A 43,307-nucleotide genomic window follows, 5' to 3' on the forward strand; every position below is an offset into this window, starting at 1 on the left:
CGCCGCGGCCACGACCAGGATGCCGACGGCGAACCAGATGGCGCTGGTGTAACCCTCCACCATGGCCTCCAGCTGGACCAGCCGCTGCTGGGAGCGGGAGGTCGCCGAGCCGAGGTGGTCGGCGACGTACGACGCGGTGGCCGAGGCGGCGATCGTGTTCAGCAGGGCCGTACCGATCGCGCCGCCCACCTGCTGCGAGGTGTTCACCATCGCGGAGGCCACACCGGCGTCCCGCGCCTGGACGCCCTGCGTGGACAGGGACATCGCCGGCATGAACGCCGTACCCATGCCGAGGCCCAGCAGCAGCATCGCCGGCATCAGCAGGGCGGCGTACGAGGAGTCGACCTCCATCCGCGTCAGCAGCAGCATGCCGACGGCGGCGACCAGGAAGCCGGGACCCATCAGCAGCCGCGGCGCGACCCGGGTCATCAGACGAGTGCCGATCTGGGTGGAGCCCGTGATCATGCCCGCGATCATCGGCAGGAAGGCGAAGCCGGTCTTGACCGGCGAGTAGCCCTTCACGATCTGCAGGTAGTAGGTCAGGAAGAGGAACAGGCCGAACATCGCGATGACCGCGAGGCCGAGCGAGAGGTAGACACCGCCGCGGTTGCGCTCGGTGATCACGCGCAGCGGCAGCAGCGGCGCCTTGACCTTGGCCTCGACCAGCACGAACGCGAGCAGCAGCACGACCGAGCCGACGAACATGCCGACGGTGACCGGGTCGCTCCAGCCGTCGGACTCGGCGCGGGTGAAGCCGTAGACCAGCGCGACCAGGCCGACCGTGGACAGGATCACGCCCGGGATGTCGAGCGGGGAACGGTTGCGGCCGCCCTCCGGCTCACGGATGACGAGATAGGCGCCGGCCGCGGCGACGATCGCGAACGGGATGTTGACGAAGAACGTCCAGCGCCAGTCCAGGTACTCGGTGAGGAACCCGCCGAGGATCAGACCCACCGCGCCACCGCCACCGGCGATCGCACCGTAGATGCCGAACGCCTTCGCGCGCTCCTTGGCGTCGGTGAACATCACCGCGAGCAGCGAGAGCGCGGCGGGCGCGAGCAGCGCGCCGAAGACACCCTGGAGGGCGCGGGCGCCGAACATCATCGCCTCGTTGGTGGCCGCGCCGCCCAGCGCGGAGGCGACGGCGAAACCGGTCAGACCGACGACGAAGGCCCGCTTACGGCCCCACAGGTCGGCGATCCGGCCGCCGAACAGCAGCAGCCCGCCGAAGGCGAGGGCGTACGCCGTCACCACCCACTGGCGGTTGCCGTCCGAGATGCCCAGGTCCTGCTGCGCGGAGGGCAGGGCGATGTTCACGATGGTCGCGTCCAGCACGACCATCAGCTGGGCGAGCGCGATGAAGACCAGCGCTTTCCAGCGCCCTGGATCGGGGGCGGGTATGCCGGAGTGGTCGGATTCGGAGTCGGAGTCGGAGGAGGCCTTGACGGCTGCTTGAGACATGGAGGTACCCACTTCGGGACTTCAGACGTTCGTGACGGAATATGTGAGCAAAAAGCGAGCTAAGAGGCGAAAAAAGGGAAAGGCGAGGGACGGCGCGTCATCGTCGACGGCCGGAGGACGCTGCGGTCGGGGTCGTGCGGTCGGGTCTTGCGGTGGTGGCCTTGCGGCTGTGGGGTCAGGGCCGGCGGAGGTCCTCCATGGTCACGGCCGTGCCCGGCAGCGCGGAGCGGGCCGGGGCCCGCAGCCCGTCCAGGAACAGCTGGAGATGGCGGTGGACGAAGCGGTCGGCGCTCGGGCACGCGGTGCCGGCCGGGGGCCGGCTGAGCTGGGCGACGGCGACCATCAGATCGCCGACACCGACATCGGAACGGAGCTGACCGGCCGCCTTGGCCCGCTCCATGACCTCGCCCACCAGCCGCTCGAAGCGCCGGCGGGCGGCCTCCAGGTCCGGGTGGTTCCGGTCGAAGGTGCTGCTGACCATGGGGCACAGCGCGCTGATCCGCTCGTCGGCGGCGGCGTGCGCGATGCGCTCCAGGGCGGCGAAGGCGTCGCCGGTCTCCGCGAGGGCCTGCTCGGCCGCGTGCGCCGTACGGTCGATGACGGAGCAGACGACCTCGCGGACCAGGGAGTCGCGGTCCTGGAAGTTGCGGTACACCGTGGCGTTGCCGACACCGGCGCGGCGGGCGATCTCGTCCAGCGGCACGTCGGGGCCGAACTCGACGAACATCTCCCGGGCGGCGGTGACGATCCGCTCCCGGTTCCGCAGGGCGTCGGCGCGCGGCCGGGTCGCCTTGCGGCGCGCGGGGGTGGCGGTCTCCACGGCGTACTCCTTGGTCGATGGGGATCTGCGTGGCGAGCGATCCGGGGACCGACTCCCCGTTTCACTCGGACGCTGGGTTAAACGGGGATCGGGTCCCCGCTTATTTCCCGCCAGAGACCACAATTCGCGTGACCTGAATCACACCCCTACGCCCGAGAAACCCACGATCGGTCTCGTCCAACGCGCGCCCGGCCCCCTCGCGACACAGGGTGATCGCAGGGTGCAGCCGGCGACCGGCGGCTGCCTGGAGCGAAAGGTCCATGCATGCAGCCGCAGCCGTCCAGCCGACGCATACGCCGGTCCCGACGCGCGCGGCGCGGGACGGAACCGACGGAGCAACTGCGCGGCCGGCAGGGACGGCTGGGCGAAGACGGAGAGCCGGGCCAGGGCCAAACGGGACAGGTGGGCCTGGGCCAAGTGGGACAGCCGGGTCAAGGCCAACTGGGACAGGTGGGCCCGGGCCACCCGGGGCAGCCGGGGCAGCCGGGGCAGCCGGGGCAGCCGGGGCGGCCGGGGCAGCCGAGCCAGGGCCACCCGGGACAACCGGGCCAAGGCCACCCGGGACAGCCGAGCCAGGACCGACCGGGACAGCCCGCCATGGACCCGGGGCGCGAGCCGACGGCGCGGCGGTTCCTGCGACCCACGGGGCACATACGACCCACGCGGCCCATGGGGCCCCTGCGCTGGCCCGTGGGGGACCTGCGGCGGCCCATGGGGTCCCCGCGGCGACCCATGGGGCCCCTGCGGCGCGGGGCCGCACTCGCGGCGGTGACCGCGCTGACGGCGGCGGTCAGCACCTCCGCCGGCACCGGCCACCTCCCCCACGGCCCGGCCACCGCCGGGGCCCGCCCGATCAGCGCGGCCCACACCTCGGCCCTCGCTCCCTGCATGATCAACAGCGCCCCGGACGTCCAGATGACGGAGGGCATCCCCACCCCCGGCGGCTACTCCCCCTCCACCGGCACGGTCCGGGCACTCACCCTGATGATCGACTTCTCGGACGCGCCGGGCTCCGGCAAGGCACTCGACCGCTTCCGCGAGTTCTTCCCACAGACCCAGGAGTGGTTCCGCACCAGCTCCTACGGCCGCCTGGACTACCGCCCGGACATTCCCATCCCCCACTGGCTGCGCATGCCCCAGCCCTTCGAGGCGTACGGCATAGAGCGCGGCGCGCCCTTCGACCCCGCCTACCGCAAGCTGGTCCAGGACATGGTGGCCGCGGCCGACCCGAAGGTCGACTTCTCCTCGTACGACCTCCTGAACGTGCTGGTGACCCCCAACGCGGGCCCCTCCGCCCTCGACACCGTCCTGTCGGTGACCTTCGCCGGCAACGCCGAGGCCCCCACGGCGGACGGCGTGCCCGTCGCCAACGCGTCCTTCGTCTACTCCCGCCAGGACGACGGCTCCGGCTCCTACGCCCGCACCGGCTACCGCGTCCTGCCCCACGAGAACGGACACGTCTTCGGCCTGCCCGACCTCTACACCCAGGACGGCGGCGGCGCCGTCGGCCACTGGGACATCATGAGCGAGGACTGGGGCGCCAACAACGACCTGCTCGGCTGGCACAAGTGGAAGCTGGGCTGGCTGGACGCGACCCAGGTGTCCTGCGCGTCCGCCCGCGGAACCTCCGTGCACACCCTCACCCCCCTCGCCCGCCCCGGCGGCCCCAAACTCCTCTTCGTCCCCCTCGACCGCCGCACCGGCTACGCCGTCGAACTGCGCACCCGCGCGGGCAACGACGAGGCGGTGTGCCGTCCCGGCGTCCTCATCTACAAGGTCGACTCCACCGTGGACACCGGCCAGGGCCCGGTCACGGTCTACGACTCCCGCCGGGAGAGCGGCGGCTGCACCCGCAGCCCCAACGTCCACGCGGAACTCTCCGACGCCCCCTTCTCCCCCGGCGAGACCTTCAAGGACCCCAGGCGCGGCATCCACATCTCGGTGACCTCAGCGGACCGCGAGGGCAACCACACCGTCCGCGTCACCCGCGACTGACCTCCCGGGACCCTCCCCCGACGCCCCGGACCGCCCGCTACACTGACGGCGGTGACACGGGGCACTACCGCCCTCACCACGCCTCGCCTTCGTAGCTCAGGGGATAGAGCACCGCTCTCCTAAAGCGGGTGTCGCAGGTTCGAATCCTGCCGGGGGCACAATGCATTACCGCTCTGACCTGGGGTTTCTTCCCCAGGGAGGGGTCCTATTCGGCCTCGGACTCGTCGTCCGGGGCCGTTTGCGTGAGCGGTGCGTGAGCGGACGGAGAGTTGATCTCCGGAATTTCTCCCAACGGATCAGCATCATCCGGCACGGACTCCGGGGCGGGATGCTGCGCGTCGTCGGGCTCGGGCTTCGCTTCGGGAGCTGTGTTCTCGGAGGTGGTGCGGGCGCGTGGGACGAGCCGGGCTGCGGCCTCGGCGATCGCCAGGTCCGCTTCGGGGAGCAGGCTCGTGTACGTGTCGGCCGTGATGGTGATCGAGGAGTGGCCGAGCATCTCCTGGATGTCCTTCAGGTCGGCCCCTGCCGCGTGGGCGAGGGTCGCGGCGCCATGACGGAGGTCGTGGAGCCGGACCGGTGGGAGGCCGATCTCCTCGTACAGCTCGATGAACCGCCGTGTGACGTTGGCGGGGTGGAGCAACTCGCCGTTCTCCTTGGTGAAGACGCGCCCCGTCTCCACCCAGGCGCTCCCCCACTCCTTGCGGTCCTTGTCCTGCTGGGCGCGGTGCCGCTTAAGGGCCTGGACCGTGTCGGAGTCGAGCGCGATGGTGCGCGCGCCGGCGTCAGTCTTGGGGTCGTCCTCGTACACCTCCCAGCCGTCTACGACGAGTTGCTTGGCGACTGTGATGAGACCTGCGTCCAGGTTGGTGTCGGTCCACTTCTGGCCGCACGCCTCGCCCCGCCGCAGCCCGCGGAACGCGATCAGGTGGAACAGCGCGTACAGGCGGTCCTCCGCGACGTGGTCGAGGAAGAGCCCGGTGTGCTCCGGCGTCCAGACCATCACTGACGACGGCTTCTCGCCGGTGCGCTTCCAGTGGAGGATGCGCTCCTCGGTCCACACCAGCGCCTTGGGCCGCTTGCCCGCCTCCAGCTCGACGTGGGCCGCCGGGTTGAAGGTGATGAGCTGCTGGGCGATCGCCGCGTTCAACGCAGCCCGCAGCGTGGAGCGGACGCGCTGGCGGGTAGCCGGGCCCACGATGCGGCGGTAGGGCTCCATCTCCTCGATGGCGGCCTTCATCACCTTGCGGCGGGCGCGGTGCTCCCGCCCCTTCCAGGGGATCTGGGCCAGGTCCTCGAACGCCTTGCGTCGCGCGGCGTTGCCTTCGGCGATCTCGACGTTGTCCTCGGCGATGGCCTCGAACATCTCCGACAGGTGGGTGACCCTAAGGCGGTCGAGCCGCAGGTGCCCGATCCGCGGTTTGAGGTGCACACGAATGTTGCTTTCGTCGCGGCTGATGGCGCTCTGCCGCCCCTTCTTGCCCGCGAGCCATATGTCCAGCCACTCGCCAACCGTGAGTCGACTCGTCAAATCCAGGCCGTGGCTGAGGCGCCTACGCGTCGCCTCGATGTCCGGGAGCGGGGCCTTCTCGTCGGCCACCTTCTCCAGCAACTCGGCTATCTGCGCCAGACCCTCGGCATCGTCGGCGTCAGCGAGGCCGACGAGCGCGCGCACATGATCGAGGTCCGCCTGGGCGGCCTTGAGGGACTCGTAGCCAGCGCGGCTGAAGGAGCGGCGGGTGCCATCCTCGCGAGGCGGGAGCTCCTGACGTATGGAGTAGGAACCGTGCTTGCGGCCGACGAGCTTCGGGCACTTCTTGCCGAGCGGCTTGCCGGTGTGGGGGTCGCGGCAGTAGCAGCGGCGGTGGGTGGAACCCTTCAAAGATCGTTCTCCTCGGTGGTACTGGGGTCGGTCTCGGGTGGGTCGACGTCGGCGAGTTCCGGTGGCAGGTGCGGTGGGGTGCCGCCGTCTTCGCGGATGAAGGCGCGGGCGCTGCGGAGCCGATACTTGGCTTCCAACGCCCTTTCTGCGTAGTCGGCTTGGGCGAGTACGGCTTCCTCGCGTTCTGCCCGGTTGGGTGCCGTCTCGGCCTTCCAGCGCTCGTGCTTCTCGCCCTTCAGAGCGGCCAGGGCGGCGCGCTGGTGGCGAATGTGGGCGCGGAAGGAACGGAGCATGTCGTCTTCCATGCCGAAGTCCTCCGTGTCGCCGGTGAACCAGCGCATGGCGTCCCACGTCGGTTCGGAGTGCTGCAAGGGGAGGCGCTGGACTCGGTCGACGTAGCCGACGGGGTAAAGCAGGCAGATCGGGTAGGTCCGCAGGGCTTCGGCGAGGACGAGGACGTCGACCAGGGGCAGATTGGCGCGGCGGCCGGATTCCATGTTGGCGATCACGTTGCGCGGGATCGGGTGGCCGATCTCCTCGCAGCGGTCGGCCAGGTCCTGGGCGCTCATGCGCAGCTCCTTCCTACGTCTGCGGACCTCGGCGGCCACCGTGGCCATCACCTGGTCCACCCACTCCGGGACGTCGTCCTCGTCCCTTCCAGCATCCAAACCGCTTTGTGTCATGCAGACACATTAGCTTCCCTAACGTTGATTCCATGGCCTGGAGACGAGCGCGATCGCCGTGTTCGCCGAGGGCTCAGTCATGGATGGAGCGCGTATGCGCGAGAACGAACTCGCCGGCCGAGTGAAGGGCATGAGTCGAGAGGAACTGCTGGAGCTTCCCGCCGCCGTTGACCTGGAGACGGGTAATCGGGCGCTGGGGCTCGGGCGGAGCAAGGGGTACGAGCTGGCGAAGCGCGGCCAGTACCCGTGCAAGGTGCTGCGGCTGGGCAACGCCTACCGGGTGGTGACCGCCGACCTGCTGGCTCTGCTGGGCCTGGCCGCGTGAGAGCGGGGAGTCATAGCAGCCCGTTCTGCGCTGAGCTGACACAGAAACGCTGGACTGTTGCCGGGTGTGGACGTACGGTCCGTGTTCCCTCGCGATGGCCTGGCGCCCGCGAGAAAGGGGTGGGCCTCCGGCGGTGCAACGCCGGAGGCCCGAGCAACCCCGAACGGCCCTGGAAGAACCAACCCGGCGGCAAGGGCGTGCGAGCCCGCCACCGCCAGACGAGGAGCTGCCGAGTGCAACCCGAGAACCCCGAGTCCTATTCCGCCTCGGCCCAGGCTGTCTGGCCCGCAGCGGCTATCCCCGGCCGACCCGGCGCCCACCTGTGCGCCGCGCAGGCTGACGGAGCCGACGAGGCGGAGACGCCGAGCGGCCTGGAGGCGATACCCGATGCGGAACCGACTCACGGCTCCAAGCTGCTGGATGAACTGCGGGCGCAGATAGCTCAGTTCGTGATCCCACCCTCGCCGGAGGCCCTGGACGCGATCACCCTGTGGGTGGCGGCGACGCACCTACAGCCCGCGTGGCAGCACGCCCCGCGCCTGGCGGTGGTGGGGCCGGCGAAGCGGTGCGGCAAGTCGCGTCTTCTCGACGTGTTGACTGAGACGGTCCACGAACCGATGCTCACCATCAACACCACACCGGCGGCCATCTTCCGATCGATCACCGAGGAGAACCCGCCCACGCTCCTGGTGGACGAGGCCGACACCATCTTCGGCACACCGAAGATGGCCGAGAAGAACGAGGAGATGCGCGGCCTGCTCAACGCCGGTCACCAGCGCAACCGGTACGTCACCCGGGTCGTCGGCAACGACCACACCCCGCACCGCTTCGCTACGTTCGCCATGGCGGCCATCGCGGGGATCGGCGACCTGCCCGACACGGTCATGGACCGGGCAGTGGTGATCCGTATGCGGCGCCGGGCCGAGGGCGAGAAGGTCAAGCCGTTCCGGTCGCGGCGTGACATCCCGGCCCTGAATGAGTTGCGCGACCGTCTGCACGCGTGGGCTAGGCCGCTGCTGGACGAGGCCGCGGACCTGGAGCCGGACATGCCGGTCGAGGACCGCGCCGCGGACACCTGGGAACCTCTGGTCATCGTCGCCGACCTGGCCGGTGGCTGCTGGCCCCGGCTGGCGCGGGTTGCCTGTGCGCGGATGGTCGCCGCCGAAGAGGCGGCCGAGGAGGACCACCCCAGCGGTGCGCGGATCCTCGCCGACATCCGCCGGGTCTTCGTCGCCCAGCGCGAGGTGGACAGCCTGTCCACCGAGGAACTCCTCCACCACCTGCGCCAGGACCCCGAGGCGCCGTGGGCGGAATGGGGACGCGGCGGGCTGGACGCCCGTGAACTGGGCAGGATGCTGCGCGCGTACGAGATCAAGTCCGGCAACGTGCGCATGGCCGACCGGACCCAGCGCAAGGGCTACATGCGCAACAAATTCCTCGACGCCTGGCGCCGGTACTGCCCCGCCGTCCACCCCGTCGACGCCGACATCACTCGCGGCGAGGGCTGAGGCCCTCTCCCGGTTGCCGTACCTGCCGTCCCTGCCGTGATCTCGCAGGTCAAAGGGCATGCAGCCAAGACGGGAACCGGGGCCAAGACGGCACCGCGATCGACCATCGCAGCCCGCCGCCAAGCCGCCCTCATCCGTCTTGCGCCGTCCCCCGCCGTCCTGCCGTATCACCGCAGGTCACAGCCCCGCCCGCTGGGACGGACGATGCAACGCCTCTGTCCCGACTCGGGACACGGTCCATCCGCAACCAAGCTCTGCAGGACGCCCCTGCGTCGTGTTCCGACTCGGAACACGACGCAGGCGGCACCCGCCAGGACGGAGGGCCGAGGCGGTTGCCGTACCTGCTCTGACCTGCGCTTGCAACGGTCAAGACGGCAAAGACGCACCACACCACTACCCCAGGAGTACCTCGCTTGAGGATCCCTCTCATGTCTCGTAGCCCAGACCGTCCGCCGCGGGATGATCAGCCCGGTCTGGAGCAGCCGGCGAAGGCGAAGCTGACTGCGGAGCAGTACGTGCTCCGTGCGGCCGGCATCGTCATCGTGGCCCTGACCGCAGGTGCGTTCTGGCTCTCCTACGCACACCTGGCCGAGGTCGCAGCCCAGCACGGACTCCGTGACTCGCCGACCCGCCGATGGGCGTGGCCCGCGACGCTGGACGCGTTCATCGTCGCGGGAGAGCTGCTCATGCTCCGTGCGGGGCTGCGCCGCGTCACCGACAAATGGGCCATCAGCGTCACCGCCGTCGGATCGGTCGGCTCCATCGGGCTCAACGTGGCCGGGGTGACGGGCACGCGCGAAGTCGGCAGCGTGCCGCTGCTCGACTACGTGGTCGCCGCGGTTCCCCCGGCCGCCGCGATGGTGGCCTTCGGCGTGCTGATGCGGCAGATCCACGAACTCGTCGCACAGTCTGCTGTCGACCATTCGGCCCCCGATTCAGCGCAGGTGCCGCAACCACCGGCCACCCCATCCGTCCACCCCGCCGAGGCGCCGGCCACCGCAGTCGGCCCGTCTGCCGAGGCTCCGGCCGAGGGCGTCCGGCCTGCCGACCTACTGGTTCAGCCCGGTCGGATCACTGAGCCGCCGACCGCCACATCCGTCCAGCCGCCGGAATCGCCCGCCGATGCCGCAGCAGGCAAGCCGCGCGGTGGGCGTCCGCCCGGCGCCCCGCTTGACGTACTCGTGGAGATCGGCCGGGCCGCAGCCGCTGAGCAGGGCAAGCTCACTCGGACGGTCGTCCGAACGGCAGTTGAGGCCAAAGGGCTGACGATCGGCAGCAAGCGGCTGACCGACGTGATGGACATCCTCCGGGCCGAACCCGAAGCCCCAGCCGAGACCGACCGGCCCGGCGACTGACCGGAACCGCCACCGGGTGACCGGAACCCTTCCGGTCACCCGGCCCGCCAGCCACCGCCCCGCGCAACGCGCGAGCGTCCACACCTGTGGACGAGGCGGCAGCCGCCCGAAACTCCGGCTGATCTCCGCGGTGACCTGCGCGCCCTCCCACCCCTTCTCCGGAGAACCGTCCATGACGCACGACGCCCACCAGCCCGACGACGCCCCCTACGAGCCTTTGCCGCTGACGAAGTCCCCTACGCTGATGAGCCGTCTGCGGCGGGCGTTTGGACGGGGTGCCCCGGGCGGAGCCAGTAGTACCCCGAGTCCGACTCAAGGCCGGACTTCGGGGGTCTCCGCCCCGGGGGTGGCGGAGGAGGCCCAGCGCCAAGGGGCGCCAGGCCAGGACGTCGAGGCCGAGGGCGGCTCCGACGAGGACACGCTCCACACCGTCCAGCGCGAGACCCTGCGCCCCGTACGTGCCACCGACACCGCTGAGGCGGTCGGCGGTGAGCCTGTCGTGAAGAGCGTCCAGCCCACGATCCGCCGCTTCACCGGCACCAAACGCGTCGTCCGCGTCGGCCCCTTGCGCTTCACCGGCGACGAACACACGCGGCTCCAAGACGCGGCAGCCGAGCACGGTTACAAGGGCGACTCCGGTTTCGCCGCCGACATCGTCCTCGCCTTCATCACCGGCCGGTTCACCGCCAACCTGCCCCTGTCCGAGGACCGCCGCCGCACGCACATCTTCCGCGCCCAGGTGCTGCGCCAGCTCAACCGGATCGGCGTCAACGTCAACCAGATCGCCCGCGCCCTCAACAGCGACCACACCCCACCCGAGATCCGCCAGCACCTGACCGAACTCCACGACCTGCTGGAGCTGATCGCCCAGGCCCTGCGCCAGCCCACCGACCCGGAGACCGAGGCAGCCGCGTGATCGCCGCAATCAAACCGGCCGGATCCAACACCCGCGGCCTGCTCGCCTACCTCTACGGCCCCGGCGACCACGACGAGCACCTCGACCCGCACATCGTCGCGGGATTCGCGATGCTCGGCATGCCCGACCCAGGCCGAGACGAGAACGCCACCCTCACCGAACTCGCCCGCTACCTCGACCAGCCCGTGCGCCTGCGCAACAGCGAGTTCGGACGCAAGGTCACCGACCACGTCTGGCACTGCCCTGTGCGCGCCGCCCCCGAGGACCGCTACCTCTCCGACACCGAGTGGGGCGACATCGCCCAGCGCATCGTCCAGGCGGCTGGCATCGCCCCTGCAGGCGATGACCTGGCCTGCCGCTGGATCGCCGTCCGCCACGCCGACGACCACATCCATATCCTGGCCACCACAGTCCGCGAAGACGGCAGGCGCCCCAAACTCCACGACAGCGGCATCCGCGTCGGCGACGCCTGCCGCGAGATCGAAAAGGACTACCGGCTGCGCCGCCTGAAGAAGGGCGACCGGACAGGCGCCCGCCGCCCCACCCAGGCCGAGATGCACAAGGCCGAACGCCTCGGCTGGGAACAGCCCAGCCCCGAGTGGCTCCAGGACCGCATCCGAGCCGCCATCCCGCACGCGACCAACGCCGAGGAATTCATCGCCTACCTCGAAGCCAGCGGCGTCGAGGTCCAGGTCCGGCGCGGCCCGTCAGGCGACCTCCTCGGCTACGCCGCCGGCCGACCTGGCGACGTCAATGAGGCCGGCGAGCAGATCTACCACCCCGGAAGCAAGATCTCCCCCGACCTCTCCCTGCCCAAGATCAAGGCCCGTCTCGAATCCAGCCGCCCCGAAGAACACCCCACCGCCCGCCGCAACCACCCCAGCACCCCCTGGCACGAAGCGACCGACGCTCTTGACACCCTCCACGGCGACCTCGCCGACGACACCCACGCCCAGGCCCACATCACCGCCCTCGGCGAACTGCTCGAAGCTACCGCCCAGAAGGCACCCGCCAGCCTGCGCACCGAACTCCAAGCCGCATCCAAGGCGTTCGCCCGCGCCCAGCGCTCCCAGATCCGCGCCGAAGACAGCGCCGCCCACGCCCTGCGCAGCGCGGCCCGCGACATCGTCTACACCGCCACCGGTCCCGACGGCAGCGCACTGGCCGCCCTGGTCGCCGCCCTCGTCTGGGCGACCATCGTCGCCAGGCGCTGGCACGAAGCGAAGAGCCACGCTCACCAGGCCGACGCCGCCCGACAGGCCGTCCAGCACCTCCAGATGGCCGCCGACCGCGCCCTCGCCCCGACGCTCGCCGAACTCACAGCCCGACCGCCCAGGGAGCAAACCCGCCGCGTTCTCGCGAACGACGTACGAGCAGCCGTCCCCGACCACGCCGAGCGCATCCTCGCCGACCCGGCCTGGCCGGCACTTGCCACCGTCCTCGCCGACGCCGACGCCCGCGGCCACCAACCCCACCAGCTCCTCAAGGAGGCTGCTGCCCAGCGCGAGTTGACCAGCGCCCGCCGACCTGCCCGGGTGCTGATCACCCGTATTCAGCACACCGGCCGGAACCCTGCCCCGAACCGCCGCGCTGAAGCTGCCCGCCGACGCTCGACCATCACACCCTCGGTCCGCGTCCAGCAGATCCATAACGGTCAGCTTCCGTCGGCGACGACGCCTGCCGAACAGCAGCACCGACGGCGCCGTTAGACACCGTCAGAGCCGCAGGGGTTGCGTTCCTCCGGGATCGGAGGAACGTGCGAGGCTTTCCCGGATCACGCGATCACTGGCGCGCAGAGCCGCCGTCAGTTCTCCTCGCAGCTCGTTCGGGAGGGTCCCTGAGCCGAGGGCGCAGGCGCGCACCAGCGCGCGACAGTTCTGCACTTGCCGGTCCGTGGCGATCTTGGTGTACAGAGGGTGAGCCAAGCTCTCGCGGGCCGCATAGCCGTCTTCGGCGTCCGTCGTCCTGCGGTGGAGGTCCTCGACGATGCCGTGCGCGGTGAGCGCCTCGGCGGAACCGATCGCGTCGAGGACCGTAAGTCCGAGCCGGGTGTCGAAGACGATCATCCCGGGTTCGGTCTTCCGTCCGGAGTAGACCGTCACCAGGTCCGCCAGGTGCCCGTCGATCGGCTGCCCGGCGTCGCGGCGGCATAGGACGGTCAGGCATGTCGTGACGGCCTGTTCCCATGGGTCGCCGGGCATCGTGTCGGCAAGGAGGGCAGCGGCCCACGCGGTGTCACCCGCAACGAGAGCGGCGAGGACGGCGACCTGCCGACCGTCGAGCATCCGCTTTCCGATGCCATGGTGGGCCTCGATGTGCGCCAGCGCTTCGGCCCATCGCCCCTCGGTGGTGAGGGTGCGCGTGCCGTCTGCGAGGAGGACGCGCCACAGCCACGCGCGAACCTCCTGGCGGTCTTCGCCGGTCGCAGTGAGGCTCGCGGGTACGGTGACGCGCTCGAACCGGGCGGCTGCGCCCGCCTCGACGGCCTTGTACAGGTTGAGGAGTCGCTGCCGACCCTCATCGGCGTGACCGGCGCGGATCTGAAGGCGAGCGAGGTTGACGATCGGTTCCAGTCCTCGGATCGCGCTCATGCCGGGCAGGGGGCAGGCATGAAGGTAGGCGGCGGCGTGCTGGTGGCACATCTCGCGGGCGAGGTCGGGGAGGTCGAGGTCGGAGGCGATGAGTGCGGCTTGGTTGTAGACGGCCGATGCGAGCCCCTGGTCGGTCTCTTTCACCGCGGTGTCGGCCAGGTCGACGAGTGCGCGTACGCGTTCAGGCAGGGGCAGGCAGGCGGGTCGGAATCGGGCGACGAGCGGGAAGCGCTGGGCTGTGGAGCCGTGTGGGTCCATGGATCCCCCTTGTCGAGAGTGAGGAATGCTGAGGCGGCGGTGCCCGCCAGCCATGTGTCGACGGGCACCGTCCGCTACGCGTGGGGCGTCACTGCCAGTCGACGACGATGCGGTTCAGCGGGGTGTCGAGAGCGAAGAGGCCGGGGCGCCGCTCGATGCTGGGGGCGTCGAGGGGCTGGATTTCGAACGTGGCTTCGCGGCTGCGGTATTCGCGGTCCCAGGTGCGGATGGCGTCGGCGACCTTCGCGGCCAGTTCGTCGCTGCCGGGACCGTGGCCGATGACGCCGAACTCCCAGAGCTTGCCGCCTTCGGGGGTCCTCTTCTCCGACAGCCGCCGCGCCAGGTAGGTGACGGCGCCCTTGTCGACGACGGCGGTCGACGAGGGGTAGGGATCCTCGGTGAGCAGAGTGCCCTTGGCGCTCTGAGGGAACAGCATCCGGATCAGGCCGGAGGGCAGGGAGCAGGTGAGGAACAGTTCCATCCACTCCGGCGATTCCATGGCGCGGACCGTCATGCCGGTCCACTCCTCGGTGCGCGGCTGGTCGAGTACACCTGCGAGGGCGTCGGCGTCGATGTTGAGTCCGGCGGGGGCCTGCAGCCGTACGGTGCCGTCCGTGCTGAGCGGGATTACTCGGCGGTCGTCGTCGGCGATGCCCCGCCGAAGCGGCATGAAGGTGTTCATCTCGCTGCCGAGGGAGACCCATCGGCCGTCACGCTGCTCGTAGGCAATGGAGCGGGACACCGTGCCCTTGAGACGCTGGGGGACGAGAAGCCGCCCGCCGGGGGCGAGTTGTCGCAGCCAGGCGTGCGGTACGCCGTGCGCGCCGACCGTGGCGATGATCCGGTCGTACGGCGCTGCCTCGGCGTAGCCGAGTGCTCCGTCGCGGGTCGCTGCCTGGACGTTGGTGATCCCGGCGGCGGCGAGGTGCGCACGGGCTCCTTCCACGAGGTCGTCGTCGACGTCGAGGGTGGTCACGTGTCCGCTCTCGCCGACCAGGTGGGCGAGCAGGCCGGCGTTGTAGCCGGTGCCGGCGCCGAGTTCGAGGATGCGCTCGCCGGGCTGGGCGTCGAGCTGGTCCAGCATGAGGGCGACGACGCCCGGCTGGGAGGCACAGGAGATGGACGTGCCGTCGGTGTCGTACTTGATGTGCACCGGTGCGTTGGCGTAGGCGTCTTCGAGTGACGCGTCGGGCACGAACACGTGGCGGGGCACGGTCCGCAACGCGGTCTCGACGGCGGGCGTGCGGGCGTGTCCGTCCGCGCGGAGCTGGTCGACCAGGGCGTTGCGGAGGCGCTTGGCGTCCGCCGTGGGGGTGGTGATCGTGTCGGTGTTCACCGCGCTGACGCTATCGGCGTCGGCCGTTGCCTCGGTGGGCGACTCGGTGTGGTCACTCGTTCCCATGACTACCTCTCGTGCGATGTGGGACAGGGCGCTCTGGTCGTCCCGGAGGAGACCGGCGCGGTTGGCGTGGAAGATCACGTGGTGGGCGATGACGGCTCGCAGGCCGCGGGTGAGGGCGCCGCGGGCTGCGAGGTCGGCGAGCGTGGCACCGGCCCGTTCGAAGGCGGTCGCCCATTCCTCGTGAGCGTGGAGTGGGCCACCCGGGCGACAGAGGCTGTGGGCGTCGGCGGTCATGAGCTTGTGCATGGCCGGAGCCAATTCGATGGCTCGCTCGGGCGGTTGTGGAGCGATGGCCGGTCGAAGGGCCGCGACCTTCGCCCATACGTCGCCCTGTTCGAACCAGTCGAGTCCGGCGCCACGCATCATGACGCTCGTCAGCAGGACGGCGGTCTCCCGGCGTCCCAGGTGCATCGGGCTCGGCTGGTAGGTGAGCAAGTGGCGGGAATCGCTGTGGAAGAGTTCGTGGGCTGTGTCCATGGCCTCCGGGCCGCCGAACGTGGCGGTCTCGGGCTCGTAGACGCAGGGCAGGCACGACACGGCCACGCCGTCGCCGACTAGATCGCTCAAGAGCGACTCAATGGCTGGTGAGGGCTTGTCCGCGAGGTAACGCAGCGGCCAGGGCTGCTTGTTCATGAACCACCAGTCGGTGAGCTGCCCGTCGGCCTCCGCCTCGATCAGGGTGGGGCCGAGGCGTTCGGCGATGGTGCGCTGGGCAATCTCGCGGTCGACGAAGGTGATGTTGTGCTGCTGCCAGCGGTCGGGAGGCAATGAGGTCCTTCGGTCGGTGGATCAGGCGATGAGGAGGCATGCGTCCCAGGCGGACCGGGGTGGTGCGGCGGTGCTGGGCGCGAGGAGCGCCAGGGCTATGCCGACGGCGCCGTCGAGTAGGCCGGGGCCGCTTTCCTCGTCCTGGATGAGCGCCATGGCCGTGAGTTCGGGGTCGGTGCCCGGTGGGATGACCGCAGCCAGGAGGGCCGGGATCGCGGCGCGGAGTTTCTCCGCGGTCGAGGGGCGGGCGTCGTCGGCCGTACGCGCGGCGACGTGGGCGAGGCCGGCCAACCCGTGGCAGAGGCCGTTGTCCGTCGTGGCCTTCAGCTGCTCGGGGTCGGTAAGGGCGGCCACGAATGCCTTCTCCGCGGCAATCTGGCGGCGGGTGTCGCCGAGGGCAAGCGCGGCAAGTTGCTCGGCGCGGGCGAGGCCGGCGGTGCCGTAGCACCAGGATGGCCGACGGGGCGCGGACGGGGCGAGACGCCCGCTTCGCAGCTCGCCCTGAGTGACCCAGTACGGCCAGACCGGTCCGCCGTTAGCCTTCTCCTTCCAGCGGTCCAGCCAGGCCAGGATGGTGCGCAGTGCTGCGTGGTGCCCATCGGTGACGGAGCCGTTCCGAGCGGCAAGGGCCAGGAGCGCGAGCACGCCGCTGATGCCGTGCGCCATACCGGTGTTGGCGTGCCCGCCGGGGAATCGGTCGTCCGGGCTGCCCGAGGGCCCGGTCTCCGCCCACCAGCCCGGCAGGTTCTCGCCATGGTGGGTGATCGGTTCGGTGAGGCGCACGCAGTAGTCGAGAACGGCGCGCATCGTGGACCTGCCGGGTTTTCGGCGCAGTAGATAGGCGCCGTATCCGGTGAGGCCCCGGATGGCGTCGAACTCGGCGAGCTGCGGCAGGCGTCCGGCGTCGATGCGGCGATGTGCGGCGTCGAGACGGCGTCCGACGTCGACTGCGATCTGGGCGTCCATCGCGTCGAGGGCGCGCTGGTAGGAGCCGGGAAGGTGATCGGCCGCACAGGACAGGGCGTGGGCGAAGGCGGGCACTCCGTAGAACGGGTGGCTGTCCGGGCCGCTGGTGAGCGGCTGTCGGGAGGCGGCGGCGAGCCAGTCGTGGGCGCGGTGCCACGGTGCGAGGCCGTTCGCGGCCAGCTCGATGTGCAGGAGCGCGATGCCGGGTGGCCCGTAAGCAAGATGCTGCCGGTCCGAGCACAGCGTCCTGGAGCCGTGAGGCATGGTCTCGGGGTCGGCGAGCCGGGCGGCGATGGCGTCGACCAGGCCGAGCGTGGGGTGCGCGTTCACGAGGCCCTCTCCTTGGTGCGGGCCGTCCAGGCCAGGGCGGCGGCGCGCGCCAGGTAAAGGCACACCTCTTCCTCCGGGAAGTTCACGGCGACGTGGCGCACGAAGTGGACGTGCAGCAGGGATGTCAGGACGTCGTCGACGGCGATGCCCTGGGTGCCCGGGCCGGGCAGGTGCGGCCGGTACGTGGCGAGTGCCGCTTCCCGGTCGACCCATCCGGACACGATGGCGTCTCCGCCCGGGACACTGCGCAAGGCCGACCAGTCGTCGCTCGGGTCGGCGAGCCGTACGGCCTCGGTGAACTGCGGGCGCGGAACGGGCACGGGTGCGGTCGGCGAGACATGGTCGATCAGCCACCGCACCCCGGCCTCGGTGGTGCCGAGGAACGCGGAGGCGATGGCGACCGTGTGGGCCGCCACCAGCGTGCGCTGACTGGGGCGCTGTGGCTGCGCGAGCTGGGCCAGGACGGCGCGCGAGTCCGCCCGGAACACCTCCTCGGCCGCCTCCCATGCGGCGCCGGAGCCCCAGCGGCCCATCTCGCGGTAGGAGGTGGGATAGCGCAGATCGGCCAGCAGGCCGATGCTTCGTAGCTCGTCGGCCCAGGCGCTCACCGTTCGGGCCGTGTCGGCGAAGGCTTGCGCGTCGGGGAGGGCGATGCGTACGCGGAGGTGTTGGTTCGGGTCGCGGAAGCGGATGAACCACCACGGCGGGTTGCCGAGCTGTTCGAGGAGACCGGGCAAATGCTGGGAGAGCAAGACGTCTTGGCGGCGGGGGTCGCCGTACAGGGCGGCCAGAAGAACCGAGGAAGCGGCGGGCGTCTGCATCTGGGTCGCAGACAGGGCACGGGCCCGGCTGGGGGCTGGCAGTGGCGACCATGCTGACGGCCTGGTTGCTTTGAGGGGCACCACGACCTCGTGCGCTCGCCCACCGCACCAGCGATACGCCTCCGGTCCCGGGGCCTCGACGAGCACGGCCAGGCGCGAATGGTCGAGGTGTCGGCGCAGGAGCGCACGATGGCCGGCCTCGTCGAGGTCGAGGAAGAGGCGCCGGTCGCCTTCTACGAGGTAGACGCGGTGCGGCAGCCTCCGCCGGGCACGCCAGTCGCTGAGCGCCGTGTCCCACTCGGCCCGAGGGCGGGCATGGCCGGGCAGTTCGGACGCTTCCAGCCGCCAGCGCGCCGGGGCCAGCACGGTCCGGCCGTACCGCAGACGTGGAAGGAACGGCATCGCCGTTGCGGCGCCCCAGTCGAAGACGGTGACCTGCGCGCACTGGGCACGGGACAGCTCGGTGAGGAACCGCACCAGCGGCGGGGTGTGGGTGCGCAGGTTCAGCGCGTGCATCCCGATGGCCTCGACGCGATGTCCGCGCTCGGGGACGGCGAGGTACATGCGGCGGCCGTCGCACCCCACAGCCAAGTCCTCCGGGGTGAGGACGGTGTCCTGCGGGGCGCGGTGCTCCTGAAGACTGATCACGTTGGGTAGAACCTGCGGGGAGCGGGTGACGTGGGCGCTCTCGGAGACCAGGGGCGGGAAAGACAGCTGCGCGGGCACGGTGTTGCCGTCGGCGGCCGGGAGGTCGGCAAGCTCTGCGACCAGGGCCTCCCGGTCGGCGGGGGCCAGCACACTGAGGAAGCGGCCCGTGGAGACGCCGGCACCACGGGACACGTACAAGACCTCCAGCCGGAACCGCCCGCGCTGCAACTCCTCCAGGCTGGCCGCGTGCACCCGCACCCCGATCTCCAAGTGCGGCGGCAGCCGAGGCTCGTCGGGACCCACGTCCAGGGCCTCGATCTGTTCGTCCGTGAGGATCACTTCGTCACGGCCGTCGAGCGCGGCGGCCTGAGCCAGCCGTACGAGGGCGTCATCCCGAGCGGAGACGCGGGGCCTGCGTGAGCTGGCCGGAGCGCCTGGGTAGCCGTCGGGATAGCCGGTGCCGCTGTCCGCCACGGCCTCCACGAGCGGCACCATCGTGCCGATGCCGTACCGCTCGTAGAACCGCTGGTGGTACTTGTTCCAGGCGGCGGTCCCGTACGGACGGCTGCTCAAGCGGGTCAGGATGAGAGCGGCGCGCTCGATCTCTCGGGCGACCGCTTTTGGCAGAACGATCTGTGCGTCCAGGCGGAGGTCGAGCGCGACGGGGTGGCGACGCAGGCCAGGGACGAGGACTCGCATCCGCGCCGCGACGCTGTCTCGGCCGCCGTGCGTGGCGCACTCCTCCAGGCCCGCCCGGACCGCGTGGAGTTCGCGCACGGTCTCCGCGACCGGGGCGAGGCTTCCAGCATCGATCGCGTCGAGTTGGCCCACCAGATACCCGAGGGCATCGGTCTCGGTGCTCGGAGCATGCAGGCCCGTGATCAGTACCCGCCGCCGGATCAACTCCGCCAGCAGTTGGCACGCCTTCTCGGAACCGGCCTCGGGGAACTCCGCCCGGAGCTTGTCCACGAGGGTGCCGAACCGGATCGGCAGTCGGGCCGCGGCCAGGACCGCGTGCACCGGTCCGGTCAGGGCCAGAGACGCCTCGACTGCGCGAGTCCGGTCGCCCAGGACATCGGGCTGGAACGGCACGACGAGCTGGTCTCCCCGGTACGTCACGGTGTTGTTGACGACGACGGGCAGCCGTTCGAGGAGGTCCGGGCACGACTCCAACCGTGCAACCAGGGCCGCCAGCCACTCTGCCCCCGCGCGGCTGACGGCCACGTCCTCCTCGCCCCAGTCGGCCCCCGCCTGCGGGCCGAACTTCACGGTGGCCACGCCGGCGAACAGGCCGAAGGGTGTCGCCCGGTGCTGGGCCCGCAGCAGGTAACGGGCCACGGACAGCACCGCGCGCTGCACATCACGGAGGGCGGGGTGCTCGGCCGTACACAGGGCCCGTACCTGCGCGGCCAGAACCGGGCTGGAGTGCCGGAGTGCCTCGGCGACGTCCGTGTTCGCCCAGACCGTGCGGAGCCACGCCACACGGGCAGACGAACCACTGGGCGAGCAGTCATCGAGGTCAGGGCATGGAGGGAATGGCAGCGAGGGCCGGGCCACGGCGCGCACGAGAGCGGTGGAACCGGTGCGGAACGCTGTGGGCGGAGCAACCACCAAGTACCTCCGTAGGTGAGGGGGCGGGCGGCTGGTGCCGCCGCGCGGAGACGCGGCGGCACCAGACCGGGGTGATCTGGGGTCCGGGTCAGGCGACGTTGGTGGTGCAGGCGCCGCAGGTGGACCCGCAGTTGTCGTCGGTCAGGTTGACCAGGCCCGCCGGGTCGGCGATCTCGACGAGGGAGACGTCCAGGTCGAAGCCGTCCGACGCCCCCGGGATCTGCGGGCGCAATTCGGTGCGGCTGGGAACTACGGTGCTGCGCGTCATGCTTCAACTCCTTATAATCGTGGCGGTGTTACCGGGCTGGAGCGCCCACCAGGTGCCGTCACGGGAGCGCTGCCAACGGCTGCTCCCCGGGCGGCTCCTGGCTGCCCGGCACGAGGGGGCGTGCTCCGCGTAGGAAATCCTCGCGGGGTGCCTGCCTCACGCCGGGAAGTCGTGTGCCGGAAGTCTGATCAAGCGGACGTCGGCCGCCGCTCCATGAAGTAGGCGAGCGCCTGGGCCTTGAGGCGATCGAGGCACGGCTCGCAGGCGTAGAAGGGGGCGTGCTGCCCGTCCCACTGCACCGGGCCGAGCCAGATCACCAGGACGCCGGTACGCCCGCAGCCGAGCCAGCAATCACCGGTGATCCACGGCCACTCCATGGACGGATGTCCCCTTTCTCAGCTGGTCGGGATAGTCGATCTGGCGGCCTGGCAGTTGGGAGCGCAGGCCCAGAGCTGGAACGGCAGGCCCTGGTGGCGTATCTCGCCCAGACGTTGGCCGCTCGCTCCCAGTGGCCAGGCGCAGAGGGCGCAGTCCATGGCCATCTGCTGGCGTGGCCGGAGTCGGGCAAGATCCGGAAGAGGCGAGGGTGCCGTGGCCGGGATGCTCACTTGCCATCCTTGGTACGGAGTTCCGCCCAGACCTCCTTGCCCCAAGGGCATCTGCCCGAGCCGTGCAGGTCGTAGCCCCACCGGTCAGCGACAGCATCGACGAGGAGCAGCCCGCGCCCCGACTCGTCGTCGTCAGCCGCCTGGCTGAGCATGGGCAGACGCGTTGGTTCCCGGTCCACGACCCCGACACGCAGTCGTGTCGCGCTCGGCCGCCCAACCGTGAGGCGGATCTCGGGACACGGAGTGTGCCTGGAGGCGTTCGCGATCAGCTCCGTGACGATCAGCGCGGCACGGTCGGCGAGGCCGTCGAGGTGCCACACACCGAGGACGTCTCGGACGAGTTCGCGGCCGAGCTCGGCCGTGGACGGCGTGCACGGGAAGGTCTGGCTGTACGTGGGGTGGCCGACAGAGAGGGCCTCAACTGGTGTTCTCAGACTCGTCATTGGGGTGGAGCCTTCGTGTCGTCTCGGCGCCCGGCCCGCCCCCGCGGGGGAACCTCAAGGGCGGACCGGGCCGTCAACAGCCGCCCGCACGGTGGGGCGCGGCGGGCGACCAGCACCCAGACAACTCCCTTTCCCAGCACGTTGGTTAGGACGTTCAGGTGCTCAGCCGACGCACCGACCTAGGGTGTTTTGACCTCTCCTTTACCTGGCGGGTGGGGGTCGCGCGGACTACCGTGCCCGCATGGACACCACCCGCAACACCGTTCTTGAGGCGTGGATGACCGAACACGGCTACAGCTCCAACAGCCTCGCCGAGGCCGTGAACAGGGCCATTGAACGGTTGACCGGACGCCCTGGTGGACTCGACGGCTCGTCGATCCGAGCATGGAAGGCAGGCCGGGTCACGTGGCCAAAGTCAGCCGCCCGCAGGGCACTTGAGGACGTCACCGGACTACCCGCCATCGCCTTAGGGTTCGTGCCACGGAGCCGGCCTTCGTCCACCCCGGCCCCACCGCAGCAGGAGGACCCCGACATGAAGCGCCGCACCCTCGTCGGCAGCATCGCGGCGGCTGCCGCAGCAGCAGCCGCACCCGGCACCGCATCGCCGCGCCGTATCGGCATGAGCGACGTCAACCGCCTCAACAAGCGCTTCGCCGAGATCATCGCCAGCGACCACCGCCACGGCGGACAACTCGGTATCGAACAGCGGGCCGCCGCACTCGCCGACGAGGCGCTCAACCTCCAGAACGCCGGCAGCGCCACCCAGCGGGTACGCAGCAACCTCTACGCCTCAGCAGCCGCCTTCCGCTCCTCCGCTATGTGGGCCGCCATCGACGGCCGACGCTACGACGTCGCCAAGGCGCACATGCGCGAGGCCCAGGCCCTCGCCGAGATGTCCGGCGACCAGGCGATCAAGTTCCGCATCTGGAGCCACGCGGGCACCATGTACCGCCACATGGGCCGCCCCGCCGACGCGTTCGCCGCCAACGACGTCGCCCGCAACCTGCACCTCACCCGCCGAGACCCCCTGTTCGCCTCCCTCGGCCTGGCCCGCCAGGGCGCCATCCACGGCACGGCACAGGACCGCACCGGCACGCGCCGGGCCTTCGAGCAGGCGCAGGACGCCATGCTGCGCGCCGACCCCGCCGACTACCGGCCGGTGTGGATGCTCGCCTTCTACGACCAGGCCGAGCTGGATTCCCTGGCTCTCTCCGCGCACTTGGCGCTCGGCGACTACTCGACTGCCGAGTACCACGCCCACCGCTGCCTGTCCGCCCTCCGGCCCCACATGATCCGGTCCCGGGCCATCACCACCACCCGGCTTGCACACGCCCAGCTCGCCCAGGGCGCCCCCGAAGCCGCTACGGCCACCGCGATGAAGGTCCCTGCCGAGGCCGCTACCCAGCACGCTCGGGTCACGCGGATGCTGCAGGAGTTCGGGGCCGCGCTGCGCGCCACCGCGCCGGGCAGCTCCAGCGTGCAGACCTGGACCGAGCACGCTGCCGCCTGGAGGATGGCCGCATGACCACGGCGCCCGCCATCGAACTGCGCACGTTCACCACCCTCGACACAGCCCGCGGCGACCTCCTCGACGTGTACGCCGAAGTCCGCGCCCCGCTCCTCCACCTGCCGAACTACGCGGTCACCGCGTTCGGCGAACGCCTGGACCGGCATGGCACCGAGCCGGGGTTCACGGCCGTCCTCGCGTACGCGGACGGGCATCCGGTCGGCTACGCCTACGGCAACACCATCGAGCACGGCGACCGCTACTGGCAGCGCACCAGCCCGACGCCGGCGGAGAAGTACACCGAGCGCCCGGCCGTGGCCCTGAAAGAGATCGGCGTCCGGCCGACCTGGCGGAAGACCGGCACCGCCCGGCGCATTCATGACGCGCTCCTCGCCACCCGTGAGGAGCGATACGTCACCCTCATGGTCAACCCGGCCGCCGGCGACGGAAAGGTCCACGCGCTTTACAAGTCGTGGGGGTATGAGGACATCGGACAGAGCCAGCCGTCGCCGGCCTCGCCTGTACTCACCGTGATGATCCGCACCTGTCACTGACCGGCACCCGCGACAGCGCGCTGTACCGGCGACACGGCCTGGATGCGACGGCCCCGGGAGCATGCGGCTGCTGTCCACGCTGATCACCTAGTCACCAGCGTCCCTGTGGTCTCGGGCCTGCTCATTGAGGTAGCGGAACTGGGCGTTCCTCTCGGGGTGCTGAGCACGCTCGATGGTCTTGGCGTTGGTCTTCAGACTGAAGCCTTCCTCCCGCAGCAGCCGGCCACCGTGTCGGCGGAGACCCGGTGGCCCTGCCGGGTCAGCTCCGCTGCCAGCTTCCGGGTCGACTTCGTCGTCCACCGCAGCGGCGGCATCGGGGCGCCCCGCTCGTCGGGCTCGACCAGCGCGAGCAGCGCCGGCCGCAGCCCCGGATCAAGGTCCACGGCCTACTTCCGGCCCCCACCAAGACAACGGACCCGCCCCAACAGAGCCTGACCAAAATCCAGTTCAGCCGCTCCGCGCGAGACCGTGTCCTCCCGGACCCCTGCCGCGGCAGCGACGCGCCTGCTCCCTCCATGCCCCAGCGACAGCGCTTCCGCCCCTATGACCAGCCGACGCTGACGCTCGTCCAGATGCGGCAACAACACCTGGAACTTCGCAGCCAGGACGGCCTCGATCCCCTCCGGTCTCGCCATACCAGAACATCGAGTCACACAGCTGAAAGCCACGACTTGATTCCCGGCAAGCCCTAAGACGGTCCCGGCCGAGATACAGCTGACTTCGTCCACCTGCTGCTATCTGACACTGTTGCCAGCCGCAGGGTTCAGGATCGGCGACGCCCCCGCGCGGCATAAGGGCAACGATCCTGCCCCTGTCTCTGACGCCAACGCGAGCACGAACTCCCCATGACGAAACAGCGGCGGCGCATACTGGAAGCCGTTCTCGGTGCGGGTGATCACGATACTGCCCGCGCAGCAGCGACTCGTGGAGCGGCCACGGGCCATGGCCTTGGAGAGGTGCCCCTCGGATGGCGGCGGCGACCCCGCCTCGTGGCAGTGGACCGACAGCTGCGTGCAGGCGATGTGCGCGTCGGGTGCCGCCGCTCGTACGCCCTCAATGATTTCCGGTCGCGGATTGGCTGTTCGGCCACTCGTCCCCATCGAGAAGATCACCATGCGCGGCTCGACTGCGGACGTGAGCGAGCGGGCGAACTCCACCGGATTCATAGCTCCGGGGAGGCCGCCATGATGCGGAAAGACGAGAACATCCGCGCGAAGTTGCTGACTCCGGCGATCCAGGATGTCCCGCAAGCCGACGCCGTCGATGTCACTGGCGAGGAGCACGGCCGCCGCGCCGTCGAGATGGATCCGGATGACGGCGGACATGGTATTGCTCGTCACCGTGCCGAACCGGGCATCGCGCGTGCGCGGACCCGAGAGCGCCATCAGCGATCGAGGGTGACACACTTCGAGCTCCGCCCGGCCCACCCGGATGGGAAGGCCCGTATCCGTAGATACTGGAAGAATGCCCGTGATGCGCTCGTCGTCCGCCACGAGCTGCAGGGTTTCCTGGAGGTGCCGCCACGCCCGCGTGTCCTTGGACGCGTCAGTGTTGACTCGGACACGGCCAAGCGACCACCGCGGGTCCAGGAGGAGCCTGCTCATTCCCGCGATGTGATCGTTGTCGACGTGCGACACGATGACTTCCTCAAGGCCCGTGCAGCCGAGTCTTTCGAGTTCGGCGTGTGTGGTGTCGTCCGCGGCGTCGACAACCGCGCACCGTGGCCCGTCGCGGACGATGGCGGAATTGCCGTGACCGACATCCAGGATCGTAACTGCGAGGTCGCCCTCGGAAGGTGCGCTCTGACGGGGGAGAAATGGAACGGTCACAGGGCGCGGATATCCTCGGACAGTTGAGGGGCCAGGGAGATGTGTGCGAAGCAGAGGTCCTCAGCCCGAGGGGCGTAGCAGTTGACCTCGGCCCGCAACCAGGTGCCAGGCAGCAGGGCGTCGGCAGGAATCCCCGTGTCCTCCTCGAAGCGCAGCAGCGGCAGTTGCGCCACCTTCGTCAGGCTCCAGCCACTGACCAGCACTTCGGCGTACGGTGCTTCGCCTGCCGGGTGCACGGCGAGGACCTCGATCGGGGTGCGGAACCGGCTCCGCTCTCGTGACCACTTGCCCGCCGCCTCTTCGAGAGCGTATCGGACTGCGCCGAGGACTTCTTCGTCGTCGGCCTGCTTGGGGACGACTGCGGGGATGTCAGCCCGCCATCGGTGGATGGATGATGCCTCGTGGGTGCCTACATGCGAACTCATGACGATGGCCGGGAGCTTGTGAGGGCGGCTGTTGGCCCGGGCGGCGAGCTCCGCTCCCGTGAATGCGACCGTCCAACTGCTACGCAGCTGGTGGTCGCAGACGAGTACGTCCAGAGGAGGTAACGTCGACAGATACTCCTCCGCCGTGGCGCGGGGACGCGGCCGGGGCATAATCAGAGCCTGCATGTCGAAGTCTTCGAAGAGTCGGCCGAGGGCTTCTGCGTCGGCCTTTACATCGTCCACGATGCCGACCCTGTGGACATCCTCAAGCTGCAGAGCCATCGTCACTCCTCCCCTTCGTCGTTCGTGTTACCGGCAGCGGGAGCCGACGTCGTCGAGGCAGGCAACTCGACCAGTAGCCGGGCTCCCCCTAGGGGGCCGTTTCTGATCGCCTGCTGGCGTCCCGACATGTCGCCAACCGTGTCACGGACGATGGTCAGACCCAAGCCTGTCCCACCGTCTCGGGTGGTGAATCCGGGAACCCAAATCTCTTCCGTCGAGGCGTCCTGGATCCCTGGGCCCGAGTCATCCACGGTTAGGCGAATCCACGGAGCGTCCTTATCTACGAAGGAGCGGGTCGCCAGGTGGATCCTGCGCTCCAGGCCGCCGTCCGTACGCGTCAGCGCGTGGACGGAGTTGACGAGAAGATTGGAGACGATGGATTCGACCGCAGCCTCGTAGGTTCGTACGCGAAGGTTCCGGCCATCGAGATCATGGGTGACGTGAATGCAGCGGTCACTGAGGAAATTGTGGAACAGACGCAATGTGGCCAGGCACACTTCGTCGATGTCCACGTATGTCAGATCGCGCTTCTTGCGGACAAGAAGTTCCAAAGGAAGTTTGGCGAAGATCTGCAAGGTACGAGCCCCATCCATGATGGCACTCAGAGACGGTTTATAGCGGTCATCGACAGTTGCCGGATCGATGTCCCGACGCACCCTCCGGTCGACCGTACGCGCTTCCTGGAGGATGCGATCAGCGGGCTGCTGCGCTTCGTGGGCGAACACGGAGGTACTCGTTCCCACAGTGGCGAGGGCCCGGTAGAGGAGCAACTCGGATTGGAGATCCTTGATCTCTCGCAGACGCTGGTCCGCAAGGAGCTGCGAGGTGGTCAAGATACGTTGGACCGACGCACGGTCAAAGTTGCCATCCAGGCGGCCCTGATTATCTGCGAGCTGCTCCTCAAGGGCCTTCTTAGCTTCGGTGAAGTCGGCCTCGGCATCGGCCGTCTGCGCCTTCGCGCGCTTGCGTTGTTCTTGCCGTTCGGCTTCGCGAATCTGACGACGGCGCTGTGATGCCCATTCAATGGCAGACCGGGCGAACTCACGTAGTTCACCGAAGGCGGCGTTCTGCACGAAACCACTACGGTCCGTCTTCGGCTGGAGGCGATCTTCCGGATCATTGACGACCAACGCCCCTACGGAGTTATTCGTATAGGGGCGGAATTCGGAGAGCACAGCGCGACGGACGTTGATGCTCAGCCAGTCGTCGTCAGGGTCACCATAGGGCTGAACTCGCAACCCATGATGATACAGGTGCACACCGCCGACGTCGGCAAGCCAGCTCTTAATCTCCGGTGTTGGCTGAACCGAGTCACGCAGGGCGACCGAATGCCTCGGGTTGAGATTGAACATCCACAGGTCGAACTTGGCCGCAGGGGCACTGGTGAAAAGGCGCTCGCCGCCGGTTGCGGTCGTTGGGCGTCGGCCTCCGGCGACCGCGGACCGAAGGTCTCTCGCCGTTGCGGTGCCAATCAGATTTCCCTGATGGTCCCTGAGCTCCGCCGACTGGCTGCCATCCGCACCGAGCCGTCCCGACAAATGGAACTCGGCCCACTGCAGGTGTTCATCCGTCACGGTCGAGGTGAGGTCCTCATACCCGAACGCCGTGTGATTCCAGAGAATCTTGAAGGTCGACTCAGTCTGAAAGGGGCCCGTGAGCAGCGTGAGCGAGCGCGTAAGCCGCTCGACATCGGCGACGCTCAACCCCTGCCGGAGATCGTGTATCTCGATACGAGTTCCCACACGGGCGTAAGGCGGGACGTCGCGGAGTTCGAGCGCTACGTCCTCCACCGCGTGAGCGGAGTCGAGTTCGTCCCAGTCGATACCCAGGGTGTACTGCACACCTGGAGTCGCCGCGGACCGTGTCGTGACCTTCACACGCCGACCCAGGCGAAGCGCTGCCAGACGCCCAAGCCCCTTCTCGCCGACCCGCCTTCGACCGCTGCGGGTGAACGGTGACGACGGTTTCCTGGAACTGCCGATGAGCAGGAAGTCGGAGGTGAGTTCGGCATCGGTCATGCCGTGCCCGTTGTCCGAAACGATGATCGAGCCGCCAGTGCGCGCGGAGTCGACCAACTCGATGCTGCACTCGGTGGCGTCTGCGTCGTACGCGTTGCGTACCAACTCCATGATTCCCATGTCCGGATGCGGAACGAGCTCTTCACCGAGACGCGTGAGGATCTTGGGCGCGAAGCGCAGATGATGCCTGGCCAACCGGCGCCGCCTCTCGTGAGCAGTGGGATCTTCCAGCATGCTAGCTACATAGAGACCGTGCAAGTGAAGTCTTCTGGGATTACCTGTAGTTCGCAAACCTCGATCTTGCATGAGGGTCCGTCAGCTTGCTGACGGACGCTTTGTGGCGAGTGTTGGTGGGGAATTTCGGAGTCTGGGCAGGTGGAGTGCCCGGCTGTCGCGTCGGGTGTGCGCCGGGTTCCACGGCTCCGGTCGGGGTGGTGCTACTCGCAGGGATGAGAAGGTGCTCGTCAGCCGGGGTTCGGGAGGGCCTGGAGCCGGTCCAGGGCATGCGTGATCACGTCGGTCCAGGCCAGTGCCCTGCGAAGCGGAGGATGCGACGGCGGCCGGTGGTGACGAGCTGGGCGGCGGTGGAGAACAGCCGAAACCGCAGGCGGCGGGACTCCCAGAGCCGGGCTTGGCCGGTCAGGGGCATCCAGGCGAGCAGGTCGAGGGCAATCTGCACGGTCTCCAGCCAGATCTGGTTCTGCGCGGTGTCATGGAGAGGGAGATTGCGCAGGCCGGCGGCGCGGATGCAGTCATCGGCCCGGGCCCGCTGCCGGTGCCGCAGTTCGAGGGCGGCGATCGCCTCGCCGGTGGTGTTGGTGGCGAAGCGGGTTAGCCGCGTCGGCGTCAGTGAAACGCAACTGGGCGCCGGGGTGTGGCCGTTCCTTGCGCACGATCAGCCATAGCCCTTTCGGGCAGCCGGTCAAGCAGTCGCCGGCGAGTTCGACGCCCCAGGCGCCGTCGCGGATCTCGCCGTCGAGTTCCAGCCCAGGCCGGTACCTTCAGGACGGCCTGGTGGATGGCGTCGGTGATGGTCACCCCGACCGAGTACGACAGCCACCTGCCCTTCGCGAGCCAGGCGATGAACTCGTGGGTGCCGCCGCCGGAGTCGGTGAGTCTCTCCCCCGCGATCGGAAAGATCGTCTACGTTGGCATGCCTCTACAGTGGTGCACCAACCCTCTCGGGATCTTCTCCTGTCTGCCCGCGGCGAACCGCCCGGGGGCGGGGCTGTGGGATCTCAGATTCCGTGGCCGAATCTCACCACCGATGGCCACTCGATGGCCGGTCGGCCAACAGTCTGAGACGGCAGGTCGAAGCACTCACCCTTGAGGCTGACGAAGTGCCCAGTCGCGGTCGCCCGGCGTCGGCTCGGTTCGCCCACGAGCCCGTAGGACTCCGTCGTTGTCGGGCATGACAGCAGTGCACAGAGGCACAGATTCACCCGCATATACAGACAGGAGCGCGGCGGCATGAGCACGGGATATCCGGGCGGCCAGTTCGGGGAACTCGTCCTCTTCGGCGATGGCGCTGCGGATGTTGCCGTACTCGTCCTGCCACACGCCTTCGACGAGGCCATCAGCGGGCAGGGCTCTCAGGACGGCGTCGATGTCGGTGGACAGGGGCGGCCAGACGGCCAGACGGACCCGGGGAGCCAGTCCAGCGCGAACGGGGTCGATGGTGTCGCTGGTGAGGTGGTGCCATCGTGAGGCACCTTCGAGATACGTCTCTTCCAGAATTCCTGCTTGGCCGGTGACGACTGCCCTGTGCAGGTCGGCCCAGAAGTCGTCATCGCCGGGACGCTGGATGACCTGATCTTCCTCCTCGGCCTCGAAGGCGTACGGGGAGGCGTCCAGGCGTTCTGGGAACAGTCCGAGCTCCCGGGTGTGGGCCAACGCTTCCTCGCAAGGCCGACTACTGCTGATGTAGAGGTACTGGTCCCATCCCACATGGACCGCGAACGCGCCTTCCACCTCCAACCGGCACCAGGCTCCGTTGTCGCGCAACATGACGCGCACCAGCTGCAGCCCGATTTCGAGCGGTACTTCTGCCCCGTCGTGAAAACCGGTAGGGCCGCCAGAGAAGATCCCGTCCAACCCAAAGCCGTCCACCGGAGGCTCCACACCGAAGTGCGCCAAGGACGGGACCTGTGGTTCACGTACGGCCAGGTGATCGACGCCGCTGTCCCCGGCGAAGGCCGCGACCGCCTGAAGATAAGACGCCTCGACCTCGCCGTGATCGCTGACGGTGTCCTCGCTGCCGGTGTAATGCCCGTGTTCGTCACGGTCGGCAGGGTCGTACTTGGTGACGCGGTAGACGTAGGGGAGCTGCACCGCCCCATCATCCAGCACGCTTGCGTCGCCCCACGAGGAAATGCCATGGGAGGTGAGACAGAGTCGTAGGCCAACATCCTGAGACAGATCAGGAACCTGCTCGTCAGCGCAATGCTCTATGACACGAGCCACAAGATCCTACATGACCCTTTGTGGGATCTCAGATCCCGTGGCCAACTCTCACGAACCGTGGCCACCCGGTTGCTAATTGACCAAGCCCCTGAGACTCCGCATCCGCTCAGAGACGAGGCTCCTTGAAGTCCGACCGCGAAGGTGTTGAATCCCTGCGGAGGCCCAGCAGCTTCCGTACCTTCTCCATGGCAACGTCGCTGCGGAGCAAGAGCGCGATTGCCGTGGTCACGGTGGAAATAACGGGGGTGAGCGTTACAAACCAATCCGTCATCGCGCTGTCTCCTCTGCCGCAGCGGCCTTCGCACACATCAACGTGCATAGCCCAGAACCAGCCACAGCCACGAGGAACGCGATCAGCGACTGCTGGCCGACGACCTCTTTGATCTTGTTCTCGTCGCCGGAGGAAGGCGAGAGGATGGCTGCGAACACCATGATGATCAGGTTGTTTACCGTTACCAAGACCAAGGCCGCGGATGCCTTCTTCATCAACTGCATCAGGGCTTCGCCGACGGAAGCGATGACCAGTGACATGGCCATGGGATAAAGCTGGGCCTCGCTGCACCACTCCCAGAAGCTGCGATGCGGGGCGCCGGCGGTTTGCCTGCTATGCAGGTACTCGCTGATCGTGGGCGCCAGCCCGACGAGCACCGACAGGACGAGCCAGATGGTGAATCGGAGCCAGACCATCTGCTTGGCGTGCTTACGCTGAGTGTCCGGGTCCGCTCCTGGGGCCGCTGCGCTTACAGTCTCGCCAACTCCAGGCGCTCCGCCTTCACCCCCAGAAGACGCCACTGAGGTCGTCGTCATCCATAACTCCGCTGAACGAGTGGCCGGTCAACCTCATGTCTACCGGAAGCCGCTGAGAACCACAGTATCTTCGACCGGGTTGTGAGCCGATGGACTGGTTGAGACACGTTCGCTTCCAATCCGGCAGATGTCGGCGGGCACGCCAACGGCTGTACCGATGTTCTGACCGCCGCCAATTGCATCGGATGCGAACTCGCGCCAGTCGTGAATCTCCCGGGGAGTCATGGGCAATCACGCTGCGGACCTGCGGACTTGAGCCTGGTCTCTGGTGGTGACGATACCCGCGTCTCGGGCTTCATCAGGGCCCGCGCAGGGGTTGACCTGTGCCCCTACCGCCGACTCGCACAAGATGCGGGGTTTTCTCGTATCTGATGCGAGTCGCCGCCCGCGGCGCCGCCATCCGGCAGCAGCTCCTCGAGCTCCCCGCGCCCGTCGTCGCGGACGCTCTCGGCTACCACGACAAGACCACCAGCCGCCTCCGCAACGAGACCGGAGGGACTTGGAGCCGATACGCCCCGGGTGATCACACAAGGTCACCAGCGGGCTGAACCGGCTGCGTGACCTCACGGACGCGTGCCGCGCTTCGATCCAGGCCACGTGACGCGGTCCGTACCACTCACAGCAGACCGTCCTGGGCCGGGTCGAGCGTCCTGATCGCCTTACGGATGTCCCACACCGGGCACTGAGCCGGCGCGCACGAGCCCTGCGGAGTCCACGACAGCATCCCGCCGGGAGGGCCGGTCGGCTCCAGCCCTTCCGCGCGGATCTGTTTTGGCGTGCACAGGTATGCGGGCAGCGTCTCGCTCGTGTACGACGGCAGCGGCGGCGGCCCGGCCTTCCTCTGCCGGTACACCGGATCCCCGAACAGGTCCCAGCCCACAGGCTCCCGGGGCGGACGGCGCGACGACACGGTCCTCTACTCCGGGCGCTGGACGGCGTCCAGGTGGGCCAGCGCCAGCCGCAGCGAGAGAATCGCGGTGCCGAACGAGAGGTTGTCGATCCCGTGCGCGTACAGCTGGCCGGGGTGCACGACGAATGCCTCCGACACACGCCGAGCCATGCCCTCCTGCTCGTCCGGCGCGGTCGAGCGCCGCAGGTCCTCCAGCGCCAGTGTCAGGTCCGGGGTGCCCATTTCCGACCATAGGTGGCCGTCGACGCGCAGGGCCGTGTACTTGATGTCGGCGACCGCCTCGGCCAATTCCTCGCGGGCTTCCTGATAGTTCATGGCGGCAGTCTGTCGCAGCGGCGAGGCCAGATGAGGAAGAACGAGGCAAGAAGAAGTCTGTCTTCCAGACTGAGCCCTGCTGCTTCTGCTGCTGGGATGTGCGCTGCTCATCCCCCTCGGGCGCGGGCGTCTCGGCCAGCCTCCTGGCCTCCAGCGTGATCGACGCGGATAGGGGGCTGATACTGGTGGACTCGCGACGAGTCCACCAGAAAACCGGCCCCCGTCACCTACGGCGCCCCAAGGTCGGCAGACCACCGGAAACCGTACGCAGACTGACCGAGGGGGTACGTTCGTCCTGCCGTCCGTGCGCCGATTGCTGCCGCTCCGCCTCGCGACGCTTCGCCGCCTCTTCAGCCTCTCGGCCGGCCTTGGTCTCTGGGTGCCTCTCCACCGCGGACGTCACCAGCTCGATCAGCGACTGCCTGCCCTTACCCTTCTGCGACCCGGCTACAAGGGCGCCCCGGTTGGTGCTCCTCGTGATCACGATCTGGCGGGGTGGCGTGGGCGGATCAGGAACCGTTACGCGTACGCCTTCTCCGGCTTTCAGACGGTCGAGAACTATGTTGAGCGCGGCCAGGTTCGTCGTCAGGCGGACCTTGGTGTACGTCCAGCCCTTTCGTGGAGTCAGGGACGCCTCGACGACATCGCCCTCGGCGCTATGGACGAAGGCCACGAAGCTGGGCCACGGCTGACGGCGTTCGCTATTCCCCATGCATCCGCATGTTCCACGGGAAGTATGGCTGCCACCAGCCCCTCAACGGGCCATCTCTGCGAGGAGTTTTTCCGGTCCAGCAGTGCGGCGGAACCTGGAGCCGATACCGGCTGGCGATCGCACACGGTCACCGGCATGGTGGGGCATACGAGGAACTGGCCACAGTTGAATAGGCGAGCCCACCAGTATCAAGGCCGACCACCCACAAGGGTGACGGTGCCGCCTGGGCAACCATCCGAAACGGGGATCCGACGCAGTCATGAGACTGATGAGTTCGGCCACGGCATGAGACAGCCGCAAGGCCAGCAGGTCACGGGCACGCGCTTGGCCACGGACGGCGAGACCCTACAGGGGCGCACGTCCGACAGCTAACCAGAGACACTCCGCCGCAGGTGAGAACGTCCCACATGCGTGAGCGATGCGTGAGCGGACGTTGTGGGACTGGCCGTCACAGACTGGCGCACCCCCCTGTACCGTGTGGCGCTGATCAGGCAGAACAGCATCACACGGCAGCGCCAGGCATCCCCCGGCAAGGATTCGATCCCTCTCCTAAAGCGGGTGTCGCAGGTTCGAATCCTGCCGGGGGCACAACACGCTAAGCCGCTGACCTGGGGTTTCTCCCCCAGGGAGGCGTTCTACTCGGCCTCGGACTCCTCGTCCGAGGCCGTTTGCGTGAGCGGACGGGTCGCCAGGCCCCGATATTGCTCCCGACGGATCAGCACCATCCGGCAGGGACTTCTCCGCCTCGTCGGGCGGAGAAAAACGAGGAGATGCGCGGCCTGCTCAACGCCGGTCACCAGCGCAACCGATACGTCACCCGCGTGGTCGGCAACGACCACACGCCCCACAAGTTCGCACTGGGGACCGGCTACTGGAGTTCGCTGAAGCGCTCGGTCTGGCGGGTGCGTCCGGCGACGATGATGGTGTCGTGGTCTTCGACCACGGTGTCGGCGGTGGCGTAGGTGAAGTCCTGGCCTGGGCGTTTGATGGCGACAACGGTGATGCCGTATCGGGTGCGTACGGTGCTCTCGGCGAGGCGTTTGCCGACGATGTCGGCGGGTGGGGTGGTCTTGACCATGGCGAAGTCGTCTTCGAATTCGATGTAGTCGAGCATCCGGCCGCGTACGAGGTGGGCGACGCGCTGGCCCATGTCGTGCTCGGGGTAGACGACGTGCTGGACGCCGAGCTGGGTGAGGATACGACCGTGGGCTTCACTGATCGCTTTGGCCCAGACGTCCTGAATCCCGAAGGAGACCAGCAAGGAGGCGGTCAGGATGCTCGCCTCCAGGTCGGTACCGATGGCAACAACGGCACGGTTGAACTCGTGGACGGCCAACTGGCGCAGGACGCTCTCTTTGGTGGAGTCGGCGCGTACGACGTGGGTCAGGGAGCCGGACATCATCTGGACGACTTCCGGGTCCTCGTCGATGCCGAGGACTTCGGTGTCCTCGTCGACGAGCTCCAGGGCCAGGGCGCGTCCGAAGCGGCCCAGGCCGATGACCGCGACGGAGTCCTTGCGGGCGATGCGGCGGGTTTTGGGGCTGCGGTTCCTAGCCAATGACGGGTCGCTCCTCGGGCAGGTCGTACATGCGGATGCGCTGGCGCAGGGCGAGGGCGGAGGCCACGGTGATCGGGCCGAGCCTGCCGATGAACATCAGCGCGGTCAGCAGAATCTGTTCTGTCGCGGGCAGGTCGGCGGTGATGCCGGTGGACAGGCCGACGGTGGCGAAGGCCGAGATGACCTCGAAGAGGGAGCGATCGAGGTTGATGTCGGTGAAGACCATGAAGACCACCGTTGAGCTGACCACGGCGGCCACCGACAGGAGCACCACGGTCAGGGCCTGGCGCTGGGTGTCGCCGTGCAGGCGCCGGTGGAAGATGTTCACCGCGCCTTCGCCCCGTACCTCGGCGTATATGACGAAGAACAGCACCGCGAAGGTGGTCACCTTGATGCCGCCCGCGGTGCCGGCGCTGGCTCCGCCGACGAACATCAGCACGTCCATGCCCAGCCAGCTCGCCGGGTTCATCTGGCCGGTGTCGACGCTGTTGAATCCGGCGGTGCGGGGCATCACGCCCTGGAAGAAGCCGGCCAGTAGCTTGCCTGGGGTGTCGAGCGGGCCCAGGGTGGCCGGGTTGGTCCACTCGATCGCGGTGATGAAGACGCTGCCGCCGACCAGGAAGATCCCGCTCGCCCAGACGACGATCTTGGTGTGCAGCGACCAGTCCCATGGCCTGCGCCAGCGGCGGCGGAGCTCGAACAGGACGGGGAAGCCCAGGCCACCGGCGATGACCGCGAGTGCGATCGGCAGGCAGATCCACGGGTCGGTGACGAACCCCATGAGGCTGTCGGAGTACAGGGCGAACCCGGCGTTGTTGAACGCGGACACGGCATGGAAGACGCCCAGCCACAGCGCCCGTGGCCACGGCGTGTCGTAGCCCATGCCGAAGCGCAGGGTCAGCACCAGAGCGGTGATGGCTTCGAGCAGCAGGCTGACCTTGACCACGCCGAAGACGACAGAGCTGACCTCGCCCAGCCCCAGGGTCTTAGTCTCGGCTGCCGCTGTCAGGCGGGCGCGCAAGCCCATCCGGTGGGAGATCAGCAGACCGAGCAGAGTGGCGAAGGTCATGATTCCCAGGCCGCCGAGCTGGATCAGGCCGAGGATCACGGTCTGACCGAATCCGGTCCAATAGGTGGGGGTGTCCACGACGACCAGCCCTGTGACACACACGGCCGAGGTGGAGGTGAACAGCGCCTCCAGCAGGGTCGCGCCGCCGGGGCCGGCCTTGGCGACCGGGAGCATCAGAAGCCCGGTGCCGACCAGGATCGCCGTGGCGAACCCGGCCACCACGAACTGCGCCGGATGCCGTGGGCGCGGCCACTTCGGCCTCACCACGGGGAGTCCGCGGTGAGCACGGGGCTCCTCTCGATCATTCGCACTGGACGACGATAGCCAGCCACTCGCCCGAACCTCACCGCGGGTGCCCCCTGTCGCGCCTGCAGTTTTCCTTATGCCCCGCCTGCGCCCCTCAACCGACGCCACTCGAAACTGCATCGCTTACCTGTTGACATGCCGCACGGGGCCCGCCGCATGAAGGGCTCGGAAGCTGACCGAGGTATCGACGCATCGTTTACGGTGTGACACTCACCTCGGTGGTCGCCGTTGGTGCCTCCACCGGCCAGATGTGGCTGCTCGGATTGGCAGCATGGGTCCTGATCGGCGCATTCCTCATCGAGATGATCTACCGACCCTGAAGCCCCGGGCAGCGGAACCGTGCCCGGCTGGCGTCAGCCGAGGTCCCGGCGGTTGAAGCGAAATGTGCTCGCGCTGACGATGACGGCGGTGATGCCGACGAGTGCGGTCGCGTCGGCCCACTGGAAGCCGTTCTTCAGGGGTTCGCCGTCGATGTAGTAGTGGAACGGGGACAGGTACGCGATCCAGTCCGCGCCGATCTGCGCGGCGAACGTGTTGGCGGTGTAGGCGAGGACGCCGATGACCGCGCTGGTGGCCAGGACGACGGCCCGGCGGCCTCCGGCGGCGCCGATGCCGAGGGCGAGAGCTCCGAAGGTGATGGCGAGCAGGGCCAGGTTGAGGCACTGGGCGAGGAACTCGGTGGGCGTGATGCTGGTGAGCTGAGCGCTGTCGCGGATGGCGAGCAGGGCCAGCCAGACGAGGAGGGAGATCGTCACTGCTCCGATGGCGAGTGCCCCGAAGCGCTGCAACGCCAGCCGGGTCCGGATCAGCGGGTGGGCCAGAAGCAGGTCGAGCTGTCCGGATTCCTCGTCGCTCGCGATGGCGCGGGAGCCTGTGGCCACCCCGTAGATCATGGCGAGCAGCGGGAGGATCACACCGAAGACGCTGGCGTGCAGGTAGCCGGCGGCGGTGGCGTCGATGTGCAGGGCCTCGCGCATGGCCTCGGGGAGGCTTGCCGTGTTGCCGCGCTGTGAGGGGGAGGTGCTCGCGTACATCATGCCGACGGCTGCGGTCCCCAGCGCGCAGCCGGCGAGGCTGCGGCGGTGAGAAGCGCCCACCACGCGACCACGGACGTGATCTCGGACCGCCGGCGTGTTCTCTTCACGGCCGTACCGCCTCGCCGTGCCCGTTCCGCAGGGCCAGCGGCGTCCTCACCAAACGCCCGCGGGTGGGGCGGCATGGCGTCCCCTGCCCCTGCGTTCCAGCCGCCTTACGACCAGACGGACCAGAGGGAGCATCGCCAGCCACGCCGTCACCGCGACCAGCGGGCCCGCGAAGTCACCGATGACCACAGTGGGGAGGGCGCAGAGCGCCGCTCCGAACGCCTGCTTGCCGATCGTGGCCAAGGAGGCGGGCAGTCCCCGTTCCGCGTAGTGGCGGGCTCGCACCACTGCGGCGGCGCCCGCGTACAGGGCGTAGGCCCCGCCTGAGAGCAGCGCCAGCATCAGAGCCATGACGAATTGCGGCTCGCCGACCGGTGTGTCGGCGGACTCCTGCGTCACACCGTCCCTGCTGACCGCGGTGGCATAGTCCCGCCACATGGTGACCGTCACGCGGTCACCCTGGTGCAGGCGCTTGAGCAGCGGGTCTGAATGCCCCATGTCCAGCTCATGAGGAACCTCCCGCGGGCCGGTCAGCCGCAGTGTGAACTCCTCGTACTTGACCTCGTCGCGGATCACTGTGCGCACGACGGTCGCCTCGACCGGACGCAGGCAGTCGGCGCCGGCAACGGCCTCGGGGCCGCACGGCACCGCGGTGTTGAACGCCTGCTCGTCGTCCATCAGCTCCGGCACGGCAGCCAGGCCCGCTCCCGCGAGCAGCAGCATCACGAGTCCGGCCAGCGCGGAGCACAGGCCCCACGCCCGGTGCCGGACGGCACGCCGACGCACGGCAGCGGGAGAGGCCGGCAGCCGGAAGCGGTCACGGCCGTCAGCCATGCCGGAGTCCGGTACATGCCCGTGACACCACGGTGAAGACCACCAGGGCGGCCAGGACGCCCGCTCCCGTGGACAGCGCGTCGGCGGTGATCCGGTCCAGCCGCGGACGGAGGCTGTCGAGGAGCCAGAACAGCACGGCGGCCCCCGCGACGGCCGCCAGAGCAGCTGCCGGCCAGGACCGGTGCCGCCGCCAGAACCAGTGGCCCAACGCCATCACTGCGGGAGCGGCGGCCGGAAGTGTCGGGTCATCCAGCAGCCACACGACGCCATAGCCCAGAGCACAAAGCGCCCAGCACCCCATCAGCACCAGTGCCGTCTCGCCCCACGAGACCGCCTTCGCCCCGCCCACCGTCTCCACCCTCTCCGCCCTTCCGCCGACGCCCTTGAACCTTCGCGCTGCGACATCGACTTGTCTGCCGGGCCTCAGCAATTGCGCCGGAAGGCGCGCGTTCCGGCGTGCCACCTGCACTCTCGACCAGCCCCCAGCACACCGGAGTCCGCCGCATGCCGTCCAGGTCACAGGCCGGCCGCGTGATCGCCGGTTCATTGCCGGAGACCGGCATCGAAACTGCCGGACTGCGCCTCTAGTGTCTCGGTCCGACGACAGGAGCCGCTGTGAAGACCTTCCTCTGGTGCTGGATAGCGCTGTTCACGACGACTGTGCTGCCCTTCGGCATCGCCGCGCTGTGCGGCTGGGCTCCCCGGTGGACAAGCCGCCGCTGGTCACGGGCACGGATTCAGGTTCAGGGTGTCTCGCTGCTGGTCCTGTACGTCGCAGCCCTGGCCCACCCGGTGTTCCGGCTGTCGGGGACACCGGGCGAAGACGCCGATTTCCTCCTGACCGCCACCGTCCCGGCCCTGATGTTCCTGGCCATGGGCCTGCAGGGCGGTGCCGGCCTCCTCGACTGGCTCAACCGGAGGCACGCCGCCCGTCCTCACGAGGGAATCTCTGTGCCGGCACGCTTCGCCGACGGCTCCCGAGACTGATCGCCATCCCCGTCACAACCCCGCCGGCCGAGCGGCCGTGGCTCTGACACCGTGACTTCTCGCGTTCAACCGCCTTCGGCTGCCGGCGGGCGCGGCACGGTACGGCGCTTCCGCCACCGGAACCCGGCCGCCACCGCCATCGAGAGCGCCACGAGCCCTCCGCCCGCCATGCGGGCAAGGCCGAGCGGGCGGAACTCCTCGTGGCCAGCCAGACCGAACCCGCCGAGACCCGCGACAGCGATTCCCAACAGCAGGAACCCGGCAGCCCAGCAGCGCACCACCCATGCCGGGACGCCACCCGCCATGAGAGCAGGGGCCTCGTCGGGCCTCCGCCAGACATCCCACCCCAGCCATGCGATCAGCGAGCCCAGCAGCAGCGGAACCACATCTTCGATCACATCGAGTACGGATTCGACCATCCGCCCTTCCCCTCCCCGCTGCGCGCCGTCATTTTTCCCCTCCATCGAGCTGGATGGTGCGACTCTACGAGCGCCAAGCGTTGAACAGGGCAAAGGCCCCGGAGCTCCCAGGTCGGGGAGGGTCCGGGGCCTTTCTCGTGGCACGGGCTCCCCGTTTGGCCACGGGGTGGCTACACCCTCAATGCACCCTCGCTGCGCGACCCCGTCGCCTGGAAATCGCCTGAACGATCACGACGTTTCCGCAGGTGAGGCCGAATGCGAACAACCCCCAAGCTCCCGTCAGGAGGCAGGGGTTGTTCGGACCGGGGCTGCCATCAAGAGGGGGTACCTAGCCCGCGGACTCCGGCACGCGGAGGGGGCGTCATCCTGCCGGAGGCGCCGGTGAAAAGGGCCCCGACCGAGCAGGGTCCGGGCCCTGGCCTCCGGGTCCGGGCCCTGGCCTCCGGGTCCGGGACAAGGCGGGCGGCCCGCCGTCGCGGAGGAGTGGTGATCACTCGCCAGGGGGCGCGGGACGGGGGGCTTCCAGGCGTTGCACGAGTGCGCGCAGGGCGCGGAGTTCGGTGTCCAGGGCCTGCGCGCCTTCGCGGGTGAGGGTGACCCACGTGCGGGGGCGCCGGCCGGCGTAGCCCTTTTCCACGGTGATCAGTCCCGAGTCCTCCAGCACCTTCAGGTGCCGGGAGAGATTCCCGTCCGTGACGGCCAGTTGCTTCTTCAGGAAGCCGAAATCGACCCGGTCGGCTTCGCGGGCGATGGTGAGGACGCCGAGTCGCACCCGCTGGTGGACGGTGTCGTCCAGGGCCTGGGTGGGGTGCGGTCCCTCCTGGTCGTCCCGCGAGGCGGTCGAGTCGTCGACGGTCATGAGACGACCGTAGCCGGGCCGGTGACATCAGGCGTGCCCCGGCGGCGGGCCACCGTCCACTCGCCCAGGCCGGCGAGGAGCAGGACGGCGGCGAGCAGGAGCGCCTTGGCCTGCGGGCCGTCGGTCCAGCCGGGGTCGACGGGGTGCTGCCAGGGGAGCCAGCCGGTGCCCCATGAGGCTCCCAGGTACCCGGTGAGCAGCAGGGCGTGAGCGGCGCCGGCCGCTGCGGCGATCCAGCTGCGTTCGGCGATGCCGAGGGCGAGGAGACCGATGCCGACCACGTACCAGGGGGATGCGTACCTGTTCTCCAGCAGTACGGCCTCCCACGGCTGGTTCCTGCCGAACAGGAACGCGGCCAGGGCCGCGGTGATCACCGCGGTGGCTGCGGCGGCCGTACGGACCCACACTCCGCGCCGGGGGACGATGCCCCGGGCCTCACCCCGCAGGCGGTACCAGCGGGCGAAGAAGAACCATGCGAGGGGGAGCAGCGCGAACCATACGCCCCAGGCCGTGAAGCGCAGGACCGCGCCGTCGAACTCGCCCTCCAGGCACGGAGTTCCCGGTTCGTGGACGACGCACAGGCCGGACAGCTCGGCGTAGGCGAAGGCGGGATAGGACGCGATGTAGCGCCCGTGGGCTCCGAAGTTGAAGGCGTAGCGGGCGACCGGGGCGGCCGCCAGCGCGAGGAGCCCGAAGCCGAGGAGGATCGTCCACGCGCCGTTCGTCTGGGTGCGGGCCCTGGCCCGGAGGCCTGCCGTCACGGCCAGCAAGGCGGCGGCTTCCGCCCTGGGTTCGGATGCCGCGCCGTTCGATGCGGATGTTCCCATGTCTCCCCCTGTGATCGGCGGTTGGCGGGGCTGGCAGCCGGACGCCTGTGTGCGCGCCGGGTGGTCGCCCGTCGCCGCTTAACTTTGCGATGCAAAGTACATGGCGGTCAAGAGGAATTTCCAGTGGTGATCAGGGTCATGGCTCGGCTCCCTTCTCCTGGCCGTGCGTACGGGCGCCCTGGCCGTGCGTACGGGCGCCCTGCCTCGTGGCCGTGGCCGTGGTCGCGCGGGCGCGCGCGGTGTGGCGGGCGCGAGGCGCTTGAGTTTGCGGCGTACGCGCTCTCCGTACGCCTCCGGATCGGCGGCGCCCGCGTAGCGTGCCGCTTCGGTCCAGCCGACTTGATGCGGCCCAGCGCCTCGGGGGCCGATGCGCTCGCCGCGTTCCAGTGGGCCGTCCAGTCGCCGATGGGGGCGGTCCGGACGGCCCGGTCCCACCATGGCCCGCGGGGCAGCAGCTGTGGCCGCTGCCGGGTGCTGGTGCGGGTGCCAGTGCGGCTGCGGCTGCGGGTGCCGGTGCGGCTGCGGGTGCCGGTGCGGGTCGTCGATGCGGGACGCGAACGCTCTCCTTGCGCTCGCCGTTGCCTGCCCCTCCCGGCCCCGGGAATTGGTCGTGGCGGCAAGGAAAAGTGGGGGGCGCGTATGTGCACCACCCGCGGGCGGCAGGGCGGGCGGCTATGCGTCCACCGGCTCCTCCGTGGCCGCCGGCCCCCCGGACTCCGCTGCCGCGGCCGTCCCCTCCGGCTCCCACCGCAGCAAGTCCCCCGGCTGGCAGCCGAGGACCTCACAGAGGGCTGCCAGGGTCGTGAAGCGGACCGCCTTGGCGCGGCCGTTCTTCAGGACGGCCAGGTTGGCGGGGGTGATGCCGACGCGTTCCGCGAGTTCGCCCACGGACATCTTGCGGCGGGCGAGCATGACGTCGATGTCGACGACGATCGGCATCAGATCACCTCGGCGAGTTCGGCCCGCATCCGGGCCGCCTCGGCGTCACGGTCCACGGCCTGGGCCAGCAGCATGCGCAGGACGAGCACGATGAGCGCCACGCCCAGGACCGCCACGCCGACTCCGCCGATCAACAGCACGACGCCCGGGGCCACCGCCTCGCCCGGGGCCAGGACGACACCGAGTGCGAACACCAGGAGCGCGGCGGCCGTCATCGCGCCGATCACCGTGTGGACGTAGCGGAAGGCGCCGTGAGAGAAGACCGTCCCGCGCCGCACCATCGTCACCAGCCGCCATACGCAGACCAGGACCACCTGGGCGGTCACCACGCCCAGGAGCACGATCACGATGACCGGGGTGCGCAGACCGAAGTCACTCAGGTCGGCGGCCAGCAGCGGCACCATCACCCCCTGCACGAACACCGAACCGGCGAGCAGCCCCACGAGCACGGCGCGCAGTGCCAGCACCGTCAGTCTTCCCATCGCCTTCCCTCCTCCTTCACGATGTTCCCTACCCTATCGTTCTTCGATGTGAATCTATCGAAAAACGATAGGTGACGGCAAGAGGACATCAGAGACCGTCGCGGAATACGTGAACGGCTGCGCGCCGAGCCGAGGGCCGAGTCGTGCATCGCTGCCCTCCTCCGCCCGCGCAGTCACCCATGAGCGCCATGACCGGGCAGCCCCGCACCAGCATGTACACGCGCCCGGCGGCCGCACGGGCCGCTGCGAACGCAACTGTGCCCCGCCACAGCGAGGAGGGCAGCAACCCCACCGGTACGGCCCAGGCCGCCCGCACCGCCCACTCGCGGACCCCGCCCCGCGCCAGCCCGCAGGCGCCCCGAAGCCACTCCCGCGTGAACGTCCCTGCAGGTCAGCACTTTGATCAC

39 protein-coding genes, 2 tRNA genes and 2 pseudogenes (1 of these 43 only partly in view) are annotated in these 43,307 nt (G+C 69.2%); 12 read left to right on the forward strand and 31 right to left on the reverse strand.

What is annotated here, in order from left to right; translation table 11 throughout:
* Nucleotides 1-1,461, reverse strand: the 5' portion of a protein-coding gene (locus tag VE614_RS17955; RefSeq protein WP_324937678.1) for an MFS transporter. The gene continues 147 nt to the left of window position 1, outside the view; the window shows 1,461 of its 1,608 coding nt (coding positions 1-1,461); it begins with the start codon at nucleotides 1,459-1,461; the stop codon falls past the left edge of the window.
* 175 nt (nucleotides 1,462-1,636) lie between these two features.
* On the reverse strand, nucleotides 1,637-2,281 hold the full coding sequence (locus VE614_RS17960) for a helix-turn-helix domain-containing protein (protein ID WP_324937680.1): 645 nt from the start codon (nucleotides 2,279-2,281) through the stop codon (nucleotides 1,637-1,639).
* Nucleotides 2,282-2,992: 711 nt separating this feature from the next.
* Between VE614_RS17960 and VE614_RS17965 the strand changes: the two genes are divergently transcribed.
* Nucleotides 2,993-4,276, forward strand: coding sequence for a M6 family metalloprotease domain-containing protein (locus tag VE614_RS17965; RefSeq protein ID WP_324937682.1), 1,284 nt, complete (start codon nucleotides 2,993-2,995; stop codon nucleotides 4,274-4,276).
* A gap of 85 nt (nucleotides 4,277-4,361) precedes the next feature.
* Nucleotides 4,362-4,434 (forward strand) — tRNA-Arg (locus VE614_RS17970).
* 47 nt (nucleotides 4,435-4,481) lie between these two features.
* Here the strand turns inward: VE614_RS17970 and VE614_RS17975 are convergent.
* A complete protein-coding gene (locus VE614_RS17975) occupies nucleotides 4,482-6,155 on the reverse strand; it encodes a site-specific integrase (RefSeq protein WP_324937683.1) in 1,674 nt (557 codons plus the stop codon).
* Nucleotides 6,152-6,838, reverse strand: coding sequence for a helix-turn-helix transcriptional regulator (locus VE614_RS17980; RefSeq protein WP_324937685.1), 687 nt, complete (start codon nucleotides 6,836-6,838; stop codon nucleotides 6,152-6,154). Before VE614_RS17980 ends, VE614_RS17975 begins: the two co-directional genes overlap by 4 nt.
* Nucleotides 6,839-6,932: 94 nt before the next feature.
* On the opposite strand from VE614_RS17980, the gene VE614_RS17985 reads away from it, so the two are divergent.
* From VE614_RS17985 to VE614_RS18005, 5 genes are all read left to right on the forward strand, one after another.
* Nucleotides 6,933-7,163 (forward strand): hypothetical protein, encoded by a 231-nt coding sequence (locus tag VE614_RS17985; protein WP_003999991.1) that lies wholly within the window; start codon nucleotides 6,933-6,935, stop codon nucleotides 7,161-7,163.
* Nucleotides 7,164-7,396: 233 nt separating this feature from the next.
* A complete protein-coding gene (locus VE614_RS17990; protein ID WP_324937687.1) occupies nucleotides 7,397-8,671 on the forward strand; it encodes a DUF3631 domain-containing protein in 1,275 nt (424 codons plus the stop codon).
* 428 nt (nucleotides 8,672-9,099) lie between these two features.
* Nucleotides 9,100-10,026, forward strand: coding sequence for a DUF2637 domain-containing protein (locus VE614_RS17995; protein WP_324937689.1), 927 nt, complete (start codon nucleotides 9,100-9,102; stop codon nucleotides 10,024-10,026).
* Between the two features lie 346 nt (nucleotides 10,027-10,372).
* The gene (locus VE614_RS18000) at nucleotides 10,373-10,942 is read left to right on the forward strand and encodes a MobC family plasmid mobilization relaxosome protein (RefSeq protein ID WP_324937691.1); all 570 of its coding nucleotides are present in this window, start codon (nucleotides 10,373-10,375) and stop codon (nucleotides 10,940-10,942) included.
* Nucleotides 10,939-12,651 (forward strand): relaxase/mobilization nuclease domain-containing protein, encoded by a 1,713-nt coding sequence (locus tag VE614_RS18005; protein ID WP_324937693.1) that lies wholly within the window; start codon nucleotides 10,939-10,941, stop codon nucleotides 12,649-12,651. Before VE614_RS18000 ends, VE614_RS18005 begins: the two co-directional genes overlap by 4 nt.
* 6 nt (nucleotides 12,652-12,657) lie before the next feature.
* Here the strand turns inward: VE614_RS18005 and VE614_RS18010 are convergent, their stop codons facing one another.
* The 7 genes from VE614_RS18010 to VE614_RS18040 form a co-directional block, all read right to left on the reverse strand.
* The gene (locus VE614_RS18010; RefSeq protein ID WP_324937696.1) at nucleotides 12,658-13,791 is read right to left on the reverse strand and encodes a hypothetical protein; all 1,134 of its coding nucleotides are present in this window, start codon (nucleotides 13,789-13,791) and stop codon (nucleotides 12,658-12,660) included.
* A gap of 88 nt (nucleotides 13,792-13,879) precedes the next feature.
* A complete protein-coding gene (gene fxlM / locus VE614_RS18015) occupies nucleotides 13,880-15,961 on the reverse strand; it encodes a methyltransferase, FxLD system (RefSeq protein WP_324937698.1) in 2,082 nt (693 codons plus the stop codon).
* 21 nt (nucleotides 15,962-15,982) lie between these two features.
* Nucleotides 15,983-17,257 carry a lanthionine synthetase C family protein gene (locus tag VE614_RS18020; protein ID WP_324937700.1) on the reverse strand — a complete coding sequence of 425 codons (1,275 nt, stop codon included), beginning with the start codon at nucleotides 17,255-17,257 and terminating at the stop codon, nucleotides 15,983-15,985.
* On the reverse strand, nucleotides 17,254-20,208 hold the full coding sequence (locus VE614_RS18025) for a lantibiotic dehydratase (protein WP_324937702.1): 2,955 nt from the start codon (nucleotides 20,206-20,208) through the stop codon (nucleotides 17,254-17,256). Before VE614_RS18025 ends, VE614_RS18020 begins: the two co-directional genes overlap by 4 nt.
* A 217-nt stretch (nucleotides 20,209-20,425) precedes the next feature.
* A complete protein-coding gene (locus VE614_RS18030) occupies nucleotides 20,426-20,605 on the reverse strand; it encodes an FxLD family lanthipeptide (protein WP_324937704.1) in 180 nt (59 codons plus the stop codon).
* Nucleotides 20,606-20,793: 188 nt separating this feature from the next.
* The gene (locus VE614_RS18035) at nucleotides 20,794-20,922 is read right to left on the reverse strand and encodes a hypothetical protein (RefSeq protein WP_274240598.1); all 129 of its coding nucleotides are present in this window, start codon (nucleotides 20,920-20,922) and stop codon (nucleotides 20,794-20,796) included.
* 287 nt (nucleotides 20,923-21,209) lie between these two features.
* A complete protein-coding gene (locus tag VE614_RS18040) occupies nucleotides 21,210-21,656 on the reverse strand; it encodes an ATP-binding protein (RefSeq protein ID WP_324937709.1) in 447 nt (148 codons plus the stop codon).
* A gap of 241 nt (nucleotides 21,657-21,897) precedes the next feature.
* On the opposite strand from VE614_RS18040, the gene VE614_RS18045 reads away from it, so the two are divergent.
* Complete coding sequence (locus VE614_RS18045; RefSeq protein WP_324937711.1) at nucleotides 21,898-23,181, forward strand: XRE family transcriptional regulator; 1,284 nt, start codon at nucleotides 21,898-21,900, stop codon at nucleotides 23,179-23,181.
* A complete protein-coding gene (locus tag VE614_RS18050) occupies nucleotides 23,178-23,717 on the forward strand; it encodes a GNAT family N-acetyltransferase (RefSeq protein WP_324937713.1) in 540 nt (179 codons plus the stop codon). Before VE614_RS18045 ends, VE614_RS18050 begins: the two co-directional genes overlap by 4 nt.
* Before the next feature lie 90 nt (nucleotides 23,718-23,807).
* Here the strand turns inward: VE614_RS18050 and VE614_RS18055 are convergent.
* The 10 genes and pseudogenes from VE614_RS18055 to VE614_RS18100 all read right to left on the reverse strand — a co-directional run.
* A pseudogene (locus tag VE614_RS18055) lies at nucleotides 23,808-24,352 on the reverse strand (ISAzo13-like element transposase-related protein); the annotation flags it as partial.
* Nucleotides 24,353-24,451: 99 nt separating this feature from the next.
* The gene (locus VE614_RS18060; protein WP_324937715.1) at nucleotides 24,452-25,546 is read right to left on the reverse strand and encodes a ComEC/Rec2 family competence protein; all 1,095 of its coding nucleotides are present in this window, start codon (nucleotides 25,544-25,546) and stop codon (nucleotides 24,452-24,454) included.
* A complete protein-coding gene (locus tag VE614_RS18065) occupies nucleotides 25,543-26,253 on the reverse strand; it encodes a response regulator (RefSeq protein ID WP_324937717.1) in 711 nt (236 codons plus the stop codon). The genes VE614_RS18060 and VE614_RS18065 overlap by 4 nt, the downstream gene beginning before the upstream one ends.
* A gap of 2 nt (nucleotides 26,254-26,255) precedes the next feature.
* Entirely contained in the window at nucleotides 26,256-28,505 is a 2,250-nt protein-coding gene (locus tag VE614_RS18070) for a sensor histidine kinase (protein WP_324937719.1), read from the reverse strand.
* 230 nt (nucleotides 28,506-28,735) lie between these two features.
* A pseudogene (locus VE614_RS18075) lies at nucleotides 28,736-29,384 on the reverse strand (transposase); the annotation flags it as partial.
* Between the two features lie 207 nt (nucleotides 29,385-29,591).
* A complete protein-coding gene (locus tag VE614_RS18080; protein ID WP_324937721.1) occupies nucleotides 29,592-30,602 on the reverse strand; it encodes an RNA-binding protein in 1,011 nt (336 codons plus the stop codon).
* A 399-nt stretch (nucleotides 30,603-31,001) separates the two neighbouring features.
* The gene (locus tag VE614_RS18085) at nucleotides 31,002-31,421 is read right to left on the reverse strand and encodes a hypothetical protein (protein ID WP_324937723.1); all 420 of its coding nucleotides are present in this window, start codon (nucleotides 31,419-31,421) and stop codon (nucleotides 31,002-31,004) included.
* A 736-nt stretch (nucleotides 31,422-32,157) separates the two neighbouring features.
* Nucleotides 32,158-32,451 carry a hypothetical protein gene (locus VE614_RS18090; RefSeq protein ID WP_324937725.1) on the reverse strand — a complete coding sequence of 98 codons (294 nt, stop codon included), beginning with the start codon at nucleotides 32,449-32,451 and terminating at the stop codon, nucleotides 32,158-32,160.
* Between the two features lie 6 nt (nucleotides 32,452-32,457).
* On the reverse strand, nucleotides 32,458-32,766 hold the full coding sequence (locus VE614_RS18095) for a hypothetical protein (RefSeq protein ID WP_324937728.1): 309 nt from the start codon (nucleotides 32,764-32,766) through the stop codon (nucleotides 32,458-32,460).
* A gap of 223 nt (nucleotides 32,767-32,989) precedes the next feature.
* Nucleotides 32,990-33,478: a hypothetical protein gene (locus VE614_RS18100; RefSeq protein ID WP_324937730.1), complete on the reverse strand. Its 489-nt coding sequence runs from the start codon at nucleotides 33,476-33,478 to the stop codon at nucleotides 32,990-32,992.
* Between the two features lie 514 nt (nucleotides 33,479-33,992).
* On the opposite strand from VE614_RS18100, the gene VE614_RS18105 reads away from it, so the two are divergent.
* Nucleotides 33,993-34,066, forward strand: a tRNA-Arg gene (locus VE614_RS18105).
* Between the two features lie 280 nt (nucleotides 34,067-34,346).
* Here the strand turns inward: VE614_RS18105 and VE614_RS18110 are convergent.
* The 5 genes from VE614_RS18110 to VE614_RS18130 all read right to left on the reverse strand — a co-directional run bounded on the left by VE614_RS18110 (nucleotide 34,347) and on the right by VE614_RS18130 (nucleotide 38,736).
* On the reverse strand, nucleotides 34,347-35,036 hold the full coding sequence (locus VE614_RS18110) for a TrkA family potassium uptake protein (protein ID WP_324937732.1): 690 nt from the start codon (nucleotides 35,034-35,036) through the stop codon (nucleotides 34,347-34,349).
* Nucleotides 35,029-36,372 (reverse strand): TrkH family potassium uptake protein, encoded by a 1,344-nt coding sequence (locus VE614_RS18115; RefSeq protein ID WP_324937734.1) that lies wholly within the window; start codon nucleotides 36,370-36,372, stop codon nucleotides 35,029-35,031. The genes VE614_RS18110 and VE614_RS18115 overlap by 8 nt, the downstream gene beginning before the upstream one ends.
* 392 nt (nucleotides 36,373-36,764) lie before the next feature.
* Nucleotides 36,765-37,508, reverse strand: a complete 744-nt coding sequence (locus VE614_RS18120; protein ID WP_324937736.1) for an ABC transporter permease — start codon at nucleotides 37,506-37,508, stop codon at nucleotides 36,765-36,767.
* A gap of 93 nt (nucleotides 37,509-37,601) precedes the next feature.
* Entirely contained in the window at nucleotides 37,602-38,387 is a 786-nt protein-coding gene (locus tag VE614_RS18125; RefSeq protein WP_324937738.1) for a hypothetical protein, read from the reverse strand.
* A complete protein-coding gene (locus VE614_RS18130; RefSeq protein WP_324937740.1) occupies nucleotides 38,380-38,736 on the reverse strand; it encodes a hypothetical protein in 357 nt (118 codons plus the stop codon). Before VE614_RS18130 ends, VE614_RS18125 begins: the two co-directional genes overlap by 8 nt.
* Before the next feature lie 266 nt (nucleotides 38,737-39,002).
* Between VE614_RS18130 and VE614_RS18135 the strand changes: the two genes are divergently transcribed.
* Nucleotides 39,003-39,374, forward strand: a complete 372-nt coding sequence (locus VE614_RS18135) for a hypothetical protein (RefSeq protein ID WP_324937742.1) — start codon at nucleotides 39,003-39,005, stop codon at nucleotides 39,372-39,374.
* Between the two features lie 65 nt (nucleotides 39,375-39,439).
* On the opposite strand, the gene VE614_RS18140 is transcribed toward VE614_RS18135, so the two are convergent.
* The 5 genes from VE614_RS18140 to VE614_RS18160 all read right to left on the reverse strand — a co-directional run bounded on the left by VE614_RS18140 (nucleotide 39,440) and on the right by VE614_RS18160 (nucleotide 42,900).
* Entirely contained in the window at nucleotides 39,440-39,793 is a 354-nt protein-coding gene (locus VE614_RS18140) for a hypothetical protein (protein ID WP_324937744.1), read from the reverse strand.
* A gap of 490 nt (nucleotides 39,794-40,283) precedes the next feature.
* On the reverse strand, nucleotides 40,284-40,652 hold the full coding sequence (locus tag VE614_RS18145; RefSeq protein ID WP_324937746.1) for a transcriptional regulator: 369 nt from the start codon (nucleotides 40,650-40,652) through the stop codon (nucleotides 40,284-40,286).
* The gene (locus VE614_RS18150; protein ID WP_324937748.1) at nucleotides 40,649-41,413 is read right to left on the reverse strand and encodes a hypothetical protein; all 765 of its coding nucleotides are present in this window, start codon (nucleotides 41,411-41,413) and stop codon (nucleotides 40,649-40,651) included. The genes VE614_RS18145 and VE614_RS18150 overlap by 4 nt, the downstream gene beginning before the upstream one ends.
* Nucleotides 41,414-42,151: 738 nt before the next feature.
* Nucleotides 42,152-42,418, reverse strand: a complete 267-nt coding sequence (locus tag VE614_RS18155) for a helix-turn-helix transcriptional regulator (RefSeq protein ID WP_324937750.1) — start codon at nucleotides 42,416-42,418, stop codon at nucleotides 42,152-42,154.
* Nucleotides 42,418-42,900, reverse strand: coding sequence for a DUF2975 domain-containing protein (locus tag VE614_RS18160; RefSeq protein ID WP_324937752.1), 483 nt, complete (start codon nucleotides 42,898-42,900; stop codon nucleotides 42,418-42,420). The genes VE614_RS18155 and VE614_RS18160 overlap by 1 nt, the downstream gene beginning before the upstream one ends.
* 188 nt (nucleotides 42,901-43,088) lie before the next feature.
* Here VE614_RS18160 and VE614_RS18165 point away from each other — a divergent pair.
* A partial coding sequence (locus VE614_RS18165) for a hypothetical protein (RefSeq protein WP_324937753.1) occupies nucleotides 43,089-43,307 on the forward strand: 219 nt, incomplete at its 3' end.

Origin of the sequence: Streptomyces sp. (genome assembly GCF_035645055.1) — a bacterium.
Lineage (GTDB): Bacteria > Actinomycetota > Actinomycetes > Streptomycetales > Streptomycetaceae > Streptomyces.

What these genes read in the sequence shown, in the direction of transcription:
- VE614_RS17965 (WP_324937682.1), top strand. Translation starts at nt 2,993, where the DNA reads ATGGGGTCCCCGCGGCGACCCATGGGGCCCCTGCGGCGCGGGGCCGCA.
- VE614_RS17980 (WP_324937685.1), bottom strand. Translation starts at nt 6,838, where the DNA reads ATGACACAAAGCGGTTTGGATGCTGGAAGGGACGAGGACGACGTCCCG.
- VE614_RS17985 (WP_003999991.1), top strand. Translation starts at nt 6,933, where the DNA reads ATGCGCGAGAACGAACTCGCCGGCCGAGTGAAGGGCATGAGTCGAGAG.
- VE614_RS17995 (WP_324937689.1), top strand. Translation starts at nt 9,100, where the DNA reads ATGTCTCGTAGCCCAGACCGTCCGCCGCGGGATGATCAGCCCGGTCTG.
- VE614_RS18010 (WP_324937696.1), bottom strand. Translation starts at nt 13,791, where the DNA reads ATGGACCCACACGGCTCCACAGCCCAGCGCTTCCCGCTCGTCGCCCGA.
- VE614_RS18030 (WP_324937704.1), bottom strand. Translation starts at nt 20,605, where the DNA reads ATGACGCGCAGCACCGTAGTTCCCAGCCGCACCGAATTGCGCCCGCAG.
- VE614_RS18040 (WP_324937709.1), bottom strand. Translation starts at nt 21,656, where the DNA reads ATGACGAGTCTGAGAACACCAGTTGAGGCCCTCTCTGTCGGCCACCCC.
- VE614_RS18045 (WP_324937711.1), top strand. Translation starts at nt 21,898, where the DNA reads ATGGACACCACCCGCAACACCGTTCTTGAGGCGTGGATGACCGAACAC.
- VE614_RS18050 (WP_324937713.1), top strand. Translation starts at nt 23,178, where the DNA reads ATGACCACGGCGCCCGCCATCGAACTGCGCACGTTCACCACCCTCGAC.
- VE614_RS18065 (WP_324937717.1), bottom strand. Translation starts at nt 26,253, where the DNA reads ATGGCTCTGCAGCTTGAGGATGTCCACAGGGTCGGCATCGTGGACGAT.
- VE614_RS18070 (WP_324937719.1), bottom strand. Translation starts at nt 28,505, where the DNA reads ATGCTGGAAGATCCCACTGCTCACGAGAGGCGGCGCCGGTTGGCCAGG.
- VE614_RS18085 (WP_324937723.1), bottom strand. Translation starts at nt 31,421, where the DNA reads ATGGTCTGGCTCCGATTCACCATCTGGCTCGTCCTGTCGGTGCTCGTC.
- VE614_RS18095 (WP_324937728.1), bottom strand. Translation starts at nt 32,766, where the DNA reads ATGAACTATCAGGAAGCCCGCGAGGAATTGGCCGAGGCGGTCGCCGAC.
- VE614_RS18100 (WP_324937730.1), bottom strand. Translation starts at nt 33,478, where the DNA reads ATGGGGAATAGCGAACGCCGTCAGCCGTGGCCCAGCTTCGTGGCCTTC.
- VE614_RS18125 (WP_324937738.1), bottom strand. Translation starts at nt 38,387, where the DNA reads ATGGCTGACGGCCGTGACCGCTTCCGGCTGCCGGCCTCTCCCGCTGCC.
- VE614_RS18140 (WP_324937744.1), bottom strand. Translation starts at nt 39,793, where the DNA reads ATGGTCGAATCCGTACTCGATGTGATCGAAGATGTGGTTCCGCTGCTG.
- VE614_RS18145 (WP_324937746.1), bottom strand. Translation starts at nt 40,652, where the DNA reads ATGACCGTCGACGACTCGACCGCCTCGCGGGACGACCAGGAGGGACCG.
- VE614_RS18155 (WP_324937750.1), bottom strand. Translation starts at nt 42,418, where the DNA reads ATGCCGATCGTCGTCGACATCGACGTCATGCTCGCCCGCCGCAAGATG.
- VE614_RS18160 (WP_324937752.1), bottom strand. Translation starts at nt 42,900, where the DNA reads ATGGGAAGACTGACGGTGCTGGCACTGCGCGCCGTGCTCGTGGGGCTG.